General features: G+C 61.8%; 48 protein-coding genes (1 of these 48 only partly in view). 28 read left to right on the forward strand and 20 right to left on the reverse strand.

Features of this window, described 5'->3' with window-relative positions:
* Both HMPREF0762_RS08570 and HMPREF0762_RS08575 read left to right on the forward strand, forming a co-directional pair.
* Positions 1-3,605: the 3' portion of a phosphoribosylformylglycinamidine synthase gene (locus HMPREF0762_RS08570; protein ID WP_006363281.1), read on the forward strand. 121 nt of this gene lie to the left of the window's left edge; only the last 3,605 of its 3,726 coding nucleotides appear in the window; its start codon lies off the left edge, out of view; it ends in the stop codon at positions 3,603-3,605.
* A gap of 341 nt (positions 3,606-3,946) precedes the next feature.
* A complete protein-coding gene (locus HMPREF0762_RS08575) occupies positions 3,947-5,386 on the forward strand; it encodes an ammonia-forming cytochrome c nitrite reductase subunit c552 (RefSeq protein WP_006363283.1) in 1,440 nt (479 codons plus the stop codon).
* A gap of 263 nt (positions 5,387-5,649) precedes the next feature.
* Here the strand turns inward: HMPREF0762_RS08575 and HMPREF0762_RS08580 are convergent, their stop codons facing one another.
* From HMPREF0762_RS08580 to HMPREF0762_RS08610, 7 genes are all read right to left on the reverse strand, one after another.
* On the reverse strand, positions 5,650-6,723 hold the full coding sequence (locus HMPREF0762_RS08580; protein ID WP_006363285.1) for an MBL fold metallo-hydrolase: 1,074 nt from the start codon (positions 6,721-6,723) through the stop codon (positions 5,650-5,652).
* Positions 6,720-7,262: an LOG family protein gene (locus HMPREF0762_RS08585; RefSeq protein WP_115314235.1), complete on the reverse strand. Its 543-nt coding sequence runs from the start codon at positions 7,260-7,262 to the stop codon at positions 6,720-6,722. The genes HMPREF0762_RS08580 and HMPREF0762_RS08585 overlap by 4 nt, the downstream gene beginning before the upstream one ends.
* A 199-nt stretch (positions 7,263-7,461) precedes the next feature.
* Positions 7,462-8,022 (reverse strand): Fe-S-containing hydro-lyase, encoded by a 561-nt coding sequence (locus HMPREF0762_RS08590; protein ID WP_040619497.1) that lies wholly within the window; start codon positions 8,020-8,022, stop codon positions 7,462-7,464.
* Positions 8,023-8,050: 28 nt separating this feature from the next.
* Positions 8,051-8,896 carry a fumarate hydratase gene (locus tag HMPREF0762_RS08595; protein ID WP_006363288.1) on the reverse strand — a complete coding sequence of 282 codons (846 nt, stop codon included), beginning with the start codon at positions 8,894-8,896 and terminating at the stop codon, positions 8,051-8,053.
* 11 nt (positions 8,897-8,907) lie between these two features.
* Positions 8,908-10,878 carry a heavy metal translocating P-type ATPase gene (locus HMPREF0762_RS08600; RefSeq protein ID WP_006363289.1) on the reverse strand — a complete coding sequence of 657 codons (1,971 nt, stop codon included), beginning with the start codon at positions 10,876-10,878 and terminating at the stop codon, positions 8,908-8,910.
* A gap of 165 nt (positions 10,879-11,043) precedes the next feature.
* Positions 11,044-11,262, reverse strand: a complete 219-nt coding sequence (locus HMPREF0762_RS08605) for a heavy-metal-associated domain-containing protein (RefSeq protein ID WP_040619499.1) — start codon at positions 11,260-11,262, stop codon at positions 11,044-11,046.
* Positions 11,263-11,336: 74 nt separating this feature from the next.
* Positions 11,337-11,657, reverse strand: coding sequence for an ArsR/SmtB family transcription factor (locus tag HMPREF0762_RS08610; protein WP_006363291.1), 321 nt, complete (start codon positions 11,655-11,657; stop codon positions 11,337-11,339).
* A 405-nt stretch (positions 11,658-12,062) separates the two neighbouring features.
* On the opposite strand from HMPREF0762_RS08610, the gene HMPREF0762_RS08615 reads away from it, so the two are divergent.
* Positions 12,063-12,983, forward strand: coding sequence for a LysR family transcriptional regulator (locus tag HMPREF0762_RS08615; protein ID WP_006363294.1), 921 nt, complete (start codon positions 12,063-12,065; stop codon positions 12,981-12,983).
* A 47-nt stretch (positions 12,984-13,030) separates the two neighbouring features.
* On the opposite strand, the gene HMPREF0762_RS08620 is transcribed toward HMPREF0762_RS08615, so the two are convergent.
* Positions 13,031-14,557 carry a LuxR C-terminal-related transcriptional regulator gene (locus tag HMPREF0762_RS08620; protein WP_006363295.1) on the reverse strand — a complete coding sequence of 509 codons (1,527 nt, stop codon included), beginning with the start codon at positions 14,555-14,557 and terminating at the stop codon, positions 13,031-13,033.
* 212 nt (positions 14,558-14,769) lie between these two features.
* Here HMPREF0762_RS08620 and HMPREF0762_RS08625 point away from each other — a divergent pair, with 212 nt between their 5' ends.
* The 3 genes from HMPREF0762_RS08625 to HMPREF0762_RS08635 all read left to right on the forward strand — a co-directional run bounded on the left by HMPREF0762_RS08625 (position 14,770) and on the right by HMPREF0762_RS08635 (position 17,677).
* Complete coding sequence (locus HMPREF0762_RS08625) at positions 14,770-15,762, forward strand: hypothetical protein (protein WP_006363297.1); 993 nt, start codon at positions 14,770-14,772, stop codon at positions 15,760-15,762.
* 95 nt (positions 15,763-15,857) lie between these two features.
* Positions 15,858-16,472, forward strand: a complete 615-nt coding sequence (locus HMPREF0762_RS08630) for an iron-sulfur cluster assembly scaffold protein (protein ID WP_245935517.1) — start codon at positions 15,858-15,860, stop codon at positions 16,470-16,472.
* A 5-nt stretch (positions 16,473-16,477) separates the two neighbouring features.
* Positions 16,478-17,677 (forward strand): cysteine desulfurase family protein, encoded by a 1,200-nt coding sequence (locus HMPREF0762_RS08635; protein ID WP_006363299.1) that lies wholly within the window; start codon positions 16,478-16,480, stop codon positions 17,675-17,677.
* Positions 17,678-17,844: 167 nt separating this feature from the next.
* Here the strand turns inward: HMPREF0762_RS08635 and HMPREF0762_RS08640 are convergent, their stop codons facing one another.
* Positions 17,845-19,959, reverse strand: coding sequence for an aldehyde ferredoxin oxidoreductase (locus HMPREF0762_RS08640; protein ID WP_006363300.1), 2,115 nt, complete (start codon positions 19,957-19,959; stop codon positions 17,845-17,847).
* A gap of 261 nt (positions 19,960-20,220) precedes the next feature.
* On the opposite strand from HMPREF0762_RS08640, the gene HMPREF0762_RS08645 reads away from it, so the two are divergent.
* From HMPREF0762_RS08645 to HMPREF0762_RS08690, 10 genes are all read left to right on the forward strand, one after another.
* Positions 20,221-20,934 (forward strand): 4Fe-4S binding protein, encoded by a 714-nt coding sequence (locus tag HMPREF0762_RS08645; RefSeq protein ID WP_040619500.1) that lies wholly within the window; start codon positions 20,221-20,223, stop codon positions 20,932-20,934.
* Between the two features lie 39 nt (positions 20,935-20,973).
* A complete protein-coding gene (locus HMPREF0762_RS08650) occupies positions 20,974-23,136 on the forward strand; it encodes a molybdopterin-containing oxidoreductase family protein (RefSeq protein WP_006363302.1) in 2,163 nt (720 codons plus the stop codon).
* A gap of 3 nt (positions 23,137-23,139) precedes the next feature.
* On the forward strand, positions 23,140-23,679 hold the full coding sequence (locus tag HMPREF0762_RS08655; RefSeq protein ID WP_006363303.1) for a 4Fe-4S dicluster domain-containing protein: 540 nt from the start codon (positions 23,140-23,142) through the stop codon (positions 23,677-23,679).
* 10 nt (positions 23,680-23,689) lie between these two features.
* Positions 23,690-24,571, forward strand: coding sequence for an NrfD/PsrC family molybdoenzyme membrane anchor subunit (nrfD, locus tag HMPREF0762_RS08660; RefSeq protein WP_006363304.1), 882 nt, complete (start codon positions 23,690-23,692; stop codon positions 24,569-24,571).
* A gap of 253 nt (positions 24,572-24,824) precedes the next feature.
* A complete protein-coding gene (locus HMPREF0762_RS08665) occupies positions 24,825-25,442 on the forward strand; it encodes a TetR/AcrR family transcriptional regulator (protein ID WP_006363305.1) in 618 nt (205 codons plus the stop codon).
* A 39-nt stretch (positions 25,443-25,481) separates the two neighbouring features.
* Entirely contained in the window at positions 25,482-26,081 is a 600-nt protein-coding gene (locus HMPREF0762_RS08670; RefSeq protein WP_006363306.1) for an MptD family putative ECF transporter S component, read from the forward strand.
* A 1-nt stretch (position 26,082) separates the two neighbouring features.
* On the forward strand, positions 26,083-26,781 hold the full coding sequence (locus tag HMPREF0762_RS08675) for an energy-coupling factor transporter transmembrane component T family protein (protein WP_006363307.1): 699 nt from the start codon (positions 26,083-26,085) through the stop codon (positions 26,779-26,781).
* A complete protein-coding gene (locus tag HMPREF0762_RS08680) occupies positions 26,778-28,166 on the forward strand; it encodes an ABC transporter ATP-binding protein (protein WP_006363308.1) in 1,389 nt (462 codons plus the stop codon). The genes HMPREF0762_RS08675 and HMPREF0762_RS08680 overlap by 4 nt, the downstream gene beginning before the upstream one ends.
* Positions 28,167-28,350: 184 nt before the next feature.
* Complete coding sequence (locus tag HMPREF0762_RS08685; RefSeq protein WP_006363309.1) at positions 28,351-28,989, forward strand: TetR/AcrR family transcriptional regulator; 639 nt, start codon at positions 28,351-28,353, stop codon at positions 28,987-28,989.
* Entirely contained in the window at positions 28,920-29,645 is a 726-nt protein-coding gene (locus HMPREF0762_RS08690) for an L-2-amino-thiazoline-4-carboxylic acid hydrolase (RefSeq protein ID WP_245935516.1), read from the forward strand. Before HMPREF0762_RS08685 ends, HMPREF0762_RS08690 begins: the two co-directional genes overlap by 70 nt.
* A gap of 39 nt (positions 29,646-29,684) precedes the next feature.
* Here the strand turns inward: HMPREF0762_RS08690 and HMPREF0762_RS08695 are convergent, their stop codons facing one another.
* The 4 genes from HMPREF0762_RS08695 to HMPREF0762_RS08710 form a co-directional block, all read right to left on the reverse strand.
* Positions 29,685-31,025 (reverse strand): sensor histidine kinase, encoded by a 1,341-nt coding sequence (locus HMPREF0762_RS08695; protein ID WP_245935515.1) that lies wholly within the window; start codon positions 31,023-31,025, stop codon positions 29,685-29,687.
* The gene (locus HMPREF0762_RS08700; RefSeq protein ID WP_006363312.1) at positions 31,018-31,734 is read right to left on the reverse strand and encodes a response regulator transcription factor; all 717 of its coding nucleotides are present in this window, start codon (positions 31,732-31,734) and stop codon (positions 31,018-31,020) included. Before HMPREF0762_RS08700 ends, HMPREF0762_RS08695 begins: the two co-directional genes overlap by 8 nt.
* A 104-nt stretch (positions 31,735-31,838) precedes the next feature.
* Positions 31,839-33,065 carry a peptide-methionine (R)-S-oxide reductase MsrB gene (gene msrB, locus HMPREF0762_RS08705; RefSeq protein WP_006363313.1) on the reverse strand — a complete coding sequence of 409 codons (1,227 nt, stop codon included), beginning with the start codon at positions 33,063-33,065 and terminating at the stop codon, positions 31,839-31,841.
* 112 nt (positions 33,066-33,177) lie between these two features.
* Entirely contained in the window at positions 33,178-34,410 is a 1,233-nt protein-coding gene (locus tag HMPREF0762_RS08710; protein WP_006363314.1) for a cytochrome c biogenesis protein/redoxin, read from the reverse strand.
* 255 nt (positions 34,411-34,665) lie between these two features.
* On the opposite strand from HMPREF0762_RS08710, the gene HMPREF0762_RS08715 reads away from it, so the two are divergent.
* The 3 genes from HMPREF0762_RS08715 to HMPREF0762_RS08725 all read left to right on the forward strand — a co-directional run bounded on the left by HMPREF0762_RS08715 (position 34,666) and on the right by HMPREF0762_RS08725 (position 36,390).
* Positions 34,666-35,412, forward strand: coding sequence for a class I SAM-dependent methyltransferase (locus tag HMPREF0762_RS08715; RefSeq protein WP_006363316.1), 747 nt, complete (start codon positions 34,666-34,668; stop codon positions 35,410-35,412).
* 414 nt (positions 35,413-35,826) lie between these two features.
* Positions 35,827-36,096: a type II toxin-antitoxin system RelB/DinJ family antitoxin gene (locus HMPREF0762_RS08720; protein WP_006363318.1), complete on the forward strand. Its 270-nt coding sequence runs from the start codon at positions 35,827-35,829 to the stop codon at positions 36,094-36,096.
* A gap of 3 nt (positions 36,097-36,099) precedes the next feature.
* Positions 36,100-36,390 (forward strand): type II toxin-antitoxin system RelE/ParE family toxin, encoded by a 291-nt coding sequence (locus HMPREF0762_RS08725; protein WP_006363319.1) that lies wholly within the window; start codon positions 36,100-36,102, stop codon positions 36,388-36,390.
* Positions 36,391-36,457: 67 nt separating this feature from the next.
* Here HMPREF0762_RS08725 and HMPREF0762_RS08730 read toward each other — a convergent pair whose 3' ends face one another.
* Together HMPREF0762_RS08730 and HMPREF0762_RS08735 are read right to left on the reverse strand one after the other, a co-directional pair.
* Complete coding sequence (locus tag HMPREF0762_RS08730) at positions 36,458-36,895, reverse strand: hypothetical protein (protein ID WP_006363320.1); 438 nt, start codon at positions 36,893-36,895, stop codon at positions 36,458-36,460.
* A gap of 144 nt (positions 36,896-37,039) precedes the next feature.
* The gene (locus tag HMPREF0762_RS08735; RefSeq protein ID WP_006363321.1) at positions 37,040-37,618 is read right to left on the reverse strand and encodes a TetR/AcrR family transcriptional regulator; all 579 of its coding nucleotides are present in this window, start codon (positions 37,616-37,618) and stop codon (positions 37,040-37,042) included.
* Positions 37,619-37,732: 114 nt separating this feature from the next.
* On the opposite strand from HMPREF0762_RS08735, the gene HMPREF0762_RS08740 reads away from it, so the two are divergent.
* The 6 genes from HMPREF0762_RS08740 (at position 37,733) to HMPREF0762_RS08765 (ending at position 44,834) form a co-directional block, all read left to right on the forward strand.
* Positions 37,733-38,482 carry an ABC transporter ATP-binding protein gene (locus HMPREF0762_RS08740; protein WP_040619501.1) on the forward strand — a complete coding sequence of 250 codons (750 nt, stop codon included), beginning with the start codon at positions 37,733-37,735 and terminating at the stop codon, positions 38,480-38,482.
* Positions 38,475-39,671 carry an ABC transporter permease gene (locus HMPREF0762_RS08745; protein WP_006363323.1) on the forward strand — a complete coding sequence of 399 codons (1,197 nt, stop codon included), beginning with the start codon at positions 38,475-38,477 and terminating at the stop codon, positions 39,669-39,671. Before HMPREF0762_RS08740 ends, HMPREF0762_RS08745 begins: the two co-directional genes overlap by 8 nt.
* A gap of 308 nt (positions 39,672-39,979) precedes the next feature.
* Positions 39,980-41,107, forward strand: coding sequence for a 5-methyltetrahydropteroyltriglutamate--homocysteine S-methyltransferase (locus tag HMPREF0762_RS08750; protein WP_006363324.1), 1,128 nt, complete (start codon positions 39,980-39,982; stop codon positions 41,105-41,107).
* 335 nt (positions 41,108-41,442) lie between these two features.
* Positions 41,443-42,834 (forward strand): Na+/H+ antiporter NhaA, encoded by a 1,392-nt coding sequence (nhaA, locus tag HMPREF0762_RS08755; RefSeq protein ID WP_040619589.1) that lies wholly within the window; start codon positions 41,443-41,445, stop codon positions 42,832-42,834.
* Between the two features lie 95 nt (positions 42,835-42,929).
* A complete protein-coding gene (locus HMPREF0762_RS08760; RefSeq protein WP_006363326.1) occupies positions 42,930-43,925 on the forward strand; it encodes an MBL fold metallo-hydrolase in 996 nt (331 codons plus the stop codon).
* Positions 43,926-44,099: 174 nt separating this feature from the next.
* On the forward strand, positions 44,100-44,834 hold the full coding sequence (locus tag HMPREF0762_RS08765) for a tRNA threonylcarbamoyladenosine dehydratase (protein ID WP_006363327.1): 735 nt from the start codon (positions 44,100-44,102) through the stop codon (positions 44,832-44,834).
* A 130-nt stretch (positions 44,835-44,964) separates the two neighbouring features.
* Here HMPREF0762_RS08765 and HMPREF0762_RS08770 read toward each other — a convergent pair whose 3' ends face one another.
* The gene (locus HMPREF0762_RS08770; protein ID WP_006363328.1) at positions 44,965-45,609 is read right to left on the reverse strand and encodes a GNAT family N-acetyltransferase; all 645 of its coding nucleotides are present in this window, start codon (positions 45,607-45,609) and stop codon (positions 44,965-44,967) included.
* 209 nt (positions 45,610-45,818) lie between these two features.
* On the opposite strand from HMPREF0762_RS08770, the gene HMPREF0762_RS08775 reads away from it, so the two are divergent.
* Complete coding sequence (locus HMPREF0762_RS08775) at positions 45,819-46,649, forward strand: TatD family hydrolase (protein WP_040619502.1); 831 nt, start codon at positions 45,819-45,821, stop codon at positions 46,647-46,649.
* A 976-nt stretch (positions 46,650-47,625) separates the two neighbouring features.
* Positions 47,626-48,915 (forward strand): hypothetical protein, encoded by a 1,290-nt coding sequence (locus HMPREF0762_RS08780; RefSeq protein WP_006363330.1) that lies wholly within the window; start codon positions 47,626-47,628, stop codon positions 48,913-48,915.
* Positions 48,916-49,252: 337 nt separating this feature from the next.
* Here the strand turns inward: HMPREF0762_RS08780 and HMPREF0762_RS08785 are convergent, their stop codons facing one another.
* Together HMPREF0762_RS08785 and HMPREF0762_RS08790 are read right to left on the reverse strand one after the other, a co-directional pair.
* The gene (locus HMPREF0762_RS08785) at positions 49,253-50,998 is read right to left on the reverse strand and encodes an ABC transporter ATP-binding protein (protein WP_006363331.1); all 1,746 of its coding nucleotides are present in this window, start codon (positions 50,996-50,998) and stop codon (positions 49,253-49,255) included.
* Complete coding sequence (locus tag HMPREF0762_RS08790) at positions 50,999-52,795, reverse strand: ABC transporter ATP-binding protein (protein ID WP_006363332.1); 1,797 nt, start codon at positions 52,793-52,795, stop codon at positions 50,999-51,001.
* Positions 52,796-52,938: 143 nt separating this feature from the next.
* Between HMPREF0762_RS08790 and HMPREF0762_RS08795 the strand changes: the two genes are divergently transcribed.
* Entirely contained in the window at positions 52,939-53,979 is a 1,041-nt protein-coding gene (locus HMPREF0762_RS08795; protein ID WP_006363333.1) for a helix-turn-helix transcriptional regulator, read from the forward strand.
* Between the two features lie 122 nt (positions 53,980-54,101).
* Here the strand turns inward: HMPREF0762_RS08795 and HMPREF0762_RS08800 are convergent, their stop codons facing one another.
* Positions 54,102-55,847, reverse strand: a complete 1,746-nt coding sequence (locus HMPREF0762_RS08800) for an amino acid ABC transporter ATP-binding/permease protein (RefSeq protein ID WP_006363334.1) — start codon at positions 55,845-55,847, stop codon at positions 54,102-54,104.
* Positions 55,844-57,586, reverse strand: a complete 1,743-nt coding sequence (locus tag HMPREF0762_RS08805; RefSeq protein ID WP_006363335.1) for an ABC transporter ATP-binding protein/permease — start codon at positions 57,584-57,586, stop codon at positions 55,844-55,846. Before HMPREF0762_RS08805 ends, HMPREF0762_RS08800 begins: the two co-directional genes overlap by 4 nt.
* Positions 57,587-57,671 lie beyond the last annotated feature (85 nt).

Here is a 57,671-nt window from a genome sequence, read left to right on the forward strand (position 1 = left end):
GCTACGATGTGGAGGGCATCGACGAGGACCTGTTCGCCCGCTGCGTGCCGACGGTCTTCAGCGAGCCCCCCTCCGACGACGTCACCTTCGATCTGCCTGCCCGGGAAGGCGAGACGATCTTCGCGATCGAGCCGCTGCCGGGCCAGTTCGATCAGCGCTCCGATTCCGCGAGCGAATGCATCCAGCTCATCAGCCAAGGCGCGCGTCCCGACGTGCATGCCGCCAAAGTGCTGCTGCTCTCGGGCGCGCTGACGGACGAGGACATCGCCGCCATCAAGCATTACGCCATCAATCCCGTCGAGTCGCGCGAGGCTTCGCTCGATGAGGTCGACACGCTGAAGACGGCCTACCCCGAACCCGGGCCCGTGGAGGTCGTCGAGGGTTTCACCGCGTATTCCGACGAGGAGCTTTCCGCGTTCATAGCCGAGCGCGGCCTTGCGATGGACGCGGCCGACATCGCGTTCTGCCGCGCGTACTTCCGCGACGAGGAGCGCCGCGACCCCACGATCGCCGAGATCCGTATGATAGACACCTACTGGTCCGACCATTGCCGCCACACCACGTTCTCCACGATGCTCGACGAGATCGCGATCGACGATGCCGCCGTGCAGAAGGCCTTCGATACGTACCTGGCTCTGCGCGCCGAACTCGGCCGCGAGGAAAAACCCCTGTGCCTGATGGACATCGGCACGATCGGCGCGCGGCACCTGAAACGCACCGGGCAGCTGACGGGACTCGACGAGTCCGAGGAGATCAACGCCTGCACCGTGCGCGTCACCGTGGACGTGGACGGCGTCGACGAGGACTGGCTGTTCCTCTTCAAGAACGAAACGCACAACCATCCCACCGAGGTCGAACCGTTCGGCGGCGCGGCGACCTGCATAGGCGGCTGCATCCGCGACCCCTTGTCGGGACGTTCGTACGTCTACCAGGCCATGCGCGTGACCGGCGCAGCGAATCCGCTGGCTCCCGTGTCCGATACGCTGCCGGGCAAGCTGCCCCAACGCACGATCGTCACTGCGGCGGCGGCGGGCTATTCGTCCTACGGAAACCAGATCGGCCTCGCAACGGGCCAGGTCAACGAGATCTATCATCCGGGATATGCCGCCAAGCGCATGGAAATCGGCGCCGTCGTGGGAGCCACCCCGGCCGACCACGTGCGCCGCGAGACCCCGCTTCCGGGAGATGCGATCATCCTGCTCGGAGGCCGCACCGGCCGCGACGGCATCGGCGGCGCGACGGGCTCTTCCAAGGCGCACACCGAGGAAAGCATCGAGACCTGCGGCGCCGAAGTGCAGAAAGGCAACGCGCCCGTCGAGCGCAAGATCCAGCGCCTCTTCCGCCGCGGCGACGCCTGCCGCCTGATCAAGCGCTGCAACGACTTCGGCGCGGGCGGCGTTTCGGTCGCCGTAGGAGAGCTTGCGGACGGGCTGGACATCGATCTGGACCGCATTCCGAAGAAGTACGACGGCCTCGACGGCACCGAGCTTGCCATCTCCGAAAGCCAGGAGCGCATGGCCTGCGCCGTCGCGCCGGAAGACGTGGACGAGTTCTTGGGCTATGCGGCCGAGGAGAATCTCGAGGCCACGGTCATCGCCACCGTCACCGAAGCGCCACGCGTCCGTATGACCTGGCGCGGAGATGTCATCGTCGACGTGAGCCGCGCATTTTTGAATTCCAACGGCGTTCCCAAGCACGCACGCGTCCACGTGAGCGCGCAGGGTTCCTATGCCCCCGCATGGCCGGGCGCCACCTTCGCCGAACGCATGGGATCGGTCGTGCGCGATTTGAACGTCTGCTCGAACAAGGGGCTTTCCGAACGCTTCGACTCCACGATCGGCGCAGCCACGGTGCTCATGCCCTTCGGCGGCATCCGTCAGCTCACGCCCGCGAACGCCATGGTCGCGAAGCTGCCCGTCGACGGAGAGACGACCACCTGCTCGGGCATGGCCTGGGGCTACAACCCCTATCTATCCGAAGCGAACCAGTTCGCGGGTGCGTATCTGGCCGTCGTCGAAAGCGTGAGCAAGCTCGTCTCGGCCGGCTTCTCGCGCGCACGCACGTACCTGACCTTCCAGGAATACTTCGGCAGCCTGCGCGACGTGCCCGAGCGCTGGGGCAAGCCCGTCGCTTCGCTTCTTGGCGCGCTCATGGCCCAGATCGATCTGGGCGTCGGCTCCATCGGCGGCAAGGACTCCATGTCCGGCAGCTTCGAGGCGCTCGACGTCCCGCCGACGCTCGTGAGCTTCGCCACCGCATGCGGGAAGATCGGCACGGTCACGTCGCCTGAGTTCAAGGGCGCAGGGCACCGCGTCGTGCGTATCGCGCCCGCATACCGTGCAGACGGCCTGACGCCCGAGACGGACAGCCTGATCGCCGCCCTCGACGCCGTCGAAGCCCTGATCGCGAATGGCGGCGCGCTCGCCGTCGGCACGGCGGGATACGGATGCGGCGCGGAAGCCCTCTTCAAGATGACGCTCGGCAACGCGATCGGCCTCAAGGCCGCAGAGGGATTCGATGCGGGCAGCCTGTTCGTTCCCGCGTACGGCACCTTCTACGTCGAGCTCGCCGAAGGCGCCGATGCGCCCGAGAACGGAGGATTCATGGTCGCCGAGGTCGGCACGACGACCGCAGCGTACGAGATCGCCACGAACGAAGGCGTCGTCGATCTCGCCGATCTGCAGGAAGCCTGGGAACGTCCGCTGGAGAGCGTCTTCCCCTACCGCGGCGCAGGAGACGCGGTCGAGGCCGTGAGCTTCCGGCCTGCAGCGCCCCGTGCACGCACGACGACCGGCACGATCGCGAAGCCGCGCGTCGTCATCCCCGTGTTTCCCGGCAACAACTGCGAGTTCGACACCGCTCGCGCATTCGAGCGCGCCGGAGCCGAGGCGCACACGCTCATCATCAACAACCTCACGCCCGAACGCGTCGCCGAGAGCACGCGCGCGCTCGTCGAGGAGATTTCCACAAGCCAGATCGTCATGATCCCCGGCGGATTCTCAGGCGGCGATGAGCCCGACGGATCGGCGAAATTCATCACCGCGTTCTTCCGCGCGCCGGAAGTGACCGAAGCGGTGCGGGACCTGCTGCAGAGGCGCGACGGCCTGATGCTCGGCATCTGCAACGGCTTCCAGGCCCTCGTGAAGCTCGGGCTCGTGCCCTTCGGCGACATCCGCGCCATGGACGCCGCATGCCCGACCCTCACGTTCAACGAGATCGGCCGCCACCAGTCGCGCATCGCGCGCACCCGCATCGCGTCGACCTTGAGCCCCTGGCTTTCCCGATGCCAGGTGGGCGACGTGCACACGGTGGCCGTCAGCCACGGCGAGGGACGCTTCACGGCGCCCGCGCACGTGATCGAGAACCTTGTCGCAGCAGGACAGGTCGCAACGCAGTACGTCGGCCTCGACGGGGTGCCTTCCATGGATCTGGACACGAACCCCAACGGCTCGCTCATGGCGATCGAGGGGATCACGAGTCCCGACGGACGCGTGTTCGGCAAGATGGGCCATTCGGAGCGGTTCGGCACAGGCACGTACCTGAACATTCCCGATCGCACCTTCCAGCCTGTCATCGAGGGAGGCGTGCGCTACTTCACCGACTAGATCCGGGCGATGCCGCATCGCGTTTTCTCGCGATGCGCTCCAGAACCCGTCGACCGATCGAATGCGGCTTCGATGCTCGAGAGATCGAGCGTCGAAGCCGCGTCCTTTTGAAGCATGACGTTTCATTTTTTCCTGTTCCGCCCTTGCGATGCCTCATGCGATTCCCGTACCGAGCGCTCGGTCGATTCCAATGGCCCATACACTTCCTAGCAATCATTCATCAGGTAAAACGTAGAACCTAGCAATTATGTACAGCCCGTGTGTTCACAGAACCTTCATACATTGCTATAATCGCTGCGATGCGATGCAGGTAAGCAGGAATCAAGGGGAGAGGATTCAAGATGTTTCGCACGCAAAGGGGAAAGAAGACGGCCATCGTCGTCTCCGTCACCGCGGCTCTGTGCCTCGTCGTCGGCATCGTAGGATGTGCGCCCAAGGACGACGCACCTGAGGCAGCAGAACCCGCCGCCACCGGCGGCACCACGATGGAGCGGCCGGTCGCCGCTGCGCCTACGACCGTTCCCGAAGCCGACGAGTTCGGCATCATCGAGTCCGAGTCTTGGGCCGACCAGTATCCCAACCAGTACAACACGTTTGTCGGCAACGAGGCGAACAAGTGGCCCGAGGGCAAGCACAACTACAACGACAACGAGCACTATCCCGAGATGGTCACGCTCGGCAAGGGCTATGGCTACGCCAACTTCTTCACCGAGGCCGGCGGCCATACGTATTCCCTGTACACCGTCGCCAACAACGGCCGCGTGAGCGTGGACAAGACGAAGGCCCAGTGCCTCGCCTGCAAGACGCCGCTCATCCACGCCGAAGTGCAGAAGATGGGCGACTCGGCCTGGACGCGCCCGATGTACGACGTGCTGGACACCTACACCGAAGGCATCTCGTGCGCGAACTGCCACGTGAACGATGATCCGACGCAGTTCAACGTTCTTCGCGCCGACTGGGTCCGCGCTATGGGGCCGGACTACACGGACAAGAACAAGCGCAGCGCCGTGTGCGGCCAGTGCCACTGCGACTACTCCATGGATGCGAAGACCGGCACCCCGACGAGCCCGTATGACGGCGGTCTTGCAACCATGACGCCCGACCAGGCGCTCAAATGGTACGACGACAACGGATACGCCGACTGGACGTATGAATCCACCGGCGCGAAGATGATCGCCGTGCGTCACTCCGAATACGAATACAACTTCGGCGGAAGCCAAAGCCCGATGGTCAAGATGGGCTACGAATGCGCCGATTGCCACATGCCTATCCAGACCGCCGACGACGGCACCGCCTACACGAGCCACTACTGGCAGAGCCCCCTCGACAACGAGGAGACGCTCGCCAAGTGCAACACCTGCCACAAGGATCTGAAGAGCGAGATCAAGGGCATTCAGGACGATATCGACGGCCGTACGCACCAGATCGGCATGCGCTGCGCCAACTTCGTCAAGAACTTCGAGGCCGCCATCGATGAAGGCACCCTCAGCGACGACGACCTCGCCCGCCTGCAGCAGATTCAGCGTGAAGCGACGTTCTACTGGAACTCCGCATTCGCCGAGAACAGCGAAGGCGCGCATAATCCCGAGCTGTACACGAGCGTGCTCGACAGCGCCGACAAGCTCCTCGACGAGGGCGACCAGATCCTGGGCGTCGCCTCGAGCGCCGATAAGTTCGTAAGCGAGTACAACCCGGACAATCCCAAAGATGCGGCGAACTATCCGTTCCCGGCATTCGAAGGCGTCTACGTGTACTACACCGCCGAGCAGGCAGCGAAGTAACGCGAACCGAGATCCGATTCTCGATGACGCGGGAAGGGGGCTTCGGCCCCCTTCCCTTTCACAGGCGCCCGACGGATGCGGAAGGCATCCGATGCGAGGCGAACCGCGGCCTGTCGGCGTGCGTTAGGCGAAGCGAACGAAGATCGCTCGCTAGAATGGATCCCGAAGGAACTCATCCGCAAAGAGCTTCCTTCCTTACCGGCCCTGGCATCCGATGCCCATCGGATGCCAGGGCTTTCTTCGCCGGAACGTTTCGGAGAAGCTTATGCGGGAACGTAACGGCGGATGCCTTCGGAATCGAAGTCGAAGCGCACAAGGCCTTCGCCGACCAGATGGTCGAGGACGGCGAACCCCTCGGCTGCGACGCAGACCCGGATGCTGAACGGCACGCGCGCCCAATCGAGCGATCCGACGCTCCATACCATATCGAAGATGATGCTGCGCGCCGTTGATCCAGGGTGGCTCCGCACGACCTCGAGAGCGTTTTCCGCACGCTGCATATGATGGTCGATCAAAAACCGGATGCGCTCGTCGATGCCCTGCGGGTCGGCATCCTGGAAACGCCCTTCGCTCCCCTTCGGCAGATCGAGCGCCTCGAGAGGCGTGATCGGCCCGTGCGCATAGAGAAGCCGATGGAGCCCCAGTCCCAGCATGCGTCGCAGCCCCGTGATATAGCTCGTAAGCGCGGAGGCATCGGCGAAATCGATGCCGATGACCGGATTCAGCACGAACAGCACCGTGTCTCCGCCGATCATGCACCGGCTTTCGAATTCGAAAAGCGATGTATGCCCCGTCGTATGACCGGGCGTCTCCACCGCATCGAACGTGTAGCGCCCGACCGTCAGCGCATCGCCGCCCCGCACGCGGCGCACAGGCCGTGCCGCGTCGATTTCATAGCCCGCGTAGGGAAAGGTCCGTTCGATCCCGCTGCGAAACGTCTCGGAGAACCCTCCCTCGAAGAACCTCCTGCGAAGGCCTTGGGAATAATCCTTCGATGCCTGCATGCGCGCGATATCGATGTTCAGGCCGCTCACATGCACGGGAACGCCCTTCGGGACCACGTCCTCGAGAAGACCGGCATGGTCGAGGTGCAGATGCGTGAGAAACACTTTGGTGCGCGCCCAGTCGACGCCTAGTTCCCGGAGCGCCGAGCGCATCGCCTCCTGCGCCCCGTCCGCATCCCTCGACCCACGAGGGATGCCGCCGACGTCGACGATGAGGAACTCGCCGGAGTCCCGCACGACGAAGCAGTTCGTGAACCCGGTGACCACCCGGGAAAACGGGACGCGGACCAGAAAGATATCGGGGTTCGCATGGACCTGCGTCGAATGGTTCATCGACGTCCTTCGAGAAGGTCGAGCAAGATGTCGGGATCCTGCGCGAACATGGCGAGGCGACCGTCCGATTCGGTCATGAATCCCTCGCGCACGATCGTCGCATGCAGCGTCTCGAGCGTATCGTAGAATCCACCGACATTCAGCACGCCGACAGGCTTCTTCTCCGTCGCGATCTTCTGGGTGGCAAGCTCGCTGTACAGCTCGTCGAGCGTGCCATAGGATCCGGGCAACGCCGCGAACGCGTCCGCGCGCTGCGACATGAACGCCTTGCGTTCGGAAAGGTCGGCCGCATCGATCAGGTCGTCGCAAGGAAACGCGGGGCGCCCCCGAAATGCGTCGAGCCCCGACGGCACGACGCCGACGACGCGGCCGCCCGCATCATGAACCGCGCGGGCGACGACGCCCATGAGCCCGGTATCGTATCCGCCGAACACGAGCGCATGGCCCCGAGCGGCCATGGCCTGCCCGAATGAGCATGCGGCCGAACTATACGGCTCGCCGATGGATGAGCCGGAGCCGCAGAAGACGCAGATGTTCACAATGCCTCGTTTCACTCGTCGCGCACGACCCGCATTGTAGCCAATGAGAACCGCGCACGCCCCCGACGCCATCGCGAATACACCGGCGGCTTCCCCAAGAAGAACGATGGTGGATTGCAGGCCGAGCCGAACGCTTCGGGGTTTTGCCAGATTCGGCCGAACGCGTCCGCTCCGTGCGCCGCATGCGCCGCGTCTGCCGTCAGTTGATGCAGAATCGGGCCGGACCCTGCTCGTAGATGTCGTTCCCGGCCGAATCGATCGCGACGATGCAAGGATAGTCCTCCACGACCAGCCGGCGAACCGCCTCCGGACCGAGCTCGTCGTAGGCCACGACCTCGCATTCCCGCACCGAAGACGCTATGACAGCCGCAGCGCCTCCAATCGAGGCGAAATAGACGACGTTGTTCTTCACCATGCAATCGACGACCTCGCGCGAGCGAGGACCCTTCCCCACCATGCCCTTGAGGCCGGCCTGCTCGATCATCGTCGGCGTGAAGGCGTCCATGCGTCCCGATGTCGTCGGGCCGCATGACCCGATCACATGGCCCGGCTTGGTCGGCGTAGGCCCTGCGTAATAGATCACCTGGCCATGGAAGTCGACAGGCAGGCTTTCGCCGCGCGCAATGCGCTCGCACATGATCTTATGCGCGGCGTCGCGGCCGGTATAGATGACGCCCGAAATGCTGACCATGTCGCCGCAATGCAGGCTGCGCACGACGTCGTCGGTCAGCGGGGTTTCGATATGTCGCACATCGGTCATCGCCGAGCCTCCATCGATCGCGTCCCTCCTACAGCACGACCTGCCGATGACGGGCCGCATGGCAGTTCAGCGTCACGCCTACCGGCAGCGTCGCGATATGCGTCGGGTAGGTTTCGATATGCACGGCCAGGGCGGTGGTGCGGCCTCCGAAGCCCTGCGGGCCGATGCCGGTCCGATTGATGGCATCGAGCAATTCCTGCTCAAGCCGCGCATACGCCGGATTCGGGTTCGGCGCGCCCACCTCGCGGCGAAGCGCCTGCTTGGAAAGCATCAGCGCCTTGTCGGCGTTTCCGCCGATGCCGACGCCGACGATGGTCGGGGGGCACGGGTTTCCCCCTGCCTCGACGACGGCCTGCAACACGAAGTCCTTGACGCCCGCAAGCCCCTCCGCCGGCTTGAGCATCTTCAGGCGCGACATATTTTCGGAACCGGCGCCCTTCGGCATGAGCGTAAGCGTGAGGGAATCTCCAGGGACGAGCCGCGTGTAGATGATGGCGGGCGTGTTGTCGCCGGCGTTGCGCCGATCGAACAACGGGTCGATCACGGTTGATTTCCGCAGGTACCCGTCCGCATAGCCTTGGGCGATCCCTGCGTTCACCGCATCCTCGAACGAGCCGCCTACGATATGGACGTCCTGTCCGACCTCGGCGAATACGATGGCCATACCCGTATCCTGGCACATAGGCACGCCCTGCTCGCGCGCGATTTCGAAATTGCGGCAGACCTTGTCCATCGCATATTTCCCGAACGCAGATTCCTCCCGCTCGGCGGCGGCGCGCAGCGCGGCCTCGACGTCCTTCGGAAGGTCGCATGCGGCTTCGACCGACATGCGCGCGATTTCCCGAGCGATGGTATCGACCGAAACCTCTTTCATGACACCCCCCTCTATCTGCCGAGACGAAGGGCCCTCATCGAGTTGAGAATGGCCAGGCAGGCCACGCCCACATCGCCGAAGACCGCGAGCCACATCGTCGCGATGCCGATGAACGGCAGCGCAAGGATCATGATAACCACCTTGACGCCTATGGCGAAGATGATGTTCTGCCAAACGATGGCCATGGTCTTGCGAGCGATCGTGACCGTGCGCGCGATGTTCGACGGCTTGTCGTCCATGAGCACAATGTCGGCCGCCTCGATGGCGGCGTCGGAGCCCATGGCGCCCATCGCGATGCCGACGTCGGAACGCATGAGCACCGGCGCGTCGTTGATGCCGTCGCCGACGAAGGCGAGCGTTCCCTCACGATGCCCGAAGCGCGCGCTGAAACGTTTGGAAGAGGCCTTGCCGGAAGCAGGGCCCGAAGCGTTCGCCGCATCGTTGCGCACCATCAGACGCTCGACCCGCGAGACTTTGTCACCCGGCATGAGCTGCGCATGGAATTCATCGATGCCGAGACGATCAGCAACCGCGGCGGCGACTTCCTCGCGATCGCCCGTCAGCATGACGATGCGTTTCACGCCCACCGCATGCAGATCGCGCACGGCGGCATCGGCGTCGTCTTTCAGCACGTCGGCGATGACGATGTGCCCGATGTGACGTCCGTCGAGCGCGACGTAGAGGATGGTCCCGACGAGCTCGCAATTCTTGAAGTCGATGCCTTCCGCCTCCATGAGCTTATCGTTGCCGACGAGCACCGCGTGAGAATCGATATCGGCCGCGATGCCCATGCCGCTGCGTTCCTCGACGCGCGCGATCTGGTCGCGATCTATCACGCCGCTATAGCTCGCCTTGACGGACAGCGCGATCGGATGGTCGGAATACGCCTCGGCATGCGCCGCATAGGACAGCACCAGATCGGGTGCAACGCCTTCGGCCGTATGCACGGCAACCACATTGAACGTGCCGTTCGTGAGCGTGCCGGTCTTGTCGAAGACGACCGTCTCCGCCGCCGCGAGCGCTTCCAGATAGACCGAGCCCTTCACCATGATGCCGGCGCGCGATGCGGCGCCGATGCCGCTGAAGAACGAGAGAGGCACGCTGATGACCAGGGCGCAGGGACAGCTGACGACGAGAAAGATGAGCGCGCCCTTGATGCTGTCGGTCCATGACTGCCCGAAGAGCACCGGGGATACGAACGCGATGATGGCCGCCAACCCCACGACGATGGGCGTGTAGTAGCGGGCGAAGCGCGTGATGAAGGCCTCGGTGCGGCCTTTCTTCTCGCTCGCCTCCTCGACGAGCTCGAGGATGCGCGAAACCGTGGACTGGCCGAACGGCTTGGTTGCCCGTACGGTGAGGACCCCCGTCATATTGACGCAGCCGCTCACGACCGCGACGCCCGACTCGACGACGCGCGGCACCGATTCCCCCGTCAGCGCCGACGTATCCAGCTGGGACGCCCCGTCGACGACGATGCCGTCCAAGGGGATGCGCTCGCCCGGCTTCACGACGATCTCGTCGCCGACGGCGACCTCGTACGGATCTACCCGCACGAGGTCGCCGTCGCGCATGATGTTCGCGTAATCAGGGGCGATATCCATCATCTCGGTGATGGACCTACGCGTGCGGCCGACCGCGTATTCCTCGAAGAACTCGCCTACCTGATAGAACAGCATGACCGCAGCGCCTTCAGCCATATGCGGCTCGGCCTCGGGAAAGAAGACGAGGGCGAACGCGCCGATCGTGGCGATGGACATGAGCAGGTTCTCATCGAACGGCTGACCGTGCGTGATGCCGTGAACCGCCCGTCCCAGCACGTCATAGCCGGCGATGAGGTACGGCACGAGGAAGAGGCCGAATTGGATCCAAAGGCCATGTTCGCCTTCGACCAGGCCGGTGTGCGCGATGATCTCCACCACGATGAATATCGCGAGGGCCGCGCCCACACGTGCGAGCATCTTCTTCTGCTTATGCGTCATGCGTCGTACCTCGTTTGAATATCATGTTCGGACAAGCGCCCGAAGCGGTCGCCTTGGCAGCGACGAACCCAGGGAGCCGACGACGCCGGCTCCTTCATGCATGCCGTCAGCCTGAAGCGACCAGGCATCTTCATACCGACAGCCACCGAATGCCGAAACTCTGCGTTAGACGAGAACCGTGCAGTCGGGCTCGATATCGCCGAAGATCTTGACGGACTTGTCCAAGATGTCATCGAATCGATCGTCGGCCGCGTCCAGCGTGAATTTCTGGAACATGAAATTGACCTTCGCGTCGTTCACGCCTTCGAGCTGATTGATCTTGTCCTGGATCTTGGCGGCGCAGTTCGCGCAGATTTCGCCTTCGAGCTTCATGATCTTACGCATATGGATCTTCCTTCCCCGTACGAACGCCCCTGCGGACATCCGTCTCGAACTTCGTACGCTCCGAGCGAGAGCGGCTATTCGCAGATATGCGTCAAGCCCTGCGAAAGCATCGTGTAGACATGGTCGTCCGACAGCGAGTAGATGATCTGCTTGCCGTCGCGCTGGAACTTCACCAGATGCGCCTGCTTGAGCAACCGCAGCTGATGCGACGCGGCGCTTTGCGAAACGCCCACGACCGATGCCAGATCGGCAACGCAAAGATCGGCCTCCATCAGCGCATATAGAATCTTGATGCGCGTGGTGTCGGCGAATACCTTGAACAGGTCCGCAAGGTCGTAGAGCATCTCTTCGTCAAGCGTCTCGCCCGCTTCGATGCCTTCAAGCCCTTCGCTCATGTCCCCTCCGCATTCTCGTAACTACATATGAGCATTTGTTCATATGATGATCTCAGTATACGAGCGCGGCGATCCATGTCAATGGAAAATTCTCGACGCATCGAATATTCGCCATGATGGCGAAGAGCAGCGGTCGGCACGCAGGAACGAGGGCGTTGTCGTCGTCGACCAGGCGCACCGGACGGTCGACCGTCTTGAAAAGGGTTCAACGCGGATACGGCTCTCCACGCCACGCATCCGACGCGCAGGGACCAAGCGAGCCGACCGAAATGCGAAGAATCCAAGAAACGGCAGGATGGCCAGCCGAGCGCGGCCCGAGCCGATACGCTACCCTGAATGCGCGAAGACGTGTGCGGCGTGCAGCACGCCGCACACGCCCGGACCGAACGACCATGAAGGAACGGAATGAAGCTCAACCAGCTTAGATACCTCATCCAGATCGTCCGCAGCGGATCGATCAATCGTGCGGCGCAAGCCCTCTATATAAGCCAGCCCACCCTCTCGAAGACGGTCGAGGATCTGGAAGCCGAAATGGGCATCGTCATCTTCATCCGCACGAGCCGCGGCGTCACGCTCACCGAGGACGGCATGCGGTTCCTGTCCTACGCTCGCCAGGTGGTCGAGCAGGCCGACGTGCTCGAAAGCCTGTACAAGGGCGGAACGTCCCAGCGGCGCGTGTTCGCCATATCGTCGCAGCACTACGCCTTCGTCGTGAACGCCTTCGTCAACCTGGTCAGGGAATACGGCGAGGAACGCTACGAGTTCTCACTGCGCGAGGGGCGCACGCACGATATCGTCGAAGATGTGCGGCTCGCCCGCAGCGAGCTGGGCGTCATCTATCTGAGCTCATTCAACGCCGATGTGATCACGCGCATCCTCGGCAATGCCGACCTCGCCTTCACCGAACTCTTCACAGCGCATCCGCACGTCTTCGTCAGCAGGCGCAATCCGCTTTCGAAGCGCGCTTCCATCACGCTCGACGAGCTGCGTGCCTATCCGCGCCTGAGCTACGAGCAGGGCGTCGAGAATTCGTTCTACTTCGCCGAAGAGATGCACATCACCGAAGACAGCCCGAAGGCCATCGTCGTTTCGGATCGCGCAACGCTGTTCAACCTGCTTATCGGGCTGGACGGCTACACGATTTCGAGCGGCATCCTCTCGAGCGACCTGAACGGCACCGACATCGTGGCCGTGCCGCTCGAATCCGACGAGATCATGCGCATCGGCTACATCTCGCCCGAGGGACGCCCCCTCAGCCCGATGGCGAAGCGCTACCTCGAGCATCTGGACGCCTATATGCGCGCCTACGATCCGAAGAATGCTTGAGGGGAGGGGTAGCGCGATTTAATAAAAGGATGACGCAGCAAAACCGATCAATCCGCGTATTGCTCGATGTAGTCGAGGATCGCCTGGCGGGAATGCAGATCGGTCTTCGAATAGATGCGCTTCACATGCGTATGCGCCGTTCCGGGCGCGATGCGCAGCTCCTCGGCGATCTTCGCCTGCGTGAGCCCCATGGCGTAGAGCGTCAGCACTTCGGTTTCGCGGTTGGAGAGCATGAATTGCTCCTGCATGGCCTTGGCGCTCTCGCGCACGATGGCCTTTCTCATTTCGGTGCCGGGCGCGGCCTCTTCCCTGATGCCCAGCAATCGCTGCACGTTTTTGGCCGCCGCCCTGCTCTCCTTGGTTTCATCGCGCTCGATCCCAAGGAACTGCACGAACACGAACTGCGCCGAAAGCAGCAGCAGGCTGCCCGCGATGGCGGTAGGCAGGACGGTCGAAGGAAGATCGCTGAATGTGAGGATGCTCGCAACACGCATGAGCGAGCGCGGCAGCAAGAACACGGCCCAGGCGCCGAACGCATAGTAATAGAAGTCGCGATGCCCATGGCTTGAAAACGCGATGATGAGATACGACATGAAGCACGACATGAGAATGTTCATGGCATTCACGAAAATGGCGCCGATGTCGAGCGATTCGGGAAACACCGCGAACGCGATGAGCGCCAATGAGCCCAGCACCTGCATCGCGATCCACATGTACACGGTCATCATATTCTTGCCGCGCATCATGCCCACGATGAAACTTGCGAGCAAGGAAATCGTGATCAGGGTGTATGCCAGACGCGTGAAAGCGCCGAAGCGAATGGGCTCGCCGGAAGGAAAGCCTTTCAGGATGCCGATGACGATGGAGATCATGAAGGTGCCCAGCGCGATGACGGCAAGGAAGCTCACGCTGTCGGCCTTCTTTTCGGCGAAATGGAAGTAGCCGCGCGCCTTCGACACGATGGACGACGTCTCGGGCAGCGGACGTTTGCGCGCCATGCGCACGAGCGCGTACTGCACGAGGCATAGCGCGCCGAACATGCCGCACTGCAGTTCGCGTGGGAGAAAACACGCCGCGTACAGCAACGCCTCGCTGATGGCGAAGGCGGAGAACACCACGATGATGGCCACGGCGCAGGTGGTATTGCGGCAGCGACGCAGCCAATAGAACATGCACAGCCACGCGCTGAGCGTCGACACGGAGCTCAGCACGAGGTACTCGATCCCCTGCGAGCCGGGAATGCATTCCAGAAACGCGATGCCGAACAGGGCAAGGCTCTCGCAGGCGATGCAGACGAGCGTGATGGTGATCGTCACCGTCTTCGAAACGATCGCGTTCGTGATTCCCAAGCACAGAAGCGCGATCAGAAGCGGCATCATGACGATGAGGGTGCTTCCATCGGTGAACAGGCCGTTATCGGTGCTTGCATAGCTGTTGTACGACGACACGATCACGCCTGAACGCGAAATCATGAATCCCAGGATGGTGGGCACGAGCGCAGCTATCTGCTCGCGGCTCACGCGTAAATGATCCGGACGTTCGCCAGGAACGGCCTTCGGTGCGGTTGCGTTCATGGTGACTCCCCCAAGTCCCCTTTTCGGCAGTTTGCCGTATACCCTGCAAGCTACCCTGTTGAAGAATGCCTTGCCGGCATATGTCCCCCAAATACCCCTTAAAGAGGGTACAGATGCAGTGTAGCGACAGGCACGATGGAAAACATCGAAGAATGCTCCGTTTTCAAACGTTTTGACAGGATGGAAGCACGAATGCGGAAGGAGGAACGCTCGTGATCGAATCGCATGAGACCGTCCAAGATTCTGAAAAGGCCGAGTTCGATACGGATGTTGCCGAAGAGTCGCCGCAGAGCACCGAGGCATCGCCCCTCGAACGCACGCCCGAAGAAGAGTTCCTCGCACGCATGCTCGCCGCAACGGGTGCGACGAGCTTGGAAGAGGCGGGGCTGCGCGATCCCGAGCGGGAGGCGGAGCTGGCAAATCGGCTCGAAGAGGAGCTTTCGCCGGAAGAGCGGCAGGCGAAAGCCGAGCACGATGCCTTTGCGGCGGCGTTCGACATGATTCGCACACGCTCGAATACAGGAAAGCTCACCACGCCCGGCACGTGGGCCGCCGAGGGCATCGTGCCCGTGCATCTGACGCCCGTGGAATTTTCAGACCTGGTCTTCGATGAAATCATCGCCGCCCAGGCCGCGATGAGCGAGGAGGCTTCGTCTGCGGGCGCGGCAGACGAGAGCATCGAAACCGGAGACAGGCAAGAAGGCACGCGAGCATCGGAAGACGACCGAACCACGGAAACCTCCGACACGCTTATCGATGATGGAGAGAATGCCGATATCAACGACAACCGCAGCGCATCCGAATCCGAGACGCCCGCATGGCAGCTCGACGACATCAAGGTGCTCGAAGGCGCGCAAACCTATCTGTATTCGTCCGATTTCATGACCGATGCCTACGCCCACTGGGCCTTCCTCGCCGAAGAAGGCGACGATGCGCTCACGTTGGCCGACAATGCGCGCGCCGAATCGCGCATGTATCCGCGCCCGATGCTCGCGACGTCGCTTTCGAGCAAGCCGTATCGCTGGAATGCCGAGCGCATCGCGCAGGCGTGGCAGGCCGTGCAGGAATCGGATGCCTACTCCGACATCCGAACGTGCACGGCAAGCAATGGGGAGCGGTATTTCTATTCGTCCGACCACCTTTCCGACGCGCAGGCGAAGGCCTTGGCGGAATGGTATTCGGTCGAACGGTACATGAACGTATAAGGAAACGACGCGATGCATCGCTTCGGATCCGCACGCAGGCAGAGCCGAAGGACGAGAGAAGTCGGCGCATGCGAAGCGTCGCAAAGGGGGAATCGATGAAACCGGAAGACATGCTCGGAGGCGCGCCCGTCGGCAAACCGTACATTCGCACGCGCGACGTGTTCCAGACCGACAACGACCGCGACACCGAGGGCTATTCCGATGAGGCGCTCGCGCTTGTGGCCGACGTCGCGAAAACAGGCGTGCCCGAAGATACGAACGCCATCGGCATGGCGGGCTCGGCCAAGCACGGGGTAATCGCCGTGCAGCTGTTCGCGCATGTGAATCCTGCAACGCACGTGATCGAGCGGGCGGGCTACCGCGCGCACGGCTGCTTGGCGATGATCGCCTCGGGCTGCGCCGCCGCATATTGGATGGAAGGCAAGACGGTGGAAGAGGCTGCCGCCATCTCCGCCGAAACGCTGGCCGAAGCCCGCGGTGCCGTGCCGCGCGACAAGTCGTACACCGCGCGCTATGGAGCCTGCGCCGTGCGCGGCATGTGCGGCGATTTCCTCATACGCCAGGGCGCTTCCTATGAAGACATGGGTGCGCGTCCGCATGCCTGCGACGATGCATCGCTCGATTGCGTGATGTGCGAGAACTGCTCGTTGCGCGACGCCATGGTCGACCTGCAGATCGCCTACCGCCATCGTGCGGCAGCGGATGCATAGACGCCATGGGCGATCGGGCCGACGCGCAACGACGCGTCTATTTGGATAACGCCGCCACCACGCGCATATCGAATGCCGCATTCGCGGCCATGGAACCGTATCTGCGCGGCGGATTCGGCAACCCTTCGTCCCTGTATGCCGAGGCGCGCATGGCACGGGCCGCCGTCGAGCAAGCTCGCGCCGGCATCGCCGCGCTCATAGGCGCTGATCCGCATGAGGTGTACTTCACCTCATGCGGAACGGAATCGAACAACTGGGCCATCAAGGGCTGCATGCATGCGCAGGCTCGGACGAAGGGCCGCAAAGGCCGTTTCGTCACCACCGCATTCGAACACCCCGCCGTGCTCAACAGCGCGCGAACCCTGCACGAAGACGGCTTCGACGTTGCCTACGTGCCGGTCGGCGAAACGGGATTCGTCGACGAACGCGCCTTCGCCGAAGCGCTCGGACACGGTGCCGACTTGGCTTCGGCGATGCTCGCGAACAACGAGGTGGGCACTATCCAGCCCGTCGCGCGCCTCGCACGCGCGGCGCATGCGGCAGACGCACGCTTCCATTGCGACGCCGTGCAGGCGTTCGGCCATATTCCCGTGGATGTGCGCGATTTGGACGTCGACTACCTCAGCGTCTCGGGCCATAAATTCCATGGACCCAAAGGCGTGGGGTTCCTCTATGCGCGCGACGGGGCGCCTCTGGAGCCCCTCATGGACGGCGGGCGCCAAGAGCGCGGCCTGCGCGGCGGCACCGAAAACGTAGCGGGCATCGTCGGTATGGCGGCGGCGGCCGAGGAAGCCTGCACGAACATGGCGGAGGATGCCCGGCGTATCGCTCGTCTGCGAAACGAGCTGCAGCGGCGTATTCTCGAAGAGATCTCCGGCACCTGCATAAACGGTGCCGAACCACGTGTGCCGGGCACGCTCGATATATCGTTCGAGGGCGTTGACTCCGCCTCGCTCGTGGAGCTGCTCGACGAGCGAGGCGTATGCGCATCGGGCGGAAGCGCCTGTGCAAGCCGCGAGGGCGAACCCTCGCATGTGCTTACAGCGCTCGGGCTTTCTACCGAACGTGCCCAAGGCGCCCTGCGGTTCTCGCTTTCCGACGAAACCAGCGAGGCCGATATCGACCAGACCTTACGGATCCTGAAAAGCTGCATTGATCAGCTGCGGAACTTCGGCCTTATCGACATCGCGCGTTTCCGGTCGTAAGGGGCTGCGTCCGACCCCCCTGCCCGCCACACGTCTCTATCACGCAAAGAGCCTGCCGCATTGCACGGCAGGCTCTTTCTGCACCCTGATGGCTTTCTGCCGCGCTTAAAGGCGCGGCGCCCCCGGATGCGGACGGCATGGGGGGCGTGCCGTCCGCAGGAGGTTCGCTAGAGCAGATTCTTGGACCGAAGGTCTTCCTTCACATCGGTCAGGTTGTACCCATCGAGGCATTCCGCAGTGGGAGCGCCGGTCTTCTCGTCCCAGCCGAATTCCTTGTACACCATGGTAAGAGCGGTCTGGAAATCTTCCTTCTCCATTTTGTCGGTGCCGGCCGTGAAGGGCTCGATATCGGGATCTTTCGTGAACGGCCACTCGGTGTAGACGTCGTGAACGTTGCGGAAGTCGCTCGTGCCCATGCCGCGCATCGTGTTGGCGCGCTGCAGGGTCATGATGGCCGCACCGCGCTTGTAGAGCTCTTCGGTCGTAATGTCCTCGCCGGTCACGGCCTTGTAGAACTTCGCTTCCAAGTCCAGGTCGCCGCGGTAGTCGCGGGACTTCGACGGGCTCATGGCCATCGGCCACACCCAGTTGCACAGCGTGAGCGAATCGTGCAGCACGTCGGTCACGATAGACCACCAGCAGAACCTCGCCTTGGACTCGTTCATGGGCGAGTAGTTCTTCGTCTCGTCGATGGCGTCTTCGCCGCCCCAGAGCTCGGCTGCGATTTCGCGCTTCTTCTCGATAGGCAGGCCGCAGCCTTGGAAGTTCACGGCGGAATGGATCATGTCGTCACGGTTGAACATCATGTTGTACACGGCGCCCACCTGGCCGAAGCATTCGTGCGCATGGTGCACGGGCCAGCCGCGGTAGTTGATGAGGCAGCTCGCGGTTGTGTCGAACCATTCCATATCGTCCCAGCGTTCGCACCACACGATGTCGCCGTGCGCGATATAGCTCATCTCGTTGTCGTTCTGCGCGATGTGACGCAGGATCTTCACCATGATGGACGGATCGTTGTTCTTGAAGGCGTCCCAATCGAACAGGTCGTACTCCTCTTCGGGCAGCACGCGCTTGAAGATGCCCTTGGAAATGCAGTGCGCGATGTCGCGGTAGAGCTGCGCGTAGTTGCACCACAGGCCCAGATCGTCAACCGTGGAGCCGATGACCTGGTTCCAGATGACGCAGTCCTCGGAGTTGTCTTCGACCTGGGTGTTCTCGCCGAGGATCTTGATCATGTACTTGAACGGGAAATTCGGCACGCAGGTGTTGCCCGTGATCTCGTAGCCGCCATGCTCGGCCGAACCGGGAATGCGCATGTCGGAATAGCAGTGGATCGGGCAGCTGTGGCAACCGTTCATCTTGATGGTGTACTTCTCGGCTTCGGGGCCGTCGTCCTTGGTCGTCTTCATGCAGCGATAGCCCACGGTGTTGAGCTCGCCGGGCTTCGGCTCGCCGGTCTCGATCGGATCGCCTTCGGCTTGCGCCCAGTACAGACCCTTGCGCGCGGTCCAACGGCTGCCCTTGTCGTAGAATTCCGCCCACTCCTGCTGGGTGGAAGGCACCACATGGTTGTTGTTCGAACCCACGATGCCGGAAATCATGTAGTCGGAAAGCGCGGCGACGACCTTCGGATGGGCCACGTTCACGCTGCCGTTGCCCTCGATGACGATGGCCTTGCATTTCTTCGAACCCAGAATGGAGCCCAGGCCGGCGCCTGCGGAATGATTGCGCGAATTGATAAGGCAGGCGTACGGCAGCAGGTTTTCGCCGGCAGGCCCGATGGTGGCCACGCAGAAGCCGTTGCCTTCGCGACGGCACAGCGCCTCGGTGGCGGCACGGGTCCCCATGCCCCATACGTCGGAAGCGTCTTCGATGCTGATCTGGTCGTCGAGGATCCTGATGTACACGGGCTTGTCGGAAGCGCCTTCGATGACGAGGGCGTCCCAGCCGGCCATCTTGAGCTTCGCGCCGATCATGCCGCCGCAGTGGGAATCCACGACCAGGTGGTCGGTGGTGAACGTCGACAGATGCGAGAACGTGGTGCGGCCCGCCAAGGGCGTGCCCGATGCGGTAAGCGGGCCCACGGCCATGACCACTTTGCTTTCCGGGCTGAACGGATCGGTGCCTGCAGGCACTTCGTCATACATGATCTTATTCGCAAGACCCATGCCGCCCAGGAAATACTTGTATGGGTCGGTGGACTGGGTGGTGATCTCCCCCGTGGTCAGGTTCACGCGGGCTATCTTGCCCTGCCAGCCATAGGAGACGTTTTCGGTTTCCATGTCTTTCTCCAAGTCTTTGCTGTGACATTGAAGCGTGCGTGCGAGGACATGTGTGCGATTGACCCCCTTATGCGGTCGATCCTAGTGTGCCCCATGGCCCGCCATGCGTGTACCTTGTTGTAGGGTATTGTGCATTCAACAGGACTTTTATCCCCATTGAGGGGACATCCGCAGAGCGCATTCCCTCACTATGCGATGCGTGCGAAGCGTGCAAGGAATCGTGCGTCAATCGAAGAGAAGCGCAAAAAGGAGGGACTCTCGATGGACGAGAAGGGGGAAACGATTCTGTCTGGAGAGCCGCAGGCCGAACCTGCTGCCAAGGAATCACCCAAGGAATTCACCCGCCGTCAAGTCGTCGCCGGGGGCGTCGGCATCGGCCTCATCGGCCTCATCGCCGGCGGCGCATTGGCGAAATGGGGCGTCGTCGAAGATACGATCGCGCGCGGCCAGGTGGCCGTCGACGTGACGCCGACCAAGCTCATCGTGACCGATCGCGCCCGGTGCTCGGGCTGCCAGCGATGCGAGCTCATGTGCTCGCTGCGCAACGACGGCCGCGCATGCCAGGCCACTGCGCGCGTGCGCGTGTGGCAGAACTACAACTACGGCGAAGGTTCGAACGGCCCTGACGGAATCTACCGCAACTGCCAGTTCACCGTCGAGCACTGCAAGCAGTGCAAGGAAGCCGCCTGCATGAGGAACTGTCCGGTGCACGCGATCTACGCCGATCCCAAAACCGGCGCGCGCGTGGTCGATACCGACGCATGCATCGGCTGCGGGCTGTGCCACGAAGCATGCCCGTGGAATATGCCGCAGATCGATCCGGCCAGCGGCAAATCCACGAAGTGCATCGCGTGCGGCCGCTGCGCCGTGCAATGCCCCAACGGGGCCATCAAGTTCGTCGATTGGCAAGACATCGCCCAAGAGGCGATCGACAAGGGAATCGTCCGCACGGCGACGCTGTTCCCCGAGGATTAACCTCGCGACCGATTCGACTTGCTTGAGAAAGGACGCATCATGGACGACATGATGACGAGGCGAGGATTCCTCGCCGCGGGTGCCAGCTGCGCGGCATTGGCCGCTCTGGGCACCTCGACGGGCTGTTCTTCCTCGCAACCTGAGTCCTCGGATTCAGATGATCTGGCCACATACACGACGGCGACGCTGTGCGCGGGCTGCGCGAACGCATGCGGCATCGAAGCATGGGTGCGCGACGAGGAGCTGTGGCGCTTCATGGGCGCCGAAGGCCATCCGCATTCCGGCGGATACCTGTGCGGCCGCGGGCAGGGACTGCCATCGCTCACGACTTCCGAAGACCGCGTGCTCGAACCCCTGAAGGCTGACGGCAAGGGCGGCTTCACGAACGTAAGCTGGGACGATGCGCTTGCCGATATCGCCGACCATATATCCGGCGCCGATGGAAAGACGGCATTGTTCCAAGACGGCCGCGCAACCGATGCGTGGTATGCCAAGCGTTTCATGGCAGCCGTGGGTTCGCCGAATTACTTCGACGATTCCGCGCTCGTGAACGCCGACATCGATGCGGCGTATACAGCGCTTTTGGGTGCCACGCCGGTGTTCGACACGGCAAATTCGAAATACACCGTCGTGCTCGATGCAAGCGGCGACGAGACGGTTCGCCCTGCCGAGGTGGAGAAATTCGCGAAGGCGCGCGAAAACGGCGGATCCGTGGTGGCCGTCGATCCCCGCTATGCGGGCGCAGATATGCTCGCCGACGAATGGGTTGCCGTGCGCCCCGGCTCTGAGCTGGCATTCTTGCTGGGCATCATGGGCAAGGTGGCGCTCGAGGGCACCTTCGACGCGGACTTCGTCGCGCGCTATGGCGAAGGCTTCGAAGAATTCCGCGGCGCGATGCTGCGCTACACGCCCGCATGGGCCGCCGAGCAATGCGGCGTCGCGGAACACGCGGTGCACGCCGCCGCGCAAGGCCTTGTGAAGGCCGCTCCGCATTGCCACGTGGATATTCGCCCGGGCATGCTTCTGGGCTGCGGCTATGCGACGAGCTTCGAAACGGTTCGCTGCGCGGTGCTGCTCAACGCCATGCTCGGCGCGGTGAACCAGACAGGCGGCATGTTCCTCGCGAAGATTCCCGCGATCGACGAGAGCGTCTTCGAGAACGCCCCGTTCACGAAGGTCACCGCCGCAGGCGAAAGCATCGCTCAGACAGACGGTCTCAGCGTCGCGAGCTGCCAAGAAGCCCTGGAAGCCGCCGCGAAGGGAGGCGCAGACGTCGCTCTGTTCGTGGAGTGCGATCCTGCGGCCGACTGGCCCGATTCCGCGAAGGTGGAAGAAGACCTCGACAACATCGGCTTCAAGGTGGTCGTCGACTCCGTGCTCACCGAAACCGCGCACAAGGCCGACTACGTGCTGCCCGCTGCAACGTACCTTGAGGCGGAGAGCGTGGTCGCTCCCGTTGCCGCCGCGTGGTCGCTTGCCGAGAAGCGCAACCGGGTGGTGGCGCCCGCAGGCGAAGCGCGCGCCGTGCATCGGATTTTCACCGACCTGGCGACGGCATGCGGCAAGGGCGACGATTTCGCCTTCGGGCTCGACGACGTGAACGATGCGCTGTGCAAGGCATACGGCGTTACGCTCGACGGCCTGAAAGATACCGCATGCTGCGCCATCCCGAACGCTGCCGTGCATGCGGGCGACGCGCCTGCCATCGGCACCGAATCGGGCAGGATCCCGTTCGCAGGCGACGCGTTCGCGCAGGCGGGCTTGGATCGCGTTCCCCGATATACCGACCCCGAGACGGCGCCGGACGACGGCATGCCGCGCCTTATCACGGGTGCCCAGAGCATGCAGATGCGCACCTATACCGCCGATGCCGAAATGATCGCGGCGTTCGCGAAGGACATGGCGGCCCAGCGCGCATGGCTCAATCCGCAGACGGCAGATGGCCTCGGCATCGCCGACGGCGACGAGGCCGAGCTTTCCACCTCCGCGGGCACGATTCGCGTGAAGGTGCGCGTGACCGACCTCATCAGCCCCGAAGCGGTGTATGTGCCTCCTCACTATGGCATCGGCTCGAAGGAGATGACGCACGCTGCCGGATTCGGCGCAAGCGTGTGGGACATCGTGCCGCGCGCACGCGAAGCCGCGACCGGCGCGGGCATGGTATGCGAGACGCCCGTCGAGATCAGGAAGGTCGGTGCATAGGCTATGGCCCGATACGGAATGGTGATCGACACGACCAAGTGCATCGGCTGCGGCGCCTGTCGCTTGGCGTGCCAGAACCAGAACGACGTGCCTGCGAGCATGCCGTTCGTGAAATTTTCCGAAGCCGAATCGGGAACGTACCCCACGGCTTCCTTGCAGGTGATTCCTTCGCAATGCATGCATTGCGAAGACGCGCCGTGCCAGACGGTCTGCCCCACGGGCGCGACGTATACCAACGAAGACGGCATCGTGTGCATCGACCACGGCCGCTGCATCGGATGCAAATACTGCATGGCGGCGTGCCCGTACCGGGCGCGCGTGGTCGACGAACGCACAGGCTCGGTCGACAAATGCCGGTTCTGCACCGTGAGCGCGCTGCATGGCACCGAGATGTCGACCTGCGTGACCGCGTGCCCGGCAGGCGTGCGTACGTTCGGCGACCTGGACGATCCGGATTCGGATGTGTCCAGGATGCTCGCCGCGACGCATGCGACCCCTCTTCTGGGCGATGCGACCAAATCGAAGATCTTCTACGTAAGGTAGGTGGGCGAATATGTCATTCGAACCGGTTTGGGGCGCACCTATTGCGTGGTACCTCTTCCTTGCAGGCTTGGGCGGCGGCGCGTTCATCGCGTCGGCGTTCCTGCGATTCAAGCATCCCGAAGCCGAAGGAATGCGTTTCGCAGGGCATATCATCGCGCCTGCGGTGGTGATCGTCGGCCTGTTCTTGCTGATGTTCGACGCGGAAGCGGGTTTGCATAACCCGCTGCGCTTCGCGCTGCTCCTGCATAACCCGCTTTCAGTTATGACCTGGGGCGTCGTGTTCTTGGCGGCATTCGTGCTCATCGCGCTCGTCGCGCTTCTGCTCGACTGCCTGAAAAAGCGCGTGCCCGCATGGCTTGAAATCGCGGGCGTCGTGTTCGCGGTTTGCGTGGGCGCATACACGGGAGCTTTGCTTGGCGTATGCCGAACGTTCCCCTTGTGGAACAATGCGCTGCTGCCCGTTCTGTTCTTGGTTTCGGCGGTTTCGACGGGCATGTCTTCGGTGCTGCTCGTAGGCGCGCTGAAGTTCCCGGAGGAGTTCGATGAGGCGGGCGTGCTCAAGAAGTTCCACTACGTCTTCCCGATCGTCGAGATCGTGCTGGTGGCTTCGCTGTGCTTCATCACGAGCTACAACTCGGTCGCGGGCGCGCAATCGGTTGCAAGCCTCGTATGCGGCAGCTGGGCGCCCGTGTTCTGGATCGGTTTCATCGTGGTGGGCCTTGCGGCGCCCTCGGCGGTCGAGACGTGGCTGCTGTTCATCGCCAAGCCCGCGTTCGAGGAAACTCCCCCGGCGCACTACATAGGCGCTGCTGCGGATGCGGGCGTGCTTATCGGCGGCTTCCTGCTGCGTTTCCTCATCGTGATGGCAGCAGTGCCTGTGCCGTTGACGTAGAGGCATCGAAGACCGCATCGGGGCGGCCGAAGGAGGCGAAAGGCCGGCGGGAATGTCCGCTCGGCCGCCGCTTCCTTCGGCCGCCCTGCGTTTTGCTCGGCAGCGCGAACAAGAAGGATCGAACGTCGCCCCTAACCGATGAAGGTGATGCTCGACGATATCTTCTCGAACCTTGACACACGGATATAGCACTGATATATATCAGTGCTATATCCGTAGCGGACGTCCGCAAAGAGAGAGGCGCGATCGAACCATGGCCGAATTGAGCGCGACGCAGAAGAAGATTCTCGCGGTCGGCAAGGAAGAATTCCTCGAGCATGGTTTCAAGGGCGCCTCACTTCGTGCCATCGTGAAGAAGGCAGGGTTCACCCAAGGCGCCTTCTACGGATACTACCCGAGCAAAGAGGCGCTGTTCGAAGCCCTTGCCGGACCCGCTGCCGATAACCTGATCGATCAGTTCAAAGCGGCCCAGGATGCGCACTTCGACCTCATACCCGACGATCGCGCGGCGGAAAGCCGCAGCCTGTCGACGGAATACCTCCTGCATTTCGTGAACTACGTCTACGACAACTTCGATGCGTTCAAGCTGGTGCTGTGCTGCTCGGACGGCACCCGTTTCTCCTCCTACGTGCACGACTTGGTAGAGCTTGACGTGGACCAGACCGAACGTTACTACGGCCGGCTTCGCGAGCAGGGGAAGATCGAAGGCGAGGTCGACCATGACCTGCACCACATGATCACGAGCGCCTACTTCACGGCGGTATTCGAGACCGTCGTCCACGATATGACGCGCGAACGGGCCCTCGAATACGTCCAGCAGCTGGCCGCATTCTTCAACAGCGGATGGGAAGGGCTGATCAGACTCACGTAACACGCGCCGACCGTCCATACCCGAAAGAAAGGACCCCGCATGAACGATGGCAGATGGACGATCAGGGACGTCATCTCCACGGTGCTCATCAGCATGCTGATGATCGTCATCCAAATCGCGATCAACCTCGTGTGCATGCCCAACGACTTCGTGAGCATGGTGCTGTCGACGTCGTTCTCCGCGTTCGCATGCGGCGTGGTGTACGTGCTCCTGGCGACGCGCGTGGGCAAGCACGGCTGCACGCTTATATACGCCACCATGGTGGGCATCGCCTACCTGATATCAGGAAACTGGTATCTGGCCCCCTGGTTCATCCTCGTAGGCGTCATCTCCGAACTCATCCTGATCAAGCAGGATGCGTATCAGGACACTCGAAAGGTCATCGCCTCGTGGTCCGTCAACGGGCTTCTGCACCAAGGCACCAACTTCCTTCCCATCCTGTTCTTCTGGGATACGTACTACGCCTTCGCCATGAAATCGGGCATGGAGCAGGGCTACGTGGATGCCTACCTGCACTACTATACCGACCCGTTCTGGATTACGTTCATCGTGCTATTCACCCTGGTCCTGGCGTTTCTCGGCGCAGTCGTCGGCACGCGGCTCGTGCGCGCGCATTTCAAGAAGGCAGGCGTGCTGTAAGGTGTCGGACGGCCGGTCGCTGAAAGTCCCCGTCAAGCTCTGCGCATTCGCGTGCGTGCTGGCCTGTTCGACGCTGACGAGCGCCCTGTCCATGCTCTACCTTCCCACGCTGCTGTCGCTGATTTACGTAGCGATGCAAGGCAGGACGCGTCTGGCGCTATCCTTCGCGATGACCTACGCCGTACTCGCGCTCCTGCTCTTCCTCATCCGATTCCACGGGCTGCATATGATCGTGTTCTCGGAATTCCACGTTCTTCTGCTCTGGAGCATGTCGCCCGTCATCGTGGTGGGATGGGATCTCGTCACCACCCCGCCAGGCGATCTTTCAGCATTTCTGTCCAAGATGCACGCGCCCGTGGCCCTCATCCTGGGAGTGCTCGTCGTGTTCCGCTTCTTCCCCACCATGGCCTCCGAGCTCTCGAGCATCGTGCGGTCCATGCGCAACCGATCCCTCACCGCTCCTTCCCGCATGATCGCCCACCCCGCTGCAAGCGGCGAATACGTCATCGTGCCCCTTATGCTGCGGTGCCTGCAGATAGCCGACCAGCTCACCGTGTCGGCCATCGCGCGCGGAGCGGAAAGAAACGGCATTCGAAGCAGCTATTACGGGCGGCCGTGCGAAGCACGGGATGCGATCTGGCTTGCCGTCTGGATGGCGGGAACCGCCCTGTTCTTGCTCGTGACCGGAGCAAAGCCGTGATCCGTCTCGACCGCGTCACGTTCCGATACGAAGGCGGCAGCCACGGCGTCGTCGACATAGACCTGCATGTGCCCCAAGGCGCGTGCGTGGTGCTCTGCGGCGCATCGGGTTGCGGGAAAACCACGCTGACGCGGCTGATGAACGGCCTTGCGCCCCGCTTCTACCGAGGAAGGCTCGAAGGATCGGTCACGGTTGAAGGCAAAAAGGTGCCCGACGCCCCTTCATGGGAGACGAGCGCGCACGTGGGCAGCGTGTTCCAAGATCCTAAGAGCCAGTTCTTCTCATCCGAGCTGCCTGGAGAGGTAGCCTTCGCCTGCGAGAACTTGGGAATGGATCAGGACGAGGTGCGTCGCCGCACCGACGCCGCCATCGCCGAGCTCGAACTCGATTATGTCCGCGACCGTCCGCTCGATGCGCTTTCGAACGGCGAGAAGCAGCGGGTCGCCATCGCCTCGGTCTGCGCCCCGGCGCCGAAGACCCTCGTATTCGACGAACCTACCGCGAACCTGGACGCCGAAGGCGCACGCCAGCTCGCACGCATCGTGAATCGTTTCAAGAATGAAGGATTCACCCAGGTCGTCGCCGAGCATCGCCTCGCCTGGCTCGACGGCGTGGCCGATCGCTACGTCTATCTCGAGAACGGACGCATCCTGGCAGAATTCACGCCCGATGAGATGCGCTCGATGGACGAGGGAGAACGTCGGCAGCGCGGCTTGCGGGCGCCGATGCCCGTACGCAAGCCCGACCTGCCCCTTCCTCGCGGCGAGAACCCGTCGATGCATACGACCGGGCTTTCGTGCAGACGAGGAGGGCGAATCATCTGGAAGGATCTTGACCTGCATTTCTACCCAGGGCGCGTGACCGCCATCACAGGACGCAACGGCGCAGGGAAAACGACCCTCGGAATGATTCTCTCGGGACTTGCGCGCCCCAGCGGAGGAGCCGTCTTCATACAGGGAAAGAAGATGCGTGGGGCGCAGCGGCGCACGTCCGTCTGGTTCTGCTCGAACGATACCGGCACGCAGTTCTTCACGAGTTCGGTGGCGGACGAGCTGCTTCTGGACGCGAAGCCGACCGACGAGACCATAGAGCGCGCCCGTGCGGCGCTCAAGCGATTAGGGCTCTACGAATTCAAGGACGCGCACCCTGCGGCCCTCTCGGGCGGCCAGCGCCAGCGGCTCGCCATCGCCTGCGCCCTGCTTTCGAATCGCGACGTGCTTATCTTCGACGAGCCGACGAGCGGGTTCGACGGCACGAACATGGAAATCATCGCGCATGAGCTTGCCGCGGCGGCGCGCACGGGCAGAAGCGTCCTGGTCATCACGCATGACAGCGAGTTCATGGCCGCATGCTGCGACAGCGGGTATTGCCTCGACGACCTCTGATGCGGCCGATACCCGCCGACATCTCCCTCATTCGTCAAAGATCTGTTCTCTCGTTTTCTTCGATTCTCCCTTTCAGAAGCCGACATATCGTGCTTTAATGTATCTAAGTTATATAACTAAGATACATTAAACATGGATAGCGTACGATGCATATCACGACATAGAGAGGAACGGCGCAGGAGATATGGCACGACGAAAGCAATCGGAACTCGGCGATATCGAAACGAAGGACAGGATACTTGCGAGCGCGAGGAAGCATTTCCTTGCCTACGGGTTCCAAGCGGCTCCTTTGCGGAAGATCGCCTCGGAAGCAGGTTTCACATCCGGCGCATTGTACGGCTATTTCGCCTCTAAGGAAGAGCTGTTCTACGCCATCACGGACCCGACGGCGGATCGATTGATGAAAGCGCTCGGCAGCGCTTGCGATGCAATAGAAGCCCTTCCTGAAAAGATGCGATTCCATACGATGGGCGAGGCATACTACCGGCATATTCCAAAGATCGTGGATGCGGTTCTGCAGGACAAAGACGCCATGGTCCTCATCGTCAACGGCTCTCAAGGAACGAAATACGAGGGATTCCTGGATGCCTTGGCGAGCCGTGCCGCCAAGACCATCGTCAACGCATCCGAATCCTCCGGATCAAGCGATATGCACGACATAGAAGGGCGGACGCTCGAGGTCCTGATGGAGGGTTATATCCATACCCTTTTCCGGCTCATCGTCTCGGATAGGGACAGGAACACGATCATAAGGTGCATGGAGACCACAGGGAAGGTCTACGAAAAGGGCATCCTTGCTTTGATGAGGGAGGGAACGTCATGAAACGATCGGAAGAGACGATCGGGACCTACCCGATGCCACCGGCATCCGCCGAATGGATCAGAGCGCGCTTAACGGAACGCTATACTGAAGAAAAGGCTGAGGAAAAATTCGAAAAAATCAACCGCATGTATGAATCGTTTGCCGATCAAGCCCCTTATATAGGCGGCGAGAAGAACCCTATGTCCAAGAACTTCTACGGCGCACTTTCGGCATTCGCCTATTACGAATGCATGGGACGCTCCCTATCCCCCGACGAAATCACGGACATGTGCTACGGCATGATGATGACGGGGAGAAACGGCAGGAAGCCGCTGGAACGGTTCGATCTCAACAACAAGCTGGTACAGAAACTCTTCTACGGCCTATTCGGCATGAGGGCGAGAAAGCTGAACAAGCACAAGGCAGACAGCTCATGGAACAACGCCTGGGGAATGAGAATCAACCCCCGGGGACACGAAGAGGGAATCAGCATCCATCTCGTGGGATGTCCCATCGCAGATTTCGCGAAGGAAAACGGTTACGGAGAACTCATGCCGTATTTCTGCGAAACGGACAAGGCCGTCATGGAAGCGCTCGGAGGAACGCTTTACCGGGATCATACGGTCGCAGACGGCTTCGACGAGTGCGACTATTGGATTAGGAACAAAGGGGAATGAAGGTCCTTTTCGGCATCGGTCCAGGGAGAACGCAATGTTTCAGACGCGTTCCCGTGCGTCGAAGTCGATACGCGCTTCGAACGTGCGGTCGGCCTGGGAAACGCTGAGGCGCCAGCCCGCATGTGCGAAAATGCACGTGGCGACCCGCAGGCCCAGCCCTGCCCCCTCATGCGTAGACGATTCCCCGCCCCGCACGCTATTCACCAGCGTGATCGTCGCAGCACGCATGCCGCATGCGCCGTCTTCGGCGCGCGAGCACGCGATGCGCACGGCGCCCCGAGCGACTCCATGGTTCCTGATATTGCCGAACAAGTTGTCGAAGGCGCGCGCAATCGCGCGGGGGTCCGCCTGCACGGAAAGCCCTTCGAGACATTCCATTCCGCTTACCTGAACCTCCATGCCGATGCTTCGAAGCTCGAAAAACCCTTCCTCGATGCGCGCGCCTATGAGCGAGCGGCAATCGCATTCCTCGAGCAAGCGGGTCGAGGAATCGGCATCGTGGGAGAGGAAGCGCTCGAACAGCTCGTCGGATATCTCCTTGACGCGGTAGGCCTTCTGCCTGCTGCTTTCCAGATAGCGCTTTTCATCTTGCTCCGACGTGCATCTGCCCATGGCCAGGATGTCCAGATAGCCTATCAATGACGTGAGCGGGCTGCGCAGGTCGTGCGACATCGAGGCAATGAGCTCGTAGTCGCGCCGGCGCGCCGCATCCTCATCGGTCTGGCGGGCCAGGACGGCCTTGCGCATATCGTCGATGCTGCGGGCCAACTCGCCCAGCTCGTCATCTCCCTGAACGGAGATCGGATAGTCCAGGTCGCCGCCCTCCAGGATATGGACCTCGTCGTTAAGCGTTCCGATGGAGCGCGTCTTACGAAACACCAGCAGCACGAGCACCAGCGCGAAAGCCGCGGTCGCCAGAGCGCCGGATGCCGCGGTCGCGGCCAGTTCGTCGCCCATCGCGTAGTATTCGTAGAACATGGCCTCGCCTTCGCCATCGGAGAAACGCACGTCGAAGGTCTTCTGCCACTGCATCGAATCGCCGCCGGGTATATCCAGGGATGCCAGATTCTCGTCCATGGTGGAGTCGTACAGGATGCGATCGCCGCCGTAGACCTGCAGCATCACATACCGCTCGCGGGTCACCCAGTCGTCGAGCGCCGCCTTGTCCGAACGCGAGACGTCGTGCTCGTCGATGTAGTCTTGCAACGAATCCGCTGCGCGCGCAAGGCGCTGCTCCTGGGCGGCCGGCGTATCGACGATGGAGGAAATTCCCCAGTTCGCAAGGGTCTTGGCACCGAAAAACACCCCCGCCCCCACGGCGAGCGCGATCGCTACGTAGGCGATGAGCCGGTAGGCCAGCTTGTTCATCGGATTAGTCAATGGTGTATCCCCGCCCCCATACCGTGCGCACGATCTGCGGATCGCGAGGATCGGCTTCGAGCTTCTTGCGCAGGTTCTTTATATGCGCCATGACGGTGTTGTTCGATTGGGGAAGGTACATGCTGCGCCACACGTTCTCGTACAGCTCGCGCGCAGACACGACGCGGCCTCTGTTGCGGGCGAGGGCGAGCAGGACCTCGTATTCCAGGTCGGTGAGCGCCACGGGCGTCTCGCCTTTGCTCACGCGACGCGCGCGTGTGTCGATGAGCACCGGTCCTGCCTGGATCGTTTCCCCCGTCTGCGCGCCCTGGGCCGAGCCGTACTGACGGTAGCGGCGCAGCATGGCCTTCACACGAGCCAGAAGCTCGGGCGTCGAAAAGGGTTTGACCAGGTAGTCATCGCCTCCCGCGGCAAGGCCGGCCACCTTGTCGGCATCCTGCGAGCGGGCGGTCAGGAACAGGATGGGCGCGTTGCTGGACAAGCGAAGACGCTCGCACACCTCCAAACCCGAGGCCTTGGGCATCATCACATCGAGAATGGCCAGGTCGAAAGGATGCCGCGCAAGAGCGAGCGCTTCCAGGCCGTCGCGCGCGGCATCCACCCGATACCCCTCGCTCGCAAGCAGCACGCTGACGACCTCGAGGATATCGGGGTCGTCGTCGGCAAGCAGGATGCGTGCCTGGTGCTGTGCCTGGGGCGGTTCCTTCATGCACTCCTCTGATCCTCAGAACGTTCGCGCGCCTTGGGCGGATAAACCCGGCTGAAATCCCATTCTAAGCGTTCTTCGTCATGACCATTCTCGGCGTGCTTCCGTCACTTCGTGCTCTCTCCGTAGGAATCGCAGCGATCCATGAATATGCCGTAGCCCTGCTCCTCCATCTTGTCGAGAGGAATGAACCGCAGGGCGGCGCTGTCGATGCAGTAGCGCAGGCCGCCCGCTTTGGCGGGACCGTCGGTGAAGACGTGGCCCAGATGCGAATCCCCGACGCGGCTGCGCACCTCGGTACGCATCAGACCGTGGGACATATCGGTCTTCTCCACGATGACGTCGGGATCGATGGGCGCCGTGAAGCTGGGCCACCCGCATCCCGATTCGAACTTGTCTTCAGAAGAGAACAGGGGCTCGCCCGTCACCACGTCCACGTAGATGCCCGGCTCTTTGTTGTCGAAGTAATCGCCGGTGAAGGCGCGCTCGGTCCCGTCGCGCTGGGTGATGTCGTACTGCGCGTCGGTCAGCATGCGGGCGATCTCATCATCGTCCGGACGGCTGAACGCGGCTTCGTTCACGCGCACGCGTCCGTTCTCGTCCTTGTAGCCATAGGGTTCGGCCCCGTCGGCGCCGGATTCGAGCTTCACGTCATCCAAGCTGCTGAAATCGATATGGCAGTAGCCGTTCGGGTTCTTCTTGAGATAGTCCTGATGATAGTCTTCGGCTTCGCACCAGGCGCCGAGCGGCTCCAGCTCGGTGACGACATCCCGATCGTACTGAGCGCGCACGTCGTCGAACACCTTCTCGATGGCGGCGCGATCATCCTCATCGACGTAATACACGCCGGTGCGGTACTGGCTGCCGCGGTCGTTGCCCTGCTTGTTCACGCTGGTGGGATCGATGATCTTGAAGTACTGGCGCACCAGCGTGTCCAGGCTCACGATCTTGGGGTCGTACGAGACGTGCACGGTCTCCGCATAGCCGGTGGTGTCGGTGCACACTTTCTCGTAGCTGGGATGGGCGACGTTCGCGTCGCCGTTGGCGTATCCGGAGACGGCATCGGCCACGCCGGGAATGCGGGAGAAGTATTCCTCCACGCCCCAGAAGCAGCCTCCGGCGAAGTAGATGTCATGCAGGTTGTCGTAGTCGATGTTCACGTCTGCCTCCTTGATCGTATCGGTAGGGTTTTCGGATGAGACGCCTTTCATGCCGTGCGAATCCGTCGCCTTGCTCAGATAGCTCTGGGCATCGCATCCGCTCAGCATGGCGGTTGCGAAGAGGGCGGCGCATACAAGGGCGGCGAAGGCGCGTATGCGGGTTCGTGCGTTCATGACCTGATCCTTTCCGGTCTTTGCGCAGGTGCGATGCGGCGATGGAAGAATGGTGGTTGCGACGAGCGTAAACGAGGGTCGCATCGTCCCGCTTGCATCGTTGCGCGCGAAGCTATTCAAGCTGCGAGATCATCTTCTCCAGTTCCTGCGGTTTGATATCTCCCGTGCGCGTCTGCACCACATTGCCCTGGCTGTCCAGGAACACCGAAGTGGGCAGCGCCCGCACGCCGAATGCGCTGAACAGCTGCGCCTGGCCGTCCATCAGGATATCGAAGTCCAGACCCTGCTCCTGAGCCCAGCGCGCGAACTCGTCTTGGCTCATCTCTCCCGACAGCCCCGGGGCCACGACCGTGACGACATGCACGTCTCCGGCCTCTTCATGCTGCGCGGCCAGGGCCTTCAGATTATCGAGGCCGCTTACGCAGGTCGGGCACCAGCTGGCCCAGAACTTAAGGTAGACGGGCTTGCCTGCGTAGTCGGCAAGCTCATGCGTTTCTCCGTGCGCATCCTGGAGCTTGACATGGCGCCAGCCGTCCTTGCCGGCCTGCTGATCGCTCTTGGCTCCAGAGCCGGTCTCGGTCATGGCGTCGTCTTTCGAGGCGGTATCGGATTTCATATCGTCCATCCCCTCGTCGGCGGACTGTTCCTGCGCGGCGTCATCCATGGAGGTGGAGCGCGCGGAAAGATCGTGCACCTGGGTGAAGATCATCCAGAGACCCATGATGGCAATAAGCGCGCCGCCGATGCGCTGGATGGTGGGAAGATAGCGGTTCAGCGAACGCACGCGGCCGATGAGCGCGTTCGAAGCGAGGGTGATGATCAAAAACGGGATGCTCATGCCGAGCGAATACACCAGCGTGAGCGCGGCGCCCGCCGCAGCGGTGCCCTGCTGCGCCGCCAGCGCCAGGACAGAGCCGAGGATAGGGCCTATGCAGGGCGTCCAGCCGAACGAGAAGCCGAGTCCCAGCAGAAAGGCGCCTGCGACCGTGCGGACGTTCAGCTTGCTGGTATCGAAGCGTTTCTCCCGCTGCAGCAGAGGAATCTGGATCAATCCGGAAAGGTGCAGGCCGAAGATGAAGATGACGACGCCGCAGGCGATGGCGACGTAGCCGTTGCTAAGCGCGTGCCCTACGGCGCCGGCCCCCAGGCCGAGGACGAGGAACGTGGCCGAGATGCCCAACACGAACGCGATCGTCCGCGTCGCGCGTTGCACGCCGCCGAGTTCCTGGTCGTTCGCGTCGGACGTGAGCAGTCCGATGTAAACGGGAAGCAGGGGCAATATGCAGGGTGAGAAGAAGGACAGCAGTCCTGCGACGAACGTCGCGCCTATGATGCCGGTTTCCATGGGTTCTCCTGATCAGCGTTTGCGAGCATTGTTTTCCGGCATGATATCCCGACTTTCGCCGCCAACGCCTCTATCGGGACCCGGTTTCAGAATTCTTCAGGAAGCCCGTTCCGCTTCTCTTGAGACCGTTGTCTGGATGCACCGAGGCTCCATCGACAGGATGCATGAGGTCGAACCTGCTATGATTTCCTGAGCTGTCTCGCGGAAAGCCGGTAAACGGACTGCGTTGATGTTCGGGCCAGAAGAGGAATCGCAATGGATTACACGAGGATGAATGCAGCCGCGATCGACTCTTGGGTCGATCGCGGCTGGATGTGGGGAGCGCGCATTTCTCACGAAGAATATGTCAAAGCCCTCAATGGAGACTTCGAAGTCAGGCTTACGCCAACGAAGGGCGTCCCAAGAAAATGGCTGGGAGAACTGGCAGGTAAGAAGATTCTGGGTCTTGCGTGCGGCGGCGGACAGCAAATGCCCGTGTTCACCGCGCTTGGAGCGGAATGCACTGTCCTCGATTACTCGGATAGGCAAATAGAGAGCGAAAGGATCGTCGCACAGAGAGAAGGCTATGACATCTCCATCGTCCAGGCGGACATGACGAAACCTCTGCCCTTCGAAAACGACTGCTTCGACATGGTGTTCCATCCTGTCTCGAACTGTTATGTCGAAGAGGTCAAACCGATATGGCAAGAGTGCCACCGCGTACTTAAAAAAGGGGGTGTTCTGCTTGCGGGTCTGGATATCGGAATCAACTATGCGGTTGACGAGGAAGAACGTATCATAACGAATACGCTGCCGTTCAATCCATTGAAAAACGAGGAACACCTCAAGCGATCGCTTAAGAGTAGCGAAGGAATTCAGTTCTCCCATACTATCGAGGAACAAGTCAACGGACAGTTGGAAGCCGGCTTCGCCTTAAAGGGCCTCTACGACGATACGAACGGCGCAGGGAACCTTCATGATCACAACGTGACATCCTACGTCGCTACGCTGAGCGTCAAATAGGTTTCTGCGCGTCGTCATTCGACGATTGCATCGATGCCCGATTTCTTTCGGGACGCGGCCCATCAGTCTTTCAACGGCAGCGGCCATTTCGTCACTCTTTTTTCTAGCTCTTGGCAACGATAACGAATTCCGATCTCGGCGAAGGAACCGCTCTCGACTGATTCTTTGATGCCGGAATCGAAAATCCAGCCTATCGCTCCGACATATACCTCTCGACTTCGTCGGGCTCGAGCCTCCGCGCCTGCGTGCCCGCGTATTCCCGATATTCATCCATGATGAAAGGCGGTTCATTCAGAGTTGCGAATACCGTATCGGCCACTCGCATGCAGATACATACATGATTAACTTGTCTTGCAGTTGTCATCGATTGCAAGACAAGTTAATATAGCTATCTTACATAAGAGGAGGTGCGATATGACGACCGCATCTGTGACGATCAGGATTGACGAAACGACCAAACGCGCTGCCAGTTCAATCGCCGAGGATTTCGGATTCGACCTTTCATCGGTGACCCGCGCTTTCTACAAGCAAATGGTGCGCGAGCAGAGAATTCCCCTGACCCTCGAATATCCCAAGCCTAACCAAGAATCGCTCGAGTCCATTCAGAATGCCGACGCCATCATTGCCGAAGGTCGCCCTGGTTACGATTCGGCCGATGATATGTTCGCCGCAATGGGAGTCTAAGCAGTGCTGAGGGCGGAATTCACTCCGCAATTCCAAAGAGACTCGAAGCGCTTGAAGAAAAAGCATGTCGACCTTGAACTGCTCAAGGTCCTTGTAGATTTGGTGCTGCAGAACACCCCCGAATCTCTGGAAGAGCTTCGTCGCAGGCATACCATGCACGAACTCAAAGGTGAATGGTCGGGAAGCCGGGAATGCCACGTCGATAATGCTGGCAACTGGCTTATCATCTGGCGCGAAGGTGCCGGACTCGCTGTCTTTCAACGCACGGGAACTCACGACGAGCTGTTTGGATAACGAATTCCGATCTCGGCGAAGGAACCGCTCTCGACTGATTCTTTGATGCCGGAATCGAAAATCCAGCCTATCGCTCCGACATATACCTCTCGACTTCGTCGGGCTCGAGCCTCCGCGCCTGCGTGCCCGCGTATTCCCGATATTCATCCATGATGAAGGCAGGCGACAGGGACGCGCACGACTTCCCTTTGCTCTTCTTCAGGTACGACTGCAGATCCTCGCCGTCCGCGAATATCTTGTACGAAAGCCTGCCGCGCTCCCCTGCTATCTCGAAAATGCCGCACGGTTTCTTCATGCTGTAGTCGGCGGTGCGCAGGTACAGCTTCGCGATCTCAAGCGACTTGAAAGGGAAGTTCCACCGCTGCAGTCCGCGATGAGGGTCACGTTCGATGCATATGCACCTTCCGCACGTCCCGCAGATGTACTGCGTGTGGTTCTCCAGACAGTCCCGCGGATTCAGCAGCGGGGTCGCCCTGCTCTCATCGACATAGCACTCTTCGCACATTCGAACGCTCCTTCCCCTTTTCGTCATACAGCTATTCTACCTGCAGTTTTTCATAAAGGAATCGCTTATTGCGAAATGAGGTTCGGTCGGATGAGGCCGTTGGGCTTTGCGCTCTTCGGTCGACATACGCTCAGACGATCGAGCTCATCCGAGCATCGTTCTCGCCGGCCCATGCAGAACGGCGGAACGGGCCGTCGCGACGAGCTCTTCGAGCGGCATGCTGCGATCCGACACAAGCCAGTGCGCGTACATGCTCAGGAGCATGCTCGACGTCCCGTAGAAGACGAGAGCCTGCCGCTCGGACACCTTCTTGATACCGAGGTGAGAGGAGACCGCATCCATCGCAGCCATGCGCGCCCTTTCGACAAAAGCCGGGTCACCCCCGTTGAGGAGCACCGCGAGATGATCGAAATGATCCCCGAGCGCCTCTTCGACGCGCCGTGCGACCCGCACACACCCTCGGCGCCCTCCCAAGCCGAGCGTGCTGAGAACTTCCGGAAAAAACACGTGTTCGACCCGTTCGGATACCTCGGCCTCGCATCGGTCGCGCACGTCGTAGACGTTTGAGAAGTGCGTATAGAACGTAGACCGCGTGATGCCGGCCTTCCCACACACTTCGCGCACGGTCACGTGCTCTATCGAATCGTCTCTCATGATCTCGAACAGGCTGTCGGTGATGCGCTGTTTCGTTGCCGCGACAGTCTTTGAATCATGCTCTTCCATACGCACCCCTCCATGAAAATCGGACACATTCGCCTGTTCTGTCGCTTGAACGGATGCAATCCGTCCCGCACAATCAAATCGGACACAATGTCCATTTTATGGAAGGAAGCCGCTATGGTTCAAGGGAAAACGCTCGTATGCATCGAATGCGTATTCAAGAGCTTCGGAAAAAAGTCCGTGCTCGACGGCGTTTCGCTCGAGGTTCGACAAGGTCAGGTAACGGGGCTCATCGGTCCTTCCGGGAGCGGCAAGACGACGCTCGTCAACCTCGTCGTCGGATCGGAGGTCCCGACTTCAGGCCGTGTGCTCCTCGGCAACGAGACGGCACCCTATCCGACGATGAGATCGAAGCTCGGCTACATGCCTCAGGATACGGCGTTGTACGAGGGCATCACTGCCCGTGAGAACCTGGAATTCTTCGGCGCCCTCCAGGGGCTTGCCCGCACGAAGGTCAGGAAGAGGATAGCGGAGCTCTTGCCGCTCATCGGCTTGGAAGACGCCTGCGACCAGCTCGTCGACAGCTTCTCGGGCGGCATGAAACGCCGCCTTTCACTTGCCGTAGCGCTTCTTGCGAAACCCGAGATCCTGGTAATGGACGAGCCGACGGTAGGGCTCGACCCGGTACGGCGCGCCGAGCTCTGGAACTTGTTCAGAACGCTTGCCGCCGAAGGCGCTGCGCTGCTAGTGACGACCCATGCCATGGATGAGGCTGCCCGCTGCGATGTCGTCGCCCTGATGAGGGACGGTCGTCTCGTGCGGACGGGTTCCCCGCACGCGATTCTTGAGTCGACGTCGACGGGAAGTTTGGAAGAGGCGTTCATCGCCTTGGTGGAGCCGGAGGGAAAGGAGGGCGACCATGCGTAGGCTGCTTGCGGTGACCCGCCGCATCGTCGTCGAGTTCGCCCGCGACAAGAGAATGGTCGCCACGCTTGTGGTTGCCCCCTGCGTCACCTTTCTCCTGTTCTACCTGGTCCTGGGATCGCCCGCCTACGTGCCCCGTCTCGCGCTCGTCGACGTCCCCGATGGCTTCGTCTCGCATCTTTGCGACGAGGACTGCACCCTGCAGGCCGTAGACACCCAGGAGGCGCAGCGGCTCTTGGAGGCGGCTGAGGTGGATGCCGTCGTCTCGGCGGGCGACGGCCACGTCCTCGAGGTGCGCGTCGAGGGCGCGGACGCCTCGCGCACCGCCGCCGCGCTCTCCGCCGTCCAATCCGCCCTGGTCGAGCAGCAGAAGATTGCCCGTGACGAGCTTCTCTCCCAGGCCGAGGGGTTCGAAGAGCGCATCGATTCCATCGATCTCGACATCGACGACGAGACGCTCTCACGCCTGCCCGCCGGCGTCCGCGAGGCGGTGGAAGAGGCCGAATCGCTCGCGGACGACATCCCCGACATCGAGGGCTCCATGCCCTTCACCTCTATCGAGGTCGACTATCTCCACGGCAGCGGGAACTGGTCCGTCTTCGACTACTACGGCCCGGTCTTCATCGGACTGTTCGTGTTCATGTTCGTCTTCATAACCGGCTCCATGAGCCTGCTCGCAGAGCGGACCTGCGGCACGCGGGAGCGGCTGCTCGTCACGCCCGTGAGGGGCTGGCAGGTCGCCAGCGGCTACCTGCTCGGGTTCGGCCTGATCGCTCTCCTGTACACGGCCACCACGATCGTCTTCACCGTGTGCGTGATAGGCTTCCCGAACGAAGGCTCGCCGCTGCTCATCGCGGCGCTCGCGGCCTCGATGGCGGCGGTATCACTCACCCTGGGCCTGGCAGTCTCGGGGCTGGCGGAAAGCCCTTTCCAAGTTATCCAGCTGCTGCTCGCCTTCGTCATGCCGCAGCTGATGCTCTCGGGCATCTTCGACCTCTCGCAAGCCCCCGCCTGGCTGCGTGCCGTCGCCTCGGCGCTGCCGCTCGGCTACGGCACAGAGGCTCTGCGCGACGTCATGTTGCGCGGCGCGGGGCTCGAGGCGGTCACCGCACCACTCGCCATCATGTGGGGCTTCGCCGCTTTCTTCTTCACGCTGGCGTGCCTCGGCATGAGACGTCCTCGCGCCCGATGACCCGAATCTGCATCCATCGTCTTTCGACGGATCGGAATCGATGTTTTCCGCCTCGCGTTGACTCGAGCCCACGCCGTAATCCGTATGTTCGTGTCGCGCCTTCCGTGCCCTTCGCAGGGAACCTGCGCACGCATTGCCTCATAAGGGGATATCGGTCGAAACTTCTGGTTGATAGAACTATAGGGACACCTCTCAGCATTGCTATAGATAATTTCTATATCTATGTATCAAATTTAAGTATTAGTGAATAGCAAACCACGGTGATAGGATTCTCCGCATCGAACAACCGGCTCGTGAAGGAGAGACCCATGACCATCGCATACGATAAGAAAACCCCGCACCGATTCGACGTGGTCGGCAGCTTCCTGCGCCCTGCAGCGCTGCGTCGCGCGCGCGCCGACTTCGAGGCGGGAACGATCTCCCGATCCGAACTCACGGCCGTCGAGGACGACGCGATCCGCGACCTGGTCGCAAAACAGAAGGCGGCCGGTCTCGGCGTCATCACCGACGGCGAATTCCGCCGCGCGACCTGGCACCTCGACTTCATGTGGGGATTCGCGGGCATCGGCCACAGCAAGACCGAGACCGGCCTGCCTTTTCATGGCGAAACGGCGAAGATCGACGACACCTATGCGACCGGCAAGATCAGGCTCGAGGGCGAGCATCCCTTCATCGAGCACTTCCGCTTCGTTCAGGCGCTCGAAGACGAAAACGTCGTGGCAAAGCTTACGATTCCCGCACCCGCGCAGTTCCTCGCGCAGCTCGTCCTGCCCTTCAACCGCGCACATACCGAGGAGTTCTACGAGAACGACGCACAAGTTGAACATGATCTGGTGACCGGATACGAAGCCTTCCTCAAGCAGGCTTTCGATGCGGGCTGTCGAAACATCCAGTTCGACGACTGCAGCTGGGGCATGCTCTGCGACGAGAAGGCCGAGGCCTTCTTTGGCAGCGACGCCGAGGGGCTCAAGCGTACGCAGGAGCAGTTCCTCTCCGTCAATAACCGCGTCCTCGACGCCCGCCCCGAAGGCCTGACCATCAACACGCACGTCTGCCGCGGCAACTACCACTCCACGTATGCATCCTCCGGCGGATACGAAGCCGTTGCCTCCACCTTCTTCGCCCGCGAACACGCAGATGCCTTCTTCCTCGAGTACGACGACGAGCGTTCCGGCGGCTTCGCCCCGCTCGCCCAGATTCAGCCTGGGACGAAGGTCGTGCTCGGTCTCATCACCACGAAAAGCCCCGAGCTCGAGGATAAGGAGCAGGTTATCGCCCGCATCCGCGAAGCGGCCACCTACGTGCCGCTGGAAGACCTCTGCCTTTCCCCGCAGTGCGGTTTCGCATCCTGCGAAATCGGCAACAAGCTGACCGAAGACGAGCAGTGGGCCAAGGTCGCGCTCGTGCGCGAGATCGCCGAGGAGGTCTGGGGCTAAGGGTTCGATCCGAGGACCCTCTCCGCCGTCCATGCGGTTCGGATCCCCGCTGCCCTGCTCGTAGGACGGCGGAGTGAAGGCAGAAACCCTTTGTGCGCCTTGCGAATGAAGGCGCCGGCGAATCGTCGTCGGCGCCTTCATTCGTTTACCGATCCGTTTCGATTTCCGCGCGCATCGTTCTCCATGCTAAAGTGAATCGCTTGAAACCAATCGCGTTTTCCGCCCGCGCACTTCGGCGCATGGCCCGTCTCATCGCCACGCCTGCGCCGACCCTATGCGCCCGCGCACCGCACCGCCGGATTCCCATCGCCGGCCGCCAGCAAGGAGATAGACCCGTGCAGACCGAACACGATCTTTACATAGACGAGACCAGGGAACGCGTGAAGCATTACTTCAGGTGGATCGAATTCACGCATTCGTCCACGAAGGCCGCAGGCGTCATGCTCGTCGCCGCGATTCTCGCGCTCATCGTGGCGAATTCGCCGATCTACGACGCCTTCCTTGGGTTCTGGCATGCTCACCTGACCTTCGGATTCGGCGAGAACGTGCGCTCGATGACGCTCGCGCATTTCATCAACGATGTGCTCATGGCCATATTCTTCCTGCTCGTAGGCCTTGAGATCAAATACGAGATGACGGTCGGCGAGCTCACGAACATCCGTCAGGCGATCCTGCCGATCATGGCGGCGGCCGGCGGCGTGGTCGCGCCCATCCTCATCTTCATCGCCTTCAACTTCGGCACCGCCACGGCAAGCGGCTGGGGCATCCCCACCGCCACCGACATCGCGTTCGCCCTAGGCGTCCTTTCGCTGCTCGGCGATCGCATCCCTTCAGGCGTGCGCGTATTCCTGAGCACGCTCGCCGTGGCCGACGACATCATCGCCATCCTGATCCTGGCCATCTTCTACGGGCAGTCGCCGAGCATCCCGTGGCTCGGAGCGGCGGCGCTCGTCATGATCGCGCTCATCGCGCTCAACAAGCGGCATGTATATGCGCTCGCCCCCTATATCGCGCTCGGCGTGGTGCTGTGGTACTGCATCTTCTCGTCGGGCATCCACTCGACGATCGCCGGCGTGCTGCTCGCCTTCGCCATCCCCTCCGGATCGCACGTGAACCTGCATACGTTCGCCGACTGGAGCGGGCGGAAGGTGGAACAGGCCCGCGAGAGCTTCGCTCCTGAAACGCCCGTCATCGCGCAAGGCGATTATCTGAAAGCCGTAGCCGAGCTCTCAAAGGTGGCAAAACAGGTCATCCCGCCCGCCGTACGTCTTGAGAAATACCTCTACCCTTGGGTATATTTCCTGATCCTGCCCTTGTTTGCGCTCACGAACGCCGATGTGCGCCTCGTCGACGGCACGCTTGGCAACGTATTCGCGAGCCCCGTGCTCTACGGCGTGTTCTTCGGCCTGCTCATCGGCAAGCCCGCCGGCATTCTGGCCATGACCCTTATCACGGTGAAATCCGGGCTGGCCGGCCTGCCGTCCGGCGCACGCGCAGCGCATATGGTGGGCGCTGCGCTGCTCGGCGGCATCGGCTTCACGATGGCGATCTTCGTCGCGAACCTCGCATTCGTCGACCCGGTGGCCGTGACCATCGCGAAGGTGGGCATCCTATCCGCATCGCTCGTCGCCGGCGTGGCCGGATTCCTGCTGCTGCTCTTCGTCAGCCGAAAAGACGCGCAGGACGACAGCTGTAAGACGGATAATCTCGCGGAGACGACAGCGTGATCGAGCTCGACGGCGGCCGCCCTTGACACGACGGCCGTTGCCGACCGCCATTCGCAACCCGCATGCAGGGCATTCCTTTAACAGAAAGGGTCCCTATGAATCATTGCATACGCGTGGCCTCGACGCCCGAGGTCTTCCTGATCGACGTTCCCTACCCGAACGTCATCACGCGCGGCACGAACTGCTACGTCGTCAAAGACGGCGACGACTGCCTGGTCGTCGATCTGGGCGCACCGTCCGATGAAGGGTATGCGTACCTGATGGCCGCGTTCGACGAGCTGGGCATCGACCCTTCGCGCGCGCGATACTTCCTCACGCATCTTCATATGGACCATGCCGGCCTCGTCGATCGCGTCGTTCCCGCAGATGCCCCGCTCTATCTCTCGCGCATTGATTTCGAGGCAAGCGCGTTCCAGCGAACCGACCTGTTCGTGCGGCAGCTGGAAGACCGTATTCGCGCCGAGGGAGCATCCGAGAGCTACATGAGGGAAGCAGCGGCCCAAGGACTCGCGCATGACTGCTGGATATCGCCTGAACGCAACCTGCGCTTCGTCGGTGAGGGCGACATGATCGATATCGGACGTTTTTCGCTGCGCGTGGTGGAAACGCCGGGCCACACGCAGGGGCATCTGACGCTGTTCGAACCCGAAAGCCGTGTCTACTTCGGCGGCGACCACATCCTTTTCGTGCTTTCGCCCGGACTTCGTTTCTCGGTTTCCGACCCGAACACCCTGCAAAACTACCTGGACAGCCTCCGCAAGGTTCAAGATCTGCAGGTATCGCGCCTGTTCCATTCGCACGGCGAGATCGAAGGCGGCGTGAACGAGCGTATCGACTGGTTGATCGGCCATCGCCACCGGCGCGTCGAACAGACGTGGAAGGCGATCAAGGAACGCCCCGGCATCACGGGAACGCAGGCGATCCGCCTCGTCCCTTGGAACACGCGCGGCAAATCCTGGGATGAAACGCCTATCCTGCTCAAGCAATGCATTTTGGAAAACGGCATGGTCGTGCTCGATCATCTGGTCAACGAGAGGCGCATCGCGCGGCGCGTCGATGGGACGGGCGCATTCCGCTACGAGCCTGCGTAGCGCGCTATAATCGCGAGCATCGCACGCTGCACTGCATTCGGAATCGCACGACTTCGCCGCGCGAAGGATGATTCGCTGGAAGTTCGTACGCCTTCGGACGCATCCGCATCCCTCCGCGATGACGGCAATCCGTGAAGCCGATCCGTCATTACGCGCAATCGACCAGGAGATACCATGTCCGCAGACGAAGACGCAACCTCTCGCATAGAGCGCCTGATCGGGCCCGAGGGCGTCGAGGCGCTCGCTGCGGCCACGGTCATGGTCATCGGTATCGGCGGCGTCGGCTCGAACTGCGCCGAGGCGCTCGCGCGCGGCGGCGTCGGGCATTTCATCCTCGTCGACCATGACGTGGTGGAGCCGAGCAACCTCAATCGCCAGGCCGTCGCCTGGCAGCATTCCCTCGGGCAGAAGAAGACCGAGGTCATGCGCGATATGATCGCCGACATCAATCCTACGGCAACGGTCGAGGTCGTCGATGCGTTCGTGCTGGAGGAAAATGTCGACGCCATCGTGAGCGACTACGCACTGCGCGCCGATTACGTCGTGGATGCGATCGATACCGTTTCGACGAAGCTCGCTCTTGCGCAAGCCGCGCAGGAGCATGGATTCTGGCTGGTCAGCGCCATGGGAGGCGGCAATAAGCTGCATCCTGAGCTCCTGCGGTTCGCCGATATCAACGACACGTTCAACTGCCGCATGTCGCGCATCATGCGCAAAGAATGCCGTAATCGCGGCATCCGCCGTCTGCGCGTCCTCTTCTCGACCGAGGAGGCGCGCGCCGCGACGACGCCTGAAGGTCAAGAGCGCGGGCAACGCGGCGGGTTGGGCACGATGCCGTACTTCCCGCCCATCATGGGCCAGATGATAGCCGGCGAGGTCATTCGCACCATCGTCGGGCTTGAAGGCTAGCCGCCTCGCGCTCCTTCAAGGGAATCAGTGAAACCCTTGTCGCCCCCAGAATGATGATGCGGATAAGCTCCTCTGGGGAAATCGGTTCCTCCTGCACGACATCCGACATGAAAGACGCCTCGTCGATGCCCTATGCATCCACATGCTTCACGTACATCATGCACTTCAGGGTAAAGGTCCCCTTGGAGCCTCCCATCGCGACATCGCGCTCTGCCGCGCGCATGAAGCCGCGGTGCTCGTAGAACTGATAGGTGCAGGCATCGTCGGTGCGCAGGAACATATCCATCCCCGCGCAAGCGCGCTCGAAGGCGGCGAGCAGCTTGGTGCCGACGCCCTTTCCCTTGCAGGCGGGATCGATCGCAAAAAACACCAGTTCGACATCGGGTTCAGAACGAAGCGACGCCTTCATGGCGCGGTTCGCCGCATCGTACGCATCGCCCCGAGACGAGGAAGGTGAAAGCCTTTCCAATAGCTTGAACAGGCGCTGAAGGAAGATGAATCGTGAATTGCGATAAGGGAGCGGCTGCCCCTTGAAACATCCGAACAAAAAGCCGACGAGCTTATCGTCCCGATACGCGCCGATAAGATAGTTCGAACGAGCAAGGGCCTCCCGTATGACATACTTCTCGTATATCCAGCGTTCAAGCGCGTTCTCGACATAGCGGTCAAGATGCATGCCCTCCATGGCGAAGCGCGCGGCCACTGCACGGTCGGCGATATTGAATTCCCTGATGACGACATCTTTCGTCATGATATCGCCGTCCATGTTCTCCATCCGTCGCCTCCCTTTCGCCGAACTGTCTGACGCAATGCGATCGGTCGGATCGACCCTCTCGCGTGCGGGAATACTTTGACGTTATAAAAAGACGGCGATCCGCGCAAGGCGCGCGGGATCGAAAAACCGACATCCATGCTTGAAGCGCGCGAATGCAACGCCAATAATGCCTTTCAGCATGCATTTCGGTAATGCCGAAAGGAGCGGAAATGGCCGATATTCCTCCTAGCCTCTTCGACATGCATTGTCACCTGGACTTCTGTAAGGACCCTGCACGCATTGCGCATGAGGCAGAGGCGCTCGGAACCGGAGCCTTCATCGCGACCGTCTCCCCTGCAGCATACGAATCGGCGCGCAAGACGCTCACCCCGTGCAGGAACGTGCGCGTCGGAGCGGGCATGCATCCTTGGTGGGTAGCCGACGGGCGCGTGACGCATGAGGATGTCGAGGCATCCGCCGACCTGGCGCGCGAGACGCATTTCATAGGCGAGATAGGCCTCGACTTCGGGAAGAGATGCCTCGAGGGAAGCATCGCGACCTACGACGAGGCAGAGGCAGACGGAAGGTGCCGACGCCCCGCAACCGTCGAGGAAGCGAAAGCCCTGCAGGTCGAAGCGTTCTCCCGCGTTCTTAAGGTCTGCGCGACCGAAGGAGGCCGCATCCTCTCCATCCATGCGGTGAAGAGCGCTGATACGGTGCTCGACCTGCTCGAACGCATGCATGCAATCGAGTCGTGCACATGCATCCTGCACTGGTTCAGCGGATCGTCGCAGGAACTCGCGCGCGCGATCAAGCTCGGATGCCGGTTCTCGTTCGGTACCCGATCGCTTGCGACGCGCAAAGGTCGAGAATACGTGAAAGCCGTGCCGATAGCCCAGCTGCTGCTGGAAACCGACTGGCCGCCTGCCGCCGGATACGAAGGATCGGCCGACGAATGGATCGCCGACCTTCGGCGCGCCGCGGAGAGCGTCGCGGCCCTACGCGGCGAGGACGCGCTTGAGAGGATTACGGAATCGAGCCGAAGACTGCTTGGCGTGTAGCGATCGATCGCGTATCGAAAGCTGACGTCAGGAAGTTCCGTCGGGCATCGAAAGCTGGTATCAGAGGGTCCCGTCGGGCGCCTAAAGCTGGCGTCAGGGGATCCCGTCGTGTGACGAAAGCCAGTGTCAAGGGATCTCGTCGTGTGCCAAAAGCCAGTGTCAAGGGGTCCGTCGGGTATGCTAGGGGATCCCGTCGGGCGGGCCGCCGCCTGAACCCTTCATTTCGCAAACGCACGGCAGGACATCTTCCAAAAAATCAGAGCTTAACGAAAAAACGCGCGTACTTCGCCTCGTACTGCCAAAATATAGACGCTTAGGGGGTATAGGAAATCAAAATCTGAATCGAATCTTATGAGACAGGATGATTTCAACCACTACATCTTGTGCCTATCTCAATACAAGCCTTGATATTGATCCATGCGAAAGCCTTGCCCGCAAATTCGACTTGCAAAATCCCCCTAAGCACTGATTTCTTGTCAGTTGGGAGTGAATCTGTGCGCACGCATTTCGACAGTCACGCAAAACCCCGGATGAAACCAGATGCAAGTCCTTGAATAGAACCGTATGAACCCCTGAGCGAAGGGGCCAAGCGAACCCTCGGACGGAACTGGACAAGTTCCTGACGGAACCGGATGATCTTCTGGACGAGGTCAGGCGAGCCTCTGGAGAAAACCAAGCGGGATCTTGAACAAAACTGGATGAACCCCTGCACGAGATCAAGCGACCCCCCCCCGGATGAAACCAGAAGCGAGCCCTCGGATAGAACCGGGCAAATCCCCGGGTGGAGCCAAGAGGGATACCTTAGACAAAACCAAGCGAGCCCTTAGACGAGTTCAAGCGAGCTTCAGCGCTCCGCGCACTATCGCGAAACGATGCAGCAAATATCCAGAGCGCGTCGTGATGAGTTTACGGTTCGTAACGCTTTTCCCGTCTCTGCCATCTCGCAACTACGGTGAGAGTCGAACAAGGAGTCGATATGAACCGTTCATTTCAAAATACTCGTCGAACCTCGGCCGACCAAGCCCCGGCCGGCTGGGTCTCGACTGATCGGATTCCAGCCAGTCCCGATCGGATTCCAGCCAGTCAGGTCTTGGCCGACGCGTCGCCCGACATCGAAAAGCAACCCGAACCCGAGCGAAAAGGCATTTTCACCGGAATATCTCCGGTCCAAATCGCAGCAACGGCTCTCGCTGCTCTGACCTCGATGTTCTTCTCATCGATCATCGGCTTTACAGGGTCGGTCATCGGCGTCGCGCTCGGCTCCATCGTGTCGACCGTATCGACGCAGGTATACAAGAACACCATCGCAAAGTCGGCCGACAAGGTTAAAGAGAAGGCGACGGGCGTTTTCGGGCCCGACGGGAAAACCGAGGTTCTACCTGGAATCGGCCTGGCAGAAAGCGATCCGGCCGAAACCGTGGCAACCGCACGCAGTCCCTATGCGAGCACCCTGCGAACCCCCGGCGCGCAGAGCGCGCAAGAGGCCCGCGACGCACAGGGCACGAAGGTCCTCCGCAGCATGCAAGACGCCTACGACGCGCAGCGTACGAGAGTCCTCCATGGTGAAAGCGGTGCAATGCCATCCTCCGACACCCCTGACTCCGCACTGCCTCCCATGGAGCGAAGCGCTGCCCAATCCCACAGCGCACGGACGGCAGCCCTCCGCGCAGCCAGAATAAGCCGCGCCAATCGGGCGAAAACGGAACGAGGCGTCGTGATCGTCGCTATCGCATCAGGGCTTATCGCCATCGCTCTTTCGGCTTTCATCATTTTCGCCGTGACGGAAGGCAAGGGCATCGGAGAGAAATCAAGCGTGTCCGACGCCGTCTTCGGCACTGCAAGCGACACGCCGGCAACCGAACAGTCCGATACCGGCAGCTCGAACAGCCAGTCCGACTCCAAGGAATCCGACACGGACAAGCAGTCCGCAGCGAACGACGATTCATCGTCGACGAAGACGGGAAGCAACGCCGACTCGACCGCGGATTCGAACTCGAATGCCTCGGCCAGCAACAAAAACGGATCTTCCGCAGACGCCTCGAGCGGCGCAGGCGATGCCAATGCCGGATCCAACGGTTCATCCGGAACGAACGGTTCGGGCTCTTCGGGCTCCGATCAGAACGCGTCGAACGGCAACGGTTCCGGCTCGTCGTCTCCCTCGACCGACTCGAACGGCTCATCGACATCGTCGAACGAAGCCGCCTCCGGCCAAAATGCAACCGGCAACTCGAGCTCGTCCCAAAGCGATACCGCCTCGAGAGCATAGAAGAGACGGAAAGCCAGACGCATCGGGCTTTTCCAGATAGCGTCCGAAGCCTTCCGCCGCTATCACCTGCATTCTAACGCGCAAGACATGGCCAATGATCTTGTGCGTCCATTGCGTGCAAGTTGTCGATGCCGCCTTCGGGATTGAACACATTCGTGCCGCAGCCCGATGATCTTGCGTATCCATTGCGGGCGAATTGTCGGGCAGCGATTTTGTTTTTCGTATTCGTCTTAATGAGTTGTCAATACACGTTGAAGGGCAATTCGGCTCTAAAAAAACTCCCTGGGGCGGCATCGTCCCAGGGAGTTCCTTCTTCAACGCGGCCGTCCCCCTTTTTTTAGATCGACCACGCCTCGGAAAGCTTCTGCAGCCGCGTCATGCGCGCGAAAAGACCGTCTTCCCGCGCGCGCAGCTCGGCCGGCGTTCCCTGCTCGACCACACGGCCCTCCTTCAGGACAACCACCTTGTCGGCATTCTCGACCGTGCGCATGCGATGCGCGATGACGAGCACGGTCTTGTCTGCGATCAGTCGCGAAAGCGCCTGTTGGACCTGCGTCTCGTTCTCTACGTCAAGCGACGCCGTAGCCTCGTCGAGCAGCAGGATGGGAGCGTCCTTGAGCAGCGCGCGGGCGATGGAGATGCGCTGGCGCTCGCCGCCCGAGAGCCGGGCACCGTTCTCGCCGATGGGCGTATCGTATCCCTGAGGCAGCTGGCTCACGAAATCATCGCAGTTCGCAGCACGTGCGGCAGCCAGCACTTCTTCGTCGGTGGCGTCGCGCCGACCCAGACGGATATTCCCCATGATGCTGTCGTCGAAGAGCACGACGTCCTGGAACACCATGGAGTAATCGCCGAGCAGCACCTCGGGTTCGACGGTCTGGATATCCACGCCGCCTACCTCGATGGTGCCGGAATCGGCATCCCAGAGGCGCGCAGCTAGGCGCGCGCAGGTCGACTTGCCCGAACCTGACGGACCGACGAGCGCCGTGACCTCGCCCTCCTTCGCCGTGAACGACGCGTTCTCGAGCACCGTGTCCGCATCGTATCCGAAGCTCACATCCGTGAACGCGATGTCATGGCCCGAAGGCGCGAAGGATTCCTTGCCGCCCGCGATAGGCTCGTCGTAGATGCTCTGCAGGCGCGTCGCCGACACCTCCGAGTAGAAGACCTCGGCAATGAGAGCCAGCGCCTGGTCGAACGGCCCGTAGATACGCGTCACGACCAGGAAGAACGCGAAGAGCGTCATGAACCCGATCTGTCCTGTCGCGATGAGCGAGGCGCCCACGAGCACCGTCGACGCGATGCCGAGGCGCATGATGGCCGCGGCGGCATTGATGAACATGCCCGACATGAGCTCGGTACGCACCATCTTGCGCTCGTGGTCGTCGATCATGCCGAAGAGCCCGGAAAGATAGCGCTTCTCCTGATTGGTCGCGCGGATCTCACGCGCGTTCTCAAGCATCTCCTGAAGGCCCTCGGCCACGCGCACGCCTGCGATGCGCACCTCGGACTGCTTGCTCGCAACCTTCCGGTGCGTACCGAACAGCAGGGCGAACGCCACGGGCACGCCCCAGAGCGCGGCGAGGGCCAGCCGCCAGTCGAACGCAAGAAGCCCGACGGCGACGATCGCCGTGGAAATATAGGCGCCGTAGAGATACCCGAGCACGTGCGACCAGACATGTTCGAGCGTCGCCACATCGCCCATCAGGACTTCCGTCAGATCGGCAAGCTCATGACGGCCGAAGAACGAAAGCGGGAGGCGGCGCAGGCGCTCGGCGATCGACAGGCGCTTCGCCTCCACCTCTCCGTAGACGCTGCTGTAGGTCGCGCCGTACTGCTTGAAGTGCGCGAAGAACGATACGGCCAGGAACGCGACGAGCCCGACGGCGTACGGGACGATGCCCGGAAGATCGCCTTCTCCCGACAGATGGTCCATGAGCTGCTTCATGAGCAGATACAGAAACATGATGCCGCCCATGTCGACCAGATTGACGACGACGGTCCAGAACGTACCGCGACGCGCGATGGCGACGCCGGAATCGGTAAGCGCGTACGTATGCTTGAATTTTTCCCCGAACAGCATCTACGACACCTCCTTTCCGACTTTCCAGTCAATCGCGGTGCAGAAGTCCTTCCACATGCGCGCATACAGCCCACCTGCGCGGACGAGCTCGTCATGCGTTCCCGACTCGACCGCACGCCCGCGATCGAGCACCACGATGCCATCGGCATGGGCGACGCTCGAGAGGCGATGGGCGACCATGATGACCGTCCGGCCTTCGGCCAAACGCTCGATCGCCTTCTGGATAAGCGCTTCGTTCTCGGGATCGGCGAAGGCCGTGGCCTCGTCCAACACGACGATGGGGGAATCCTTGAGAATGGCGCGCGCCAAGGCGATCCGCTGCTGCTCGCCTCCGGACAGGTGCACGCCTTCGGATCCCACCTGGGTTTCCAGGCCTTGGGGAAGCTTCGCTACGATATCGGCGCACTGCGCCGCCTCGAGCGCTTCCTCCACCTGGGCGCGCGTGGCGCCCGGACGCGCGATGGCCACGTTGTCGAAGACGCTCATGCGGAAGAGCCGATCGTTCTGGAATGCGAAGGACACGAGGGCCATCAGCTCATGCGGATCGATGTCGCGCACGTCCACGCCGCCGACGAGCACCTGGCCCTCATCGACGTCCCAGAATCGGGGAATGAGGCTCGCAGCGGTCGTCTTCCCGCCGCCCGACGGTCCGACCAGCGCGAACGTCGAAGACGCCGGAACCTTGAAGGAAATCCCATCGATCGCCGGGGCATCGGCGCCCGCATATGAGAACCTCGCATCGCGAAACTCTATCGAGAAGTCCGCCGGACGCTGCGGATGCTCTGGAACGGACATCTCAGGAGCTGCCATGACCTCCTCGATGCGCGAAAGCGAATCGCCTGCGGTGTTCAGCCCGTTCGCCGCGAACATCACGCGCGCGAGCGCCGTCGAGATGATGCCCGAAAACACCGCATAGAAAGCGAAGTCGCAGATGAATCCTGGAAGATCGGCGGCGGTAGGAGCCAGCAGGACCACCACCGGCACCAGCAGCGCGAAGACGCCCTCGGTGACCGTGAGGTTTATGCTCTGCGGGATGCGGCAGATCTTTCCCTCGAAGTACTGGGCCTTCTCGCTGTAGGTCTCGATCGCGCGGCGGAACGCGGCGAACGAATAGACCGTCTGCTGGAATATCTTCACGACGGGAATGCCGCGCACGTATTCGGTGCCGGCCTTTCCCAGATCCTCGAGCGAGGCTTGGAATTCGGCGATCACCCGAGCGCGGTCGCCGCCCATCATGGACATCATGCAGACGACCGATACGACGGCTGCCATCAGGCACGCAAGCCCCATGCGCCAATCGAAGGCGAGAAGCAGGACGACCATGCCGACGAACAGCACGATCGTGCCCACGATGTCGGCGAGATTGTGGGCGAGCATCGTCTCGGTCGCGGCGGCCGATCCGTCGATGCGGCGGCGCAGCGATCCCGATGCATGCGTATCGAAATACCCGAGACTGGTCTTCATCAGGTGCTCGGCGCATTGCTTGCGCATATTGGACGCGGTCCTGAACGCTGCGAGATGCGTGCACATGAGCCCGAGGAAATACACGACCAGGCCGCCTATGGCGAAGCCGAACGCGATCCAGCCGTACAGGACGACGTTCGTCGCGGCCGCCCAGTCAGGCGCCACCTGAATCAAATCCCGAGCTGCAAGCCAAATGGCGACATAGGGAACCATGCTCGCCACCATGGATGCGCCGGAGAGCGCGCACCCGAGGAACGTAAGGCGCTTATGAGGTCCGGCGAAGGCGAGCAGCCTGGTCAGAACCCCCTTCTGCGCTTCCTTTCCTTTCGACATGCTGTTCCTTCCTTCCACATGCGGGTCCTATTTTGTTAAAGTAGTCTAACTATTGAAAGAAGATGCACGCCGCCTCATTCTGCAAGACGAACGATTGGCAACGCATTCCGTACGAAACAGTGCAGACCTAGTGAGGAGGCTCTATGCCTCGCGCCGTCGAAAACGATCTCGAACGAGCGCTTTCAGCGTTGGATCCGCGCGTGCGCAGCGTTTTCGCCACGCAGCTCATGCAGTTCGGAGCCTCTCCGGCTCCCATCGCCTATGGATCGCTCATGCGCATCGATTCGGCGCTCGCGCGCGGATGGATGTGGTCGAGCCCCATCGAGGACGATTGCGCTATCGTCATGCTGTGCGTCAAGATGAACGCCCCGACCATTCTCGAGGAAAAACCGGAGACCCCCTACGCGATGCTGTCCCTTGTATCGGCTGCAGACATGAAGGCGCTGCGCCGAACCGCATCCGAGACGCCGGATCGGTCGCCCTGGGACCATGCGGCTCTCGAAATGAACGCTCCGTTCTCACCTGGACTCGAGAACCACGTCATGGCAGCCACCATGCATCCGGGATCGTATGCATTCCCCTTGGAAACCGACCAGATATACCGAGCCGCCAACGTGATTCTGTTCGAGCCGTTCCTGGACCGCAATCCCGAAGCCGCCGCAGCCTTCGAAGAAACGAACGCCCCGATCGCACTCGACGAATCGCTCGAACTCCGGGAGATCCTGCGCTCCCTGTCCATGCGGCATGCCTCCAAGCCGGGAGCGTCGCTGTTCTATTCAGGGAAGATGCGCGAAGCCATCGGGAGCTTCGCGGCGTACCGGCACGACGAGGCCATGCGTCGCCAGGCCGCAGGCCGCCATGCCGACGAGGATATCGTGGGCGCCGCGAAGACCGTTCTCTCCGAAACCATCGATGAGCCTCTCACCATTTCCGAGCTTGCAGGACGGCTCTATGTAGGACGCACGTACTTGTGCGAGACCTTCAAACGCGTGACGGGAGAAAGCATCGGGACATACGGCATCCGTCTTCGCATGAGAAAAGCGGAGGAACTGCTCGCGTTTTCCGAAGAGACGATCGACGACGTGGCGCGGCAGGTCGGATTCAAACACCGCAGCGGCCTGTGCGCGGCGTTTCGCCGGGAAACCGGTATGACGCCCTCCGCGTGGCGCCGAAACCGCACATGAGCTTCCGGCGAGAAGCGCCCTGGCCAGGGCAATGGCTCCGGATCGCACGACCGGCGCGAGGCTGCGGGCCGCAATCGGAACGCATCCTTGGCGCCTCATGAGCTCGCCCTTGGAAAGCCTCCTCAGCTCGCGCGGCCGGATTCCATCTCCATAACGGTATCGGCGAAGGCGAGCGTGGATGCGCGATGCGACACGAGCACGATGGTCCTTTCGCCCGCCTGGTCGCGCAGCGATTTCAGAATCACGCCCTCGTTAAGCGCATCGAGGTTGCTCGTCGGCTCGTCCAGCAGCATGAGCGGCGCGTCGTGCAAGAACGCACGTGCGATGCCGATGCGCTGGCGCTCCCCTCCCGAAAGCGTATCGCCCAGCTCGCCGACGTTCGTGTCGTAGCCGTCCGGCAACGTCTCGATGAAGTCATGGATTGAAGCCGCCTTCGCCGCAGCGACAATGTCCTCGCGCGATGCGCCGGGACGCCCGACCTCGATATTGCGGGCGATCGTGTCGTGGAACAGCCAGGTCTCCTGCGTCACGTACGACTCGCAGCTGCGCAAATCGGTCGTGTTCACATGGCGCAGATCGCGCGCAGGGCCTGAGGCCTGACGCACGGACAGCGACCCGCCGGTCACGTCCCAGAAACGCATCATGAGCTTGAGCAGCGTCGACTTCCCGCTGCCGCTTTGGCCGTGGATGCCCACGACCGCGCCTTTCGGGATGTCGAACGACATGCCCGAAAGGATCTCGTCGTCGGCGTACGCGAAGGACACATCGTCGGCAACCATCCCATGAAACGAGGCAGGCTGTTCCCCTTCGATATCTTCCACCTGGGGTTTCTCATCAAGCAATGCCAACACGCGTTCGCCGGCGGCAAGCGTCTGGTTCAAGCTGTTCGAAAGGCTCGCAAGAGCCACCACCGGACCGAACGAACCCATGACGGCGACCGTCGAGACGATCATGGCCGTGAATCCTATGGACCCTATGCCGAACTGGAAGACGGAGACGGCAAGCGCCAGAACCGAGAAGAGCTGGATGGCGGCGTTGGTCATCGAGCGCTGCGATGCCTCTATGCCGGCAAGCCCCTCCTGCAGCCGACCCAGCGCGCGCGAGCGCTCGTCGATGGCACGGCCGCGCACGGTGCCCTGCCCGTACTGGATCGTTTCGTCCAGGCCGTGCAACGACTCGAGGATGAAACCGTTCATCCGGGCGAACGATTCGCGGAACGCGAAGCCGACCTGCGCGCCGCGACGGCCGTGCGCGATCGGGATAAGAACGCCCACCACCGTGTAGCCTGCAAGGGCGACCAGCGAGACGGCCGCGCTCTGCGTCGAGATGAACGCCGCCATGCAGGCGGAGACAATGACGGCGATCGCGATGGGCGATATCGTATGGGCGTAGAAGACCTCGAGCAGCTCGATGTCGGAGGTGATGAGCGAAACGAGATCGCCCTTGTCGCGTCCCTCGAGCTTCGCGGGGCAGAGCGTCCGCAGCACGGCGAAGACGCGGTGGCGGACGATGGCGAGCAGGCGGAATGCGATGAAGTGGTTGCAATATTGCTCGCCGTAGTGCAGAAGCCCGCGCGCCACCGCCATGACGGCGAGGGCGACGAAGAGCACCGGGATGCCGACGGGTCCTGCGACGGGCATATCGATCAGAGCCTCGGAGGAAAAAGATGCCCCCGCAAAAGCGCCTTCGAGACCGGCCGAGATGCCGAAGGCGGCCAGAATCGTGATGAAGATGGCACACAGGTAGCCGACCGATCCCAGGAGGATGGCCAGCACCATGATGGGCACCAACGGCTTGACCAGGACGATGAGGCGACCCATGATGTCCGCGCCCGAGCGGCGCGCGGATGTTGCGTTCGTGTCGTTCATGCCACGACCTCCTGCGTCGAGAATCGTTCGAGCGCCATCTGCTGATCGAACAGCGCGCGGAAGGCCCCGTCGGCGGCCATAAGCTCCTCGTACGTGCCGGACTCGCGGATCACGCCGCCCTCCAGCAGGCAGATGCGATCGGAAGCGACCACATTGGCCAGGCGGTGCGAGATCAGCACCACCGTCTTGCCGTGCTCGCGCGTCAGTCGATGCACGACGCGCATGACGGCCTCTTCGCTTTCGACATCGATATTCGACGTGGCCTCGTCGAGGATATATGCAGGCGAATCATGCAGGAGCGCACGGGCGAAGGCCAAACGCTGCCGTTGCCCGCCCGAGAGGTTGCTTCCCTGTTCCTCGAGCTCGAAAGACAGCCCTCCTTGCATCCGCACGAAATCGGCGAGCCGCGTCTCCTCGAGCACGCCCCACAGACGCCCGTCCGTGGCATCGGGTGCGGCCATGCGCAGGTTCTCGGCGATCGTGCCCTTGAATACATAGCTGTTGTGAGGAAGCGTCGTAATGGCGCGCATCAGGCTTTCCTCCGATGCGTCGGAAAGCTCCACGCCTCCGACCTGCACGCTTCCTTCGTACCCTTCGTTGCGCCCCATCAAAACGCCTGCGATCGTGGATTTGCCGCAGCCCGACGCGCCCACGAGAGAGACGAAGCTGCCCTGGGGAACATCCAAGTCCACGCCCCGCAGCACCTCATGGCCCTCTGCATACGAGAAGCGAAGGCCGCGCAGGACGATGTCGACGCCGTCGCGCGGCACCTCGATGTCGCCTTTCTTCCCTTCAGGCGCATCGATCAGAGCGAAGATGCGGTCGCTCGCCGCCATGCCGTTCATCGCGATATGAAAGAACGATCCCAGAACGCGCATGGGAATGAAGAACTCGGAGGCCAGAAGGACGATCATGACGACGCCGAACAATCCGACGTCTCCTGCATAGAACTGCGTGAGCGCCGTGATGATGCCGACGGCGGCCCCGCCGTACGCGACGATGTCCATGACCGTCGTCGAATTCAGCTGCATCGTAAGCACCTTCATCGTGATGCGGCGGAAATGCTCGGCATCGGCGTCCATCCGGCGTGCGTGCTCGCCGTCGGCCCGGTAGATCTTGAGCGTGGTCATGCCCTGCAGATTCTCAAGGAACGAATCGCCCAGCCCGGCATAGGCGTCCCAATAGTGCGAAAGCAGGCGGCGCGCGACGGTCTGGACCGCGGCGATGCTTGCCGGAATGAGAGGAACGCACAGGAGCAAGACCAGCGCGGACGGCAGATTCACGAACGAAAGCGCGCCGAAAAGCGTGAGCGGCGCGAGCATGGCGTAGAAGAACTGCGGAAGGTAGCGCCCGAAATAGGTTTCGAGCTGTTCGACGCCCTCGCCTGCCATCTGCACGACCTCGGAGGTCGCCACGCTCTGTCGGTACGAAGCGCCCAGACGCAGCAGCTTGCCGTAGATGCGCCCGCGCAGGATGCGTTTGACGTCCACGCTTGCCGCAAACGACGCTTTCGCCGCCTTGCGGTCGCAGACGAAGCGCAGGGCGGCCCCCGCGACGATGCCGGCAAGCCACGCCGCATCCGCCGTCGCAAGGTCGCCGCTCGCGGCGTGCGATACGAGAGCGGCCACGCACAGCACGATGGCGATCTGGCAAAGGAGCGAAATCCACTGCCAGACGACCTGATATACGATGTATTTCCGCGCGTGGGCGAGCAGCCTCACGAGCCGTACCTTTATCATGAACGCACATCCTATCGCAGCAAGCGCGAACCTCGATCGGCTGCGAGACGCACGCGTGCCGATCGTTGTTCACCCCAGGAAACTC

The sequence above is a fragment of the Slackia exigua ATCC 700122 genome, assembly GCF_000162875.1.
GTDB lineage: Bacteria > Actinomycetota > Coriobacteriia > Coriobacteriales > Eggerthellaceae > Slackia > Slackia exigua.

Excerpts from the sequence above, each read along its gene's own strand:
- HMPREF0762_RS08575 (WP_006363283.1), top strand. The coding sequence starts at position 3,947 with ATGTTTCGCACGCAAAGGGGAAAGAAGACGGCCATCGTCGTCTCCGTC.
- HMPREF0762_RS08580 (WP_006363285.1), bottom strand. The coding sequence starts at position 6,723 with ATGAACCATTCGACGCAGGTCCATGCGAACCCCGATATCTTTCTGGTC.
- HMPREF0762_RS08590 (WP_040619497.1), bottom strand. The coding sequence starts at position 8,022 with ATGACCGATGTGCGACATATCGAAACCCCGCTGACCGACGACGTCGTG.
- HMPREF0762_RS08595 (WP_006363288.1), bottom strand. The coding sequence starts at position 8,896 with ATGAAAGAGGTTTCGGTCGATACCATCGCTCGGGAAATCGCGCGCATG.
- HMPREF0762_RS08600 (WP_006363289.1), bottom strand. The coding sequence starts at position 10,878 with ATGACGCATAAGCAGAAGAAGATGCTCGCACGTGTGGGCGCGGCCCTC.
- HMPREF0762_RS08605 (WP_040619499.1), bottom strand. The coding sequence starts at position 11,262 with ATGCGTAAGATCATGAAGCTCGAAGGCGAAATCTGCGCGAACTGCGCC.
- HMPREF0762_RS08610 (WP_006363291.1), bottom strand. The coding sequence starts at position 11,657 with ATGAGCGAAGGGCTTGAAGGCATCGAAGCGGGCGAGACGCTTGACGAA.
- HMPREF0762_RS08615 (WP_006363294.1), top strand. The coding sequence starts at position 12,063 with ATGAAGCTCAACCAGCTTAGATACCTCATCCAGATCGTCCGCAGCGGA.
- HMPREF0762_RS08620 (WP_006363295.1), bottom strand. The coding sequence starts at position 14,557 with ATGAACGCAACCGCACCGAAGGCCGTTCCTGGCGAACGTCCGGATCAT.
- HMPREF0762_RS08630 (WP_245935517.1), top strand. The coding sequence starts at position 15,858 with ATGAAACCGGAAGACATGCTCGGAGGCGCGCCCGTCGGCAAACCGTAC.
- HMPREF0762_RS08635 (WP_006363299.1), top strand. The coding sequence starts at position 16,478 with ATGGGCGATCGGGCCGACGCGCAACGACGCGTCTATTTGGATAACGCC.
- HMPREF0762_RS08640 (WP_006363300.1), bottom strand. The coding sequence starts at position 19,959 with ATGGAAACCGAAAACGTCTCCTATGGCTGGCAGGGCAAGATAGCCCGC.
- HMPREF0762_RS08645 (WP_040619500.1), top strand. The coding sequence starts at position 20,221 with ATGGACGAGAAGGGGGAAACGATTCTGTCTGGAGAGCCGCAGGCCGAA.
- HMPREF0762_RS08650 (WP_006363302.1), top strand. The coding sequence starts at position 20,974 with ATGGACGACATGATGACGAGGCGAGGATTCCTCGCCGCGGGTGCCAGC.
- HMPREF0762_RS08655 (WP_006363303.1), top strand. The coding sequence starts at position 23,140 with ATGGCCCGATACGGAATGGTGATCGACACGACCAAGTGCATCGGCTGC.
- nrfD (WP_006363304.1), top strand. The coding sequence starts at position 23,690 with ATGTCATTCGAACCGGTTTGGGGCGCACCTATTGCGTGGTACCTCTTC.
- HMPREF0762_RS08665 (WP_006363305.1), top strand. The coding sequence starts at position 24,825 with ATGGCCGAATTGAGCGCGACGCAGAAGAAGATTCTCGCGGTCGGCAAG.
- HMPREF0762_RS08670 (WP_006363306.1), top strand. The coding sequence starts at position 25,482 with ATGAACGATGGCAGATGGACGATCAGGGACGTCATCTCCACGGTGCTC.
- HMPREF0762_RS08685 (WP_006363309.1), top strand. The coding sequence starts at position 28,351 with ATGGCACGACGAAAGCAATCGGAACTCGGCGATATCGAAACGAAGGAC.
- HMPREF0762_RS08700 (WP_006363312.1), bottom strand. The coding sequence starts at position 31,734 with ATGAAGGAACCGCCCCAGGCACAGCACCAGGCACGCATCCTGCTTGCC.
- msrB (WP_006363313.1), bottom strand. The coding sequence starts at position 33,065 with ATGAACGCACGAACCCGCATACGCGCCTTCGCCGCCCTTGTATGCGCC.
- HMPREF0762_RS08710 (WP_006363314.1), bottom strand. The coding sequence starts at position 34,410 with ATGGAAACCGGCATCATAGGCGCGACGTTCGTCGCAGGACTGCTGTCC.
- HMPREF0762_RS08715 (WP_006363316.1), top strand. The coding sequence starts at position 34,666 with ATGGATTACACGAGGATGAATGCAGCCGCGATCGACTCTTGGGTCGAT.
- HMPREF0762_RS08720 (WP_006363318.1), top strand. The coding sequence starts at position 35,827 with ATGACGACCGCATCTGTGACGATCAGGATTGACGAAACGACCAAACGC.
- HMPREF0762_RS08730 (WP_006363320.1), bottom strand. The coding sequence starts at position 36,895 with ATGTGCGAAGAGTGCTATGTCGATGAGAGCAGGGCGACCCCGCTGCTG.
- HMPREF0762_RS08735 (WP_006363321.1), bottom strand. The coding sequence starts at position 37,618 with ATGGAAGAGCATGATTCAAAGACTGTCGCGGCAACGAAACAGCGCATC.
- HMPREF0762_RS08740 (WP_040619501.1), top strand. The coding sequence starts at position 37,733 with ATGGTTCAAGGGAAAACGCTCGTATGCATCGAATGCGTATTCAAGAGC.
- HMPREF0762_RS08745 (WP_006363323.1), top strand. The coding sequence starts at position 38,475 with ATGCGTAGGCTGCTTGCGGTGACCCGCCGCATCGTCGTCGAGTTCGCC.
- HMPREF0762_RS08750 (WP_006363324.1), top strand. The coding sequence starts at position 39,980 with ATGACCATCGCATACGATAAGAAAACCCCGCACCGATTCGACGTGGTC.
- HMPREF0762_RS08760 (WP_006363326.1), top strand. The coding sequence starts at position 42,930 with ATGAATCATTGCATACGCGTGGCCTCGACGCCCGAGGTCTTCCTGATC.
- HMPREF0762_RS08765 (WP_006363327.1), top strand. The coding sequence starts at position 44,100 with ATGTCCGCAGACGAAGACGCAACCTCTCGCATAGAGCGCCTGATCGGG.
- HMPREF0762_RS08770 (WP_006363328.1), bottom strand. The coding sequence starts at position 45,609 with ATGGAGAACATGGACGGCGATATCATGACGAAAGATGTCGTCATCAGG.
- HMPREF0762_RS08775 (WP_040619502.1), top strand. The coding sequence starts at position 45,819 with ATGGCCGATATTCCTCCTAGCCTCTTCGACATGCATTGTCACCTGGAC.
- HMPREF0762_RS08780 (WP_006363330.1), top strand. The coding sequence starts at position 47,626 with ATGAACCGTTCATTTCAAAATACTCGTCGAACCTCGGCCGACCAAGCC.
- HMPREF0762_RS08785 (WP_006363331.1), bottom strand. The coding sequence starts at position 50,998 with ATGCTGTTCGGGGAAAAATTCAAGCATACGTACGCGCTTACCGATTCC.
- HMPREF0762_RS08790 (WP_006363332.1), bottom strand. The coding sequence starts at position 52,795 with ATGTCGAAAGGAAAGGAAGCGCAGAAGGGGGTTCTGACCAGGCTGCTC.
- HMPREF0762_RS08795 (WP_006363333.1), top strand. The coding sequence starts at position 52,939 with ATGCCTCGCGCCGTCGAAAACGATCTCGAACGAGCGCTTTCAGCGTTG.
- HMPREF0762_RS08800 (WP_006363334.1), bottom strand. The coding sequence starts at position 55,847 with ATGAACGACACGAACGCAACATCCGCGCGCCGCTCGGGCGCGGACATC.
- HMPREF0762_RS08805 (WP_006363335.1), bottom strand. The coding sequence starts at position 57,586 with ATGATAAAGGTACGGCTCGTGAGGCTGCTCGCCCACGCGCGGAAATAC.